This window comes from Bradyrhizobium sp. BR13661, assembly GCF_029892425.1.
In the GTDB taxonomy this organism is placed as follows: Bacteria; Pseudomonadota; Alphaproteobacteria; order Rhizobiales; family Xanthobacteraceae; genus Bradyrhizobium.
This window is the reverse complement of the sequence record NZ_JARXWB010000012.1, coordinates 172,382-228,261: the sequence shown is the minus strand read 5'-3', so window position 1 is coordinate 228,261 and position 55,880 is coordinate 172,382. Positions and strand designations below refer to the sequence as shown.

Annotated in this window: 54 protein-coding genes and 1 pseudogene (2 of these 55 running past the window's edge); 28 read left to right on the top strand and 27 right to left on the bottom strand. The window is 64.8% G+C overall.

The features are described 5' to 3' along the window. Positions 1-61 carry the beginning of a MarR family transcriptional regulator gene (locus tag M2427_RS21110; RefSeq protein WP_280708557.1) on the bottom strand. 392 nt of this gene lie to the left of the window's left edge, so only the first 61 of its 453 coding nucleotides appear in the window; its start codon is at positions 59-61; the stop codon falls past the left edge of the window. 316 nt (positions 62-377) lie between these two features. Here M2427_RS21110 and M2427_RS21105 point away from each other — a divergent pair, with 316 nt between their 5' ends. Together M2427_RS21105 and M2427_RS21100 are read left to right on the top strand one after the other, a co-directional pair. Beyond that, entirely contained in the window at positions 378-2,708 is a 2,331-nt protein-coding gene (locus M2427_RS21105) for a TonB-dependent siderophore receptor (protein ID WP_280708527.1), read from the top strand. Positions 2,709-2,771: 63 nt separating this feature from the next. Continuing rightward, entirely contained in the window at positions 2,772-4,049 is a 1,278-nt protein-coding gene (locus tag M2427_RS21100) for a PepSY-associated TM helix domain-containing protein (protein WP_280708526.1), read from the top strand. Positions 4,050-4,073: 24 nt separating this feature from the next. Here the strand turns inward: M2427_RS21100 and M2427_RS21095 are convergent. Next, positions 4,074-4,775, bottom strand: a pseudogene (locus tag M2427_RS21095) (LysR family transcriptional regulator); the annotation flags it as partial. A gap of 141 nt (positions 4,776-4,916) precedes the next feature. On the opposite strand from M2427_RS21095, the gene M2427_RS21090 reads away from it, so the two are divergent. The 3 genes from M2427_RS21090 to M2427_RS21080 all read left to right on the top strand — a co-directional run bounded on the left by M2427_RS21090 (position 4,917) and on the right by M2427_RS21080 (position 8,438). Beyond that, positions 4,917-5,816, top strand: a complete 900-nt coding sequence (locus M2427_RS21090; protein ID WP_280708525.1) for an alpha/beta hydrolase — start codon at positions 4,917-4,919, stop codon at positions 5,814-5,816. 82 nt (positions 5,817-5,898) lie between these two features. Further along, positions 5,899-7,131, top strand: a complete 1,233-nt coding sequence (locus M2427_RS21085) for a rhodanese-like domain-containing protein (RefSeq protein WP_280708524.1) — start codon at positions 5,899-5,901, stop codon at positions 7,129-7,131. Positions 7,132-7,280: 149 nt separating this feature from the next. After that, positions 7,281-8,438 carry a radical SAM/SPASM domain-containing protein gene (locus M2427_RS21080; protein ID WP_280708523.1) on the top strand — a complete coding sequence of 386 codons (1,158 nt, stop codon included), beginning with the start codon at positions 7,281-7,283 and terminating at the stop codon, positions 8,436-8,438. On the opposite strand, the gene M2427_RS21075 is transcribed toward M2427_RS21080, so the two are convergent. The 11 genes from M2427_RS21075 to M2427_RS21025 all read right to left on the bottom strand — a co-directional run bounded on the left by M2427_RS21075 (position 8,435) and on the right by M2427_RS21025 (position 19,039). After that, positions 8,435-9,313, bottom strand: a complete 879-nt coding sequence (locus tag M2427_RS21075) for an NAD(P)-dependent oxidoreductase (protein ID WP_280708522.1) — start codon at positions 9,311-9,313, stop codon at positions 8,435-8,437. The genes M2427_RS21080 and M2427_RS21075 overlap by 4 nt on opposite strands. A 9-nt stretch (positions 9,314-9,322) precedes the next feature. Beyond that, entirely contained in the window at positions 9,323-10,234 is a 912-nt protein-coding gene (locus M2427_RS21070) for a transketolase C-terminal domain-containing protein (RefSeq protein ID WP_280708521.1), read from the bottom strand. Beyond that, positions 10,231-11,046 (bottom strand): transketolase, encoded by an 816-nt coding sequence (locus M2427_RS21065; protein WP_280708520.1) that lies wholly within the window; start codon positions 11,044-11,046, stop codon positions 10,231-10,233. Before M2427_RS21065 ends, M2427_RS21070 begins: the two co-directional genes overlap by 4 nt. Positions 11,047-11,061: 15 nt before the next feature. Next, positions 11,062-11,718, bottom strand: a complete 657-nt coding sequence (locus tag M2427_RS21060) for a methyltransferase domain-containing protein (protein ID WP_280708519.1) — start codon at positions 11,716-11,718, stop codon at positions 11,062-11,064. Between the two features lie 19 nt (positions 11,719-11,737). Beyond that, complete coding sequence (locus M2427_RS21055; RefSeq protein WP_280708517.1) at positions 11,738-13,012, bottom strand: nucleotide sugar dehydrogenase; 1,275 nt, start codon at positions 13,010-13,012, stop codon at positions 11,738-11,740. Then, positions 13,009-13,938 carry a Gfo/Idh/MocA family oxidoreductase gene (locus M2427_RS21050; RefSeq protein WP_280708516.1) on the bottom strand — a complete coding sequence of 310 codons (930 nt, stop codon included), beginning with the start codon at positions 13,936-13,938 and terminating at the stop codon, positions 13,009-13,011. The genes M2427_RS21055 and M2427_RS21050 overlap by 4 nt, the downstream gene beginning before the upstream one ends. A gap of 7 nt (positions 13,939-13,945) precedes the next feature. Next, positions 13,946-15,505, bottom strand: a complete 1,560-nt coding sequence (locus M2427_RS21045; protein ID WP_280708514.1) for a PfkB family carbohydrate kinase — start codon at positions 15,503-15,505, stop codon at positions 13,946-13,948. Further along, positions 15,502-16,512, bottom strand: a complete 1,011-nt coding sequence (locus M2427_RS21040) for an NAD-dependent epimerase/dehydratase family protein (protein ID WP_280708513.1) — start codon at positions 16,510-16,512, stop codon at positions 15,502-15,504. The genes M2427_RS21045 and M2427_RS21040 overlap by 4 nt, the downstream gene beginning before the upstream one ends. Further along, positions 16,509-17,501, bottom strand: a complete 993-nt coding sequence (locus M2427_RS21035; RefSeq protein WP_280708511.1) for an SDR family oxidoreductase — start codon at positions 17,499-17,501, stop codon at positions 16,509-16,511. Before M2427_RS21035 ends, M2427_RS21040 begins: the two co-directional genes overlap by 4 nt. Positions 17,502-17,516: 15 nt before the next feature. Beyond that, positions 17,517-18,287 carry a transaldolase gene (locus M2427_RS21030; RefSeq protein ID WP_280708510.1) on the bottom strand — a complete coding sequence of 257 codons (771 nt, stop codon included), beginning with the start codon at positions 18,285-18,287 and terminating at the stop codon, positions 17,517-17,519. 167 nt (positions 18,288-18,454) lie between these two features. Continuing rightward, positions 18,455-19,039, bottom strand: coding sequence for an SIS domain-containing protein (locus tag M2427_RS21025; RefSeq protein WP_280708509.1), 585 nt, complete (start codon positions 19,037-19,039; stop codon positions 18,455-18,457). 380 nt (positions 19,040-19,419) lie between these two features. On the opposite strand from M2427_RS21025, the gene M2427_RS21020 reads away from it, so the two are divergent. Beyond that, the gene (locus M2427_RS21020; RefSeq protein ID WP_280708508.1) at positions 19,420-20,202 is read left to right on the top strand and encodes a TylF/MycF/NovP-related O-methyltransferase; all 783 of its coding nucleotides are present in this window, start codon (positions 19,420-19,422) and stop codon (positions 20,200-20,202) included. Positions 20,203-20,208: 6 nt separating this feature from the next. Here M2427_RS21020 and M2427_RS21015 read toward each other — a convergent pair whose 3' ends face one another. The 3 genes from M2427_RS21015 to M2427_RS21005 form a co-directional block, all read right to left on the bottom strand. After that, positions 20,209-21,420 (bottom strand): class I SAM-dependent methyltransferase, encoded by a 1,212-nt coding sequence (locus tag M2427_RS21015; protein WP_280708507.1) that lies wholly within the window; start codon positions 21,418-21,420, stop codon positions 20,209-20,211. Continuing rightward, positions 21,421-22,572 carry an FAD-dependent oxidoreductase gene (locus tag M2427_RS21010; RefSeq protein WP_280708506.1) on the bottom strand — a complete coding sequence of 384 codons (1,152 nt, stop codon included), beginning with the start codon at positions 22,570-22,572 and terminating at the stop codon, positions 21,421-21,423. A 78-nt stretch (positions 22,573-22,650) separates the two neighbouring features. Next, entirely contained in the window at positions 22,651-23,265 is a 615-nt protein-coding gene (locus M2427_RS21005; protein ID WP_280708505.1) for an HAD-IIIA family hydrolase, read from the bottom strand. 138 nt (positions 23,266-23,403) lie between these two features. On the opposite strand from M2427_RS21005, the gene serA reads away from it, so the two are divergent. Further along, a complete protein-coding gene (serA, locus tag M2427_RS21000) occupies positions 23,404-24,648 on the top strand; it encodes a phosphoglycerate dehydrogenase (RefSeq protein ID WP_280708504.1) in 1,245 nt (414 codons plus the stop codon). A gap of 10 nt (positions 24,649-24,658) precedes the next feature. Here serA and M2427_RS20995 read toward each other — a convergent pair whose 3' ends face one another. The 4 genes from M2427_RS20995 to M2427_RS20980 are packed head-to-tail and all read right to left on the bottom strand — an operon-like array spanning position 24,659 to position 29,125. Then, complete coding sequence (locus M2427_RS20995; RefSeq protein ID WP_280708503.1) at positions 24,659-25,768, bottom strand: hypothetical protein; 1,110 nt, start codon at positions 25,766-25,768, stop codon at positions 24,659-24,661. Further along, positions 25,768-26,424: a 5-bromo-4-chloroindolyl phosphate hydrolysis family protein gene (locus M2427_RS20990; RefSeq protein WP_280708502.1), complete on the bottom strand. Its 657-nt coding sequence runs from the start codon at positions 26,422-26,424 to the stop codon at positions 25,768-25,770. The genes M2427_RS20995 and M2427_RS20990 overlap by 1 nt, the downstream gene beginning before the upstream one ends. Then, positions 26,425-28,011 (bottom strand): substrate-binding domain-containing protein, encoded by a 1,587-nt coding sequence (locus M2427_RS20985; RefSeq protein WP_280708501.1) that lies wholly within the window; start codon positions 28,009-28,011, stop codon positions 26,425-26,427. Positions 28,012-28,066: 55 nt separating this feature from the next. Then, entirely contained in the window at positions 28,067-29,125 is a 1,059-nt protein-coding gene (locus tag M2427_RS20980; protein WP_280708500.1) for a toxic anion resistance protein, read from the bottom strand. Positions 29,126-29,431: 306 nt separating this feature from the next. Between M2427_RS20980 and M2427_RS20975 the strand changes: the two genes are divergently transcribed. Further along, positions 29,432-31,102 carry a tannase/feruloyl esterase family alpha/beta hydrolase gene (locus M2427_RS20975; RefSeq protein ID WP_280708499.1) on the top strand — a complete coding sequence of 557 codons (1,671 nt, stop codon included), beginning with the start codon at positions 29,432-29,434 and terminating at the stop codon, positions 31,100-31,102. 125 nt (positions 31,103-31,227) lie between these two features. Here the strand turns inward: M2427_RS20975 and M2427_RS20970 are convergent, their stop codons facing one another. Then, the gene (locus M2427_RS20970; RefSeq protein WP_280708498.1) at positions 31,228-32,853 is read right to left on the bottom strand and encodes an MDR family MFS transporter; all 1,626 of its coding nucleotides are present in this window, start codon (positions 32,851-32,853) and stop codon (positions 31,228-31,230) included. Next, entirely contained in the window at positions 32,795-34,051 is a 1,257-nt protein-coding gene (locus M2427_RS20965; protein WP_280708497.1) for an HlyD family secretion protein, read from the bottom strand. The genes M2427_RS20970 and M2427_RS20965 overlap by 59 nt, the downstream gene beginning before the upstream one ends. 90 nt (positions 34,052-34,141) lie before the next feature. Here M2427_RS20965 and M2427_RS20960 point away from each other — a divergent pair, with 90 nt between their 5' ends. From M2427_RS20960 to M2427_RS20940, 5 genes are all read left to right on the top strand, one after another. Next, positions 34,142-34,831 carry a TetR/AcrR family transcriptional regulator gene (locus M2427_RS20960; RefSeq protein WP_280708496.1) on the top strand — a complete coding sequence of 230 codons (690 nt, stop codon included), beginning with the start codon at positions 34,142-34,144 and terminating at the stop codon, positions 34,829-34,831. 47 nt (positions 34,832-34,878) lie between these two features. After that, positions 34,879-35,352, top strand: a complete 474-nt coding sequence (locus tag M2427_RS20955) for a MarR family winged helix-turn-helix transcriptional regulator (RefSeq protein ID WP_280708494.1) — start codon at positions 34,879-34,881, stop codon at positions 35,350-35,352. A gap of 12 nt (positions 35,353-35,364) precedes the next feature. Beyond that, a complete protein-coding gene (locus tag M2427_RS20950) occupies positions 35,365-36,135 on the top strand; it encodes an enoyl-CoA hydratase (RefSeq protein WP_280708493.1) in 771 nt (256 codons plus the stop codon). Positions 36,136-36,245: 110 nt separating this feature from the next. Then, the gene (locus tag M2427_RS20945) at positions 36,246-38,327 is read left to right on the top strand and encodes a methyl-accepting chemotaxis protein (protein ID WP_280708492.1); all 2,082 of its coding nucleotides are present in this window, start codon (positions 36,246-36,248) and stop codon (positions 38,325-38,327) included. A gap of 142 nt (positions 38,328-38,469) precedes the next feature. Beyond that, positions 38,470-39,408 carry a dihydrodipicolinate synthase family protein gene (locus M2427_RS20940; RefSeq protein WP_280708491.1) on the top strand — a complete coding sequence of 313 codons (939 nt, stop codon included), beginning with the start codon at positions 38,470-38,472 and terminating at the stop codon, positions 39,406-39,408. A gap of 48 nt (positions 39,409-39,456) precedes the next feature. Here the strand turns inward: M2427_RS20940 and M2427_RS20935 are convergent, their stop codons facing one another. From M2427_RS20935 to M2427_RS20925, 3 genes are read right to left on the bottom strand one after another with little or no spacing between them, the layout of a single operon-like run. Further along, positions 39,457-40,161, bottom strand: a complete 705-nt coding sequence (locus M2427_RS20935; RefSeq protein WP_280708490.1) for a DUF1045 domain-containing protein — start codon at positions 40,159-40,161, stop codon at positions 39,457-39,459. Positions 40,162-40,179: 18 nt separating this feature from the next. Then, positions 40,180-41,373 (bottom strand): alpha-D-ribose 1-methylphosphonate 5-triphosphate diphosphatase, encoded by a 1,194-nt coding sequence (locus M2427_RS20930; RefSeq protein WP_280708489.1) that lies wholly within the window; start codon positions 41,371-41,373, stop codon positions 40,180-40,182. Next, positions 41,370-42,038: a chloramphenicol acetyltransferase gene (locus tag M2427_RS20925; protein ID WP_280708488.1), complete on the bottom strand. Its 669-nt coding sequence runs from the start codon at positions 42,036-42,038 to the stop codon at positions 41,370-41,372. The genes M2427_RS20930 and M2427_RS20925 overlap by 4 nt, the downstream gene beginning before the upstream one ends. A gap of 173 nt (positions 42,039-42,211) precedes the next feature. Between M2427_RS20925 and phnC the strand changes: the two genes are divergently transcribed. The 4 genes from phnC to phnE (M2427_RS20905) all read left to right on the top strand — a co-directional run bounded on the left by phnC (position 42,212) and on the right by phnE (M2427_RS20905) (position 45,809). Beyond that, the gene (gene phnC / locus M2427_RS20920; RefSeq protein WP_212240298.1) at positions 42,212-43,021 is read left to right on the top strand and encodes a phosphonate ABC transporter ATP-binding protein; all 810 of its coding nucleotides are present in this window, start codon (positions 42,212-42,214) and stop codon (positions 43,019-43,021) included. Positions 43,022-43,082: 61 nt separating this feature from the next. Beyond that, complete coding sequence (phnD, locus tag M2427_RS20915) at positions 43,083-44,012, top strand: phosphonate ABC transporter substrate-binding protein (protein ID WP_280708487.1); 930 nt, start codon at positions 43,083-43,085, stop codon at positions 44,010-44,012. A 70-nt stretch (positions 44,013-44,082) separates the two neighbouring features. After that, positions 44,083-44,967: a phosphonate ABC transporter, permease protein PhnE gene (gene phnE, locus M2427_RS20910; RefSeq protein ID WP_280708486.1), complete on the top strand. Its 885-nt coding sequence runs from the start codon at positions 44,083-44,085 to the stop codon at positions 44,965-44,967. Further along, the gene (gene phnE / locus M2427_RS20905; protein WP_280708485.1) at positions 44,964-45,809 is read left to right on the top strand and encodes a phosphonate ABC transporter, permease protein PhnE; all 846 of its coding nucleotides are present in this window, start codon (positions 44,964-44,966) and stop codon (positions 45,807-45,809) included. The genes phnE (M2427_RS20910) and phnE (M2427_RS20905) overlap by 4 nt, the downstream gene beginning before the upstream one ends. 166 nt (positions 45,810-45,975) lie before the next feature. Here the strand turns inward: phnE (M2427_RS20905) and phnF are convergent, their stop codons facing one another. Beyond that, entirely contained in the window at positions 45,976-46,704 is a 729-nt protein-coding gene (gene phnF / locus M2427_RS20900; protein ID WP_280708484.1) for a phosphonate metabolism transcriptional regulator PhnF, read from the bottom strand. 159 nt (positions 46,705-46,863) lie between these two features. On the opposite strand from phnF, the gene phnG reads away from it, so the two are divergent. From phnG to M2427_RS20855, 9 genes are read left to right on the top strand one after another with little or no spacing between them, the layout of a single operon-like run. Next, the gene (gene phnG, locus M2427_RS20895) at positions 46,864-47,277 is read left to right on the top strand and encodes a phosphonate C-P lyase system protein PhnG (protein ID WP_280708554.1); all 414 of its coding nucleotides are present in this window, start codon (positions 46,864-46,866) and stop codon (positions 47,275-47,277) included. 4 nt (positions 47,278-47,281) lie between these two features. Continuing rightward, the gene (gene phnH, locus M2427_RS20890) at positions 47,282-47,890 is read left to right on the top strand and encodes a phosphonate C-P lyase system protein PhnH (RefSeq protein ID WP_280708483.1); all 609 of its coding nucleotides are present in this window, start codon (positions 47,282-47,284) and stop codon (positions 47,888-47,890) included. Positions 47,891-47,893: 3 nt separating this feature from the next. Continuing rightward, positions 47,894-49,009: a carbon-phosphorus lyase complex subunit PhnI gene (locus M2427_RS20885; RefSeq protein WP_280708481.1), complete on the top strand. Its 1,116-nt coding sequence runs from the start codon at positions 47,894-47,896 to the stop codon at positions 49,007-49,009. Next, positions 49,006-49,926 (top strand): alpha-D-ribose 1-methylphosphonate 5-phosphate C-P-lyase PhnJ, encoded by a 921-nt coding sequence (locus tag M2427_RS20880; RefSeq protein ID WP_280708479.1) that lies wholly within the window; start codon positions 49,006-49,008, stop codon positions 49,924-49,926. The genes M2427_RS20885 and M2427_RS20880 overlap by 4 nt, the downstream gene beginning before the upstream one ends. Further along, complete coding sequence (gene phnK / locus M2427_RS20875) at positions 49,919-50,710, top strand: phosphonate C-P lyase system protein PhnK (RefSeq protein WP_280708478.1); 792 nt, start codon at positions 49,919-49,921, stop codon at positions 50,708-50,710. The genes M2427_RS20880 and phnK overlap by 8 nt, the downstream gene beginning before the upstream one ends. Positions 50,711-50,732: 22 nt before the next feature. Then, a complete protein-coding gene (gene phnL / locus M2427_RS20870) occupies positions 50,733-51,431 on the top strand; it encodes a phosphonate C-P lyase system protein PhnL (protein ID WP_280708477.1) in 699 nt (232 codons plus the stop codon). 12 nt (positions 51,432-51,443) lie between these two features. Next, positions 51,444-52,595, top strand: coding sequence for an alpha-D-ribose 1-methylphosphonate 5-triphosphate diphosphatase (locus tag M2427_RS20865; protein WP_280708476.1), 1,152 nt, complete (start codon positions 51,444-51,446; stop codon positions 52,593-52,595). Further along, entirely contained in the window at positions 52,592-53,188 is a 597-nt protein-coding gene (phnN, locus tag M2427_RS20860) for a phosphonate metabolism protein/1,5-bisphosphokinase (PRPP-forming) PhnN (RefSeq protein WP_280708475.1), read from the top strand. The genes M2427_RS20865 and phnN overlap by 4 nt, the downstream gene beginning before the upstream one ends. A gap of 22 nt (positions 53,189-53,210) precedes the next feature. Further along, complete coding sequence (locus M2427_RS20855) at positions 53,211-53,822, top strand: pyridoxamine 5'-phosphate oxidase family protein (protein ID WP_280708474.1); 612 nt, start codon at positions 53,211-53,213, stop codon at positions 53,820-53,822. A 54-nt stretch (positions 53,823-53,876) separates the two neighbouring features. Here the strand turns inward: M2427_RS20855 and M2427_RS20850 are convergent, their stop codons facing one another. Then, a complete protein-coding gene (locus M2427_RS20850; RefSeq protein ID WP_280708473.1) occupies positions 53,877-54,608 on the bottom strand; it encodes an SDR family NAD(P)-dependent oxidoreductase in 732 nt (243 codons plus the stop codon). Between the two features lie 388 nt (positions 54,609-54,996). On the opposite strand from M2427_RS20850, the gene M2427_RS20845 reads away from it, so the two are divergent. Together M2427_RS20845 and M2427_RS20840 are read left to right on the top strand one after the other, a co-directional pair. Then, on the top strand, positions 54,997-55,191 hold the full coding sequence (locus tag M2427_RS20845) for a hypothetical protein (RefSeq protein WP_220005167.1): 195 nt from the start codon (positions 54,997-54,999) through the stop codon (positions 55,189-55,191). A 28-nt stretch (positions 55,192-55,219) separates the two neighbouring features. Beyond that, positions 55,220-55,880: the 5' portion of an aliphatic sulfonate ABC transporter substrate-binding protein gene (locus M2427_RS20840; RefSeq protein WP_280708471.1), read on the top strand. 293 nt of this gene lie beyond the right edge of the window; 661 of the gene's 954 nt are visible here — the first part of the coding sequence; it begins with the start codon at positions 55,220-55,222; its stop codon lies beyond the right edge, outside the window.

Sequence of the window (55,880 nt, the reverse complement as noted above, 5' to 3'; positions counted from 1 at the left end):
GGAGGTCTTCGGCAAGCGCGCCAGCGCGCGCGGACGGGCGCTGATCCGATGTATTGATCATGGCGGAGTGAATGACATATATGAAGATAAACTGTAAAGATAGACTGTGCAGTGCAGCTGAACAAAAATACGTGAGCGGAAGCCATCGCGCCATCGATGGCGGGGAGGTCAGCATCGACAATGGGCGCGCGTGGCCATTTCGTGCATTTTCCAATTGTGTCGCGCCCGTTCCTGCTCACGAAAGGGTCGCGCATGATCGTGCGATCGCGCTGTCTTAGAACGATTCAACACTAGAGCTATTCAAGCTCACTTACGGTTCTCTTCATTCGCCGCCGCTGCTAGATGCGCCTGTGTGAATGCAGTGACCTGGAAGTGAATTGAAAGTGCGTGCCCTTGTGGATGGCCCTCGCGTCAGAGGTCATCGAAATCGCGCCGGCAAGAGCCGCGCAAGCCTTCTCATCGGTGCGGCTGTGCTGCTCGCCGAATGTCCCTCCAATACCGGCTTCGCGCAGACGCAAACGGCGCTGCCGCCGGTGAATGTGGATGCACCGACACAGCGGCCGAAACCGTCGCGAGCTTCGGAGCAGTCCCAACGACGGACTCAGGCAGCCGCGCGCCGTAGCCCAGCTACAGCTCCGCCCGCGGCGCCGACGCTGTCGGAGCGCGCCGCGGCTGACGCTGCCGCACAACAGGCCGCAAAGCTCGGCTATCGGGCGATGCCGAGCGCGAGCACGCTGCGCTCCGGCGCGTCGCCGCTCGACACCTCGCAATCCGTCAATGTCGTTCCTGCTCAAGTCATCAAAGACCAGCTGCCGCGCAACATCGACGATGCGCTGGTCAACATCAGCGGCATCACCCAGACCAACACGCTCGCCGGGACTCAAGACGCGGTGATCCGCCGCGGCTTCGGCGACAATCGTGACGGCTCGATCATGCGCAACGGCATGCCGCTGGTGCAGGGGCGCAGCCTGAATGCCGCAGTCGACAGCGTCGAGGTGCTGAAAGGCCCGGCCTCCCTGCTCTACGGCATCATGGACCCTGGCGGTATCGTCAACACGATCAGCAAGCGTCCGGAACTCTATCAGCACGGTTCGGTTACGCTGCTCGGGTCCACCTACGCGAACAATCGCAACGGTGCCGACGGCACGCTCGACATCACCGGTCCGATCGGCGACGGCGGGCTCGCCTATCGCTTCATCGGTTACGGCGTCAGCGAGGACTATTGGCGCAATTTCGGCCGCCATCGTGAAATGCTGGTGAACCCGTCGCTCGCCTGGTACGGCGAGAGCACGACGGTCCAGCTCACCTATGAGCATCGCGAGTTCATCTATCCATTCGACCGCGGCACCGCCTTCGTTAAAGGCGCCCCGCTGGCGATCCCGGCGACGCGGCGGCTCGATGAGCCCTTCAACAACATGTGGGGTACGTCCGACCTGGTGCAGGGCTCGGTCGAGCAGAAGCTCAACGATACCTGGAAAGTCACGGCGGCTTACAGCTACAACACCGAGACCTACAGCGCCAACCAGCTTCGCATTACCGGCGTCAACGCCACGACTGGCGTCGAGACGCGAAGCAACGATGGCACCCAGAACTCTCTGAGTAACGCCAGTTACGGCACCTCCTATATGCAGGGTGACGTCTGGGCCGGTGGTTTCCGCAACGAGATCCTGTTCGGCGGCGAGGCGCTGTATCGCACCATCGACCGCCGGGATCTGATCCGACAGGCGACGCCGAGCTTCAACTTCTACAACCCGGTCTACGGACTGGTCACACCGGGCACGACCGTTTCGGCAACCGATAGCGAGCAGACTGATAAGCTCGGCACCCGCGGTTTCTTCGCCCAGGACACCTTCCACCTGACGAACTGGCTATCTTTCGTCGGCGGCGTGCGTTGGATGCAATACGAGCAGCTCGCCGGGAAGGGCCGGCCTGCCTTCGTCACCAACACCAATCTGGCCGGCGACAAGGTGCTGCCGCTCGGCGGCGTTATCGTCAAGCTGAGCGAAGAGCTCTCCTACTATGTGAGCTACACCCAGTCGTTGAAGCCGACCTCGACCATCGCGGCGTTCACCAGTGGATTCGTCGTCGACTCCACCATCGCGCCTGAAGAGGGAACGCAGTGGGAGACCGGCCTCAAGTTCGACGTCAACAAGCGGCTATCGGGCACTTTGGCGGTCTACGACATCCAGAAGAAGAACGTGCTGGTGCTGGATGACATCGGCGGCGGCAAGTCGACGGGGCGTGCCTCCGGCGCCGCCCGGTCGCGCGGTGTCGAACTGGACGTGACCGGCAAGCTGACGGACGAGTGGGCCATGATCGGCAGCTACGGCTATACAGACGCGCGCCTGATCAATGATCCTGTCGTCGGCAACGCAAAGCTGCTGAACGCCGCGATGAACACGACTTCACTCTATCTCGTCTACGATTTCGGTGATCGGTTGCCCGGACGTCTGCGGCTCGGCGGTGGCGCGCATTATGTCGGCGACCGCCCGGGCGACACGGCCAACACGTTCTTCCTGCCGGCCTATACCGTCGCAGACATCTTTGCGACCTACGACACCAAAGTGGACAAAGTGCCTGTGACCTATCAGTTCAACGTCAAGAACCTGTTCGACAAGGTCTACTACACGTCCACCACCGGCAGCGCCTTGAACGTCGCGATGGGCGATGGCCGGCGCATCTCCCTGTCGGCGACGGTGAAGTTCTAGCGATGTCGGCGTGGCACGAAGGCGGGGATGCCTCGGTCAGGTCGGCTCGTAGGGGCTGCGCCAATGCTTAGGCTGGGGCACAGGATCAAGACGGTGCTGCTCCAGGTCCACTCAATTGCCGGGCTCGTGCTCGCTGTGCTGCTCTGTCTGATCGCGCTGACCGGCACGATCATGAGCTTTGAGGACGAGATCGTCGATCATCTGAATGCCGGCATCCTGCAGGTCGTGCCACGGACGGCGCCGGCGCTGCTGCCGGACGAACTGGTGGCGCGCCTGAAGGGCGTGCCGGATGCCGGCAAGGTTGCGGCCATCACGCTGTCGAGCGATCCCTCGGCGGCGGTGCACGTGCGCTTTGCCCGTGACGAGCAGGGCGCGCGGCCGTCCTCGCTCTATGTCGACCCCTACGACGGCAGCGTGCTTGGTGTTCCGCGCGGCGAGGACTTCTTTGCGACCGTGCGCAGGCTGCACCGCTGGCTGCTGATCCCTGGCGACGCCAAGGGCTGGGGCCGCCAGATCACCGGTGTTGCCGCGCTGGGGCTTATGGTGATGCTGGTTTCGGGTCTCGTGCTGCGCTGGCCGCGTCGCGCCAGCAGCGTTAAGATGTGGCTGAAGCCGAATCTCGGGCTCAGCGGCCGCGGCCTGCATCGCTCGCTGCACGCCGTCATCGGCACCTGGGTGCTGCCGATCTATCTCGTGATGACCTTGACCGGGCTCTGGTACTCGTTCGACTGGTACAAGGACGGTGTCGTCTGGCTGCTGTCGCGCCCGCATGTGGCGGCGGCGAAGATGCAGCCGAAGCAGGCACGTGCTGCTGGCCGTGCCGAGCCGGCTCCGGCCGTCGGCTTCGACCGCGCCTGGGCGACCCTCCGGCAGGAGGAGAGCGGCGGTTTTGCCAGGGTCCAGCTGACGCTCCCTGTCGGTCCGGGTACGGTGATGCGGATCCGGTCGTGGCCGAAGGACTCGACGCTTGAGTCCATGCGCGATGAATTTCGCATCGATGCCTTCAGCGGCCAGGTCATCTCTGCAGAGCGCTATGCGGACAAGACGCTTGGCGAGAAGGCGATTGCGAGCGTGCTCGACATCCATCGCGGCGCGGTGCTGGGCTGGCCGGGCAAGCTCGCCTTCATGATCGCCGCGGCGCTGATGCCGCTGTTTGCGGTCACCGGCGTGCTCTTGTACCTGTCGCGCCGCAAGCTGCGGCCGTCACGCCAGCGCGCAACGCTTGGCGATGATGTTGCCGATCGCGCGGGCGACCGGCAGGTTGCAACCTTGGGCGACACCAAGGGTCAGCTCGACGGCATTGAGCTGCGGAAGGTCCACCAGATCGGCCGCGTGCCGTAGCGATTTGCGCTCGCCAAGTCTGATCGGCAATGCCGCATAGCCAAGGCCGGCCTTGACGGCTCCGACCAGCGCGGAGAGGCTGCGCGCTTCGCAGGCGATGGTCCATTCTCGTCCGACCAGGCGCAGGCTGCGCAGCGCTTCGCCGCGATAGGCGCAACCATCGGCAAAGGCGACCAGCGGGAGGGCATCGCCCGGCCGGGTTGAGGCCGCAGCCCTGCCGAACCAGGCCATTGGCTCGAACGCGATCGCCGCGTCGGCTTCGTTCGAAGGCGCGCGCTTGTAGAAGGCGAGATCGAGCCGGCCGTGATCGATGTCCTCGGCGAGCCGTGCCGACACATCGGAGCGCACCGAGAGCCGAACCATGGGGAAGCGTGAGCGGATGTCACCCACGGTCGACGCGAAACCGCGCTCGAGAAAATCTGCTGGCATGCCGAGCTTGATCCGCTGATCTGACCTCGATCGACGCATCGCAGCAACTGCGCGCTCGTTGAGCGCAATCATCTCCCGGGCGTGAGCGACGAGTTCTTCACCCTTCGCGGTTGGTCCGAGCACGCGGCCGCGTGCCCGCTCCAGCAGCGGATGGCCGACCACGGCTTCGAGCCGGGCGATCTGCAGGCTGATCGCCGATTGCGACCGCCCCAATTGCTCCGCCGCGCGCGAAAAGCTGTTCGACTCGACGATGACGAGCAGCGCGCGGAGCGTATCGATATCGAGGGTGGTCGGCATGGGAAAGCTCAGAACTGAGGGACGGGACGCCAGAATGAGATTTATCAATCAACCCATTGCAGAAATCAATTTCTCCCGCACTGGGCCCACGCGCTATCAGGCATGCAGCGCCAGCCGTATTAGAAGGCGCGGGGGAAACACATGCAACGCCGCAATGTCCTGAAAGGCCTCGGTCTGACCGCCACCGCTGCCATGACCGCCAAGCCGGCCCTCGCGCAAGGCGCCGGCAGCGCTGCGAGCGCACCGTTATCTCCCTGGCCATCACCGCAACTGGCGACCCGCAACCGGCTCGGCCATTGTCGCATCGGCAACGGCCCCACGGTGTGTGTCGTGCTGCACGAATGGCTTGGTGATCACGTCAACTGGGAGCCGGTGCTGCCCTATCTCGATCCCGCGCGTTACACCATCGTGTTCATGGATCTGCGCGGCTATGGCTGGTCGCGCGACGTGAGTGGCAGCTACACGCTGGACGAAGCTGTGGCCGACGTGCTGCACACCGCCGATGAGCTTGCGATCTCCCGCTTCCATCTCGTCGGACATTCGATGTCCGGCCTGGTGGCACAGAAGATCGCGCTCCAAGCCGGGCCCCGGCTTCAGAGCGTGACGCTGTTCTCGCCGGTGCCGCCCACCGGCTTCCGCGCCGATGAGGCCGCGATGAAGGCGCTCAACGCCGTCATCGACGACGACGGGGCGGCCGGACGCGCGATCACGGCACGCACGTCGAGCCGCTACGGCGCAGGTTGGCTCCGCCGCAAGCTCGCCATCGCGCGGGAGGCCTCGACGGTCGAGGCCAAGCGTGGGTACCTGGCCATGTTCACGACCTCTGCCATATCAGGCGAGACCCGAGGGCTGGCGGCGTCCCTGCATGTCGTGACCGGCGCGCTGGACATTCCGTTCTATCGCGGCGAGCCGCTACGGAATGCCTTTGCGCTCGCTTATCCCCGCGTCACCTTCGAGACCGTCGATGACGCCGGCCATTATTCCATGCTGGAAACTCCGGTGCGGGTCGCCAGCATCATCGAGAAGCAACTGGCGGGCTGACGCCGCCATGCGTCGGCGTGGCTAGCCAAGCCCGCCACAATCGGTCAAAAGCCCATGGCTTGTCCGCACCAGGGTTCATGCCATGAAGCTATCGACCGTCACTCCCGCCGATATCCGCCGCGCGCTGCTGCTGCGTGAGGAGATTGCGCTGCTCGATCTCAGGTTTGAGGCGGCCTTCGCCACCGGCCATCCGCTGTTCGCCGCGAACATGGCCGTGGACCGGATCGCGATCGAGGCTGCGGTGAGGCTGCCGCGCAAGGACGTGCCGGTCGTGCTCTTCGACGACGGCGAGGGGCTGGTCGCGGCGGGCGCTGAGCGCCTCGCCGCGCTCGGCTACACCAACGTCAGCGCGCTCGATGGCGGGCTGAGAGCCTGGCGCGCGGCGGGCTACGAGGTGTTCGAGGACGTCAATTCCTACTCGAAGGCCTTTGGCGAGCTGGTCGAGGCGCGCCGCCACACGCCGTCGTTCAGCGCCGACGAGGTCGCAAAGCTGATCGCTGACAAGGCGAACATCGCGATCCTCGATGTTCGCCGCTTCGACGAATATGCAACCATGAACATTCCGGGCTCGGTCAGCGTGCCCGGCGCGGAGCTGGTGCTGCGCGCCGGCCAGGCCGCGCCCGATCCCGACACCACGATCATCGTCAACTGCGCCGGCCGCACCCGCTCGATCATCGGCACCCAGTCGCTGATCAACGCCGGCGTGCCGAATAAAGTGCGGGCGCTGCGCAACGGCACGATCGGCTGGACATTGGCGCGGCACACGCTTGCGCACGGCGCCGACCGGCGCGGCGCCATCGGCTCGTTCGAGGGTGGGCCGGCCAACGCCCGTGAGGTCGCCTATCGCGCCGGCGTCCGCCATATCGGCGCGAACGAGATGGCGGCGCTGATTGCGGAGACCGGTCGCACGCTCTATCGCTTCGATGTGCGTGATGCCGAGGAGTATACGGCCGGTCACCTCCCGGGCTTCCGCCATTATCCCGGTGGGCAGCTCGTGCAGGAAACCGATATGGCGGCACCCGTGCGCGGTGCGCGCATTCTGCTGACCGATGACAAGGGCGTCCGCGCCGACATGACGGCATCCTGGCTCGCGCAGATGGGCTGGGAAGTCTATGTGCTCGAAGGTGGCTATGCCGGCACGCTGGAGGTCGGCCCGCCGCTGGTCCTGCCGAAGCCCGACCCGGCGCATCGCTACCGTCGCCCCTATGAGGGAACCGACATCGCCGAGCAGGCGATGCAGGCCTATCTGGACTGGGAATACGGCCTTGTCGACCAACTCCGGCGCGACGGCACGCACGGGTTCTATGTGATCTGAGCGCGGCCCTCGTTGATCCACCGGAGTTGTACGGAGCGGCCGGGCCGGGCCTTGCCACGCCGCACGAATGATGGTCGATTTTAACCCGAATCAGTTTTGCGTTCTGCCCAGACGTCCCGGTCCCCGGGATCCCGCCGCAACGGACGCAAATGGCTCACGACGCCGATACGATCGAACGACCAACCTTGGCCCAGGCGTTGGCACAGGGTGCCGCGTTCCTGCGCAACCTGCCGGCGCCGGAGCCGTCGATGGGGGTGGCCGCCTATGCCGCCCAGCGCGAACGTGCCCTGGCCTTCGATCCGCGCCGACGCGCGAATTACGGAAAATATCTGCGTGCGCGGACCGATCGCACGATCATCGACTATCTCCCGATCAAGCTCGACATCGAGAATGTCAGCCGCTGCAACTTTCGCTGCACCATGTGCCAGGTCAGCGACTGGCATAAGGGCCAGCGCGCCGGCGACATGCCGCTCGAGAGCTTCAAGGCATTGCTCGACCAGCAATACGGCCTGGTCGAGATCAAACTCCAGGGCATGGGCGAGCCGCTGATGCAGGGCGACGCCTATTTCGCCATGCTCCGTCATGCGCGCGAGCGCGAGATCTGGGTGCGCACCACCACGAATGCCTCGCTGCTGCATTTGCGCGACAATTACCGCAAGCTGATCGACGCCGATCCGAACGAGGTTCAGATCTCGATCGACGGCGCCGACGAGGCCACGTTCGAGAGCATCCGCCGCGGCTCGGTGTTTTCGCGCGTCATCGCCAATTGCAAGCTGATCAATGCCTATTCGCGCGAGATCGGCGTCGATCGCACCAAGATGTGGGTGGTGGTGCAGCAGTCCAACCGGCATCAGTTGCCGGCTTTTGTCGAGCTCGCGGCGGAAGCCGGCTTCACCAGCCTCGCCTTCTCGCTCGATCTTACCAATTGGGGGCAGGACAAATGGGGGGAGGCGCTACGCGACATCGTCGCGGAGGACGCCTTCACCGAGGAGCTCTGTAACAGGCTGATGGCGCGCGGCCGCGAGCTTGGCGTGCGTGTGGCATTCTGGAACGTCACCGACAAATATAGCTGGCGCAAGACCGACAAGCTCTGTCCGTGGCCGTTCGAGCGGCTCTATGTCTCCTCCGACATGCGCACTGTTCCCTGCTGCACCATCGCCAACCCTGAGGTCGTCGATCTCGGCAATGCCGAGGATCTCGTCGCGATCTGGCATGGCGAGGCCTATGAGACCTTTCGCAGAGATCACCGCGAGGGGCGCATACCCGAGGTGTGCAAGGGGTGCTATCGCGAGGGCGATCGCGCCTAGCCGGCGATCTCGCGGCCGTAACGATCGATCAGCGCGCCGATCTCCATCGGTTGATAGCCGTAGCGTGCGATGGCGTGAGCACTCGACAGTGTGAACGAGTTGTTGGTCGGGCTGATCTCTTCGATTTTGGCCGATACGCCCAGCGCCAGTGCAAGGCGTTCAATGATTTCGCGCACCGTCAGCGATCCCGCGGCGCCCAGCACTGCTGCGTCGAAGCCGCTCCAGGGCTCGCGGGCCAGCACGCCCCCGACCAGTGCGGCGACGTCGTCGATATGGGCTGCGTTGTTGTAGGGACGGTCGAGATGGAAGGCGCGTATCGTCTCGCCGGTCCGCAGCCGCGACGCGACGCCTGAGAGCCAATTCCGATGCGCGCCCGGGCCAATGATTCCCGGCAGGCGCAGCGCCAGCGTGGAAAACGTGCCGCCGAGTTCGGCGAGCCGCTGCTCGGCGATGAGTTTCGATGCGCCATAGGCGTCGGGATCGCGCACCGGCGTGGCTTCGTCGACGACATCTAGCGCGATCCTGCCATAGTAGGAGAGCGACGAGAAGAAGATGAAACGGCTGACACCCCAACGCCGGCCGGCCTCGATCAGCGCGAAACTCGCATCGATGTTGTCGCGAACGAGCTTTGCGACATCGACGCCCGGGCTCGGGGAGGTCGCCGCGGTATGGACGATGGCGTCGAATGGACCGGCGAGCTTCCCGGCGTCGGTCAGATCGGCTCGGATCGGATCAACGCGCACGACGTCGCGCAGAGACGTGAGAAAGTCCGTGTCGCGGCGATAAGTGCCGACGACATCGTGGCCATCGCTCGCGAGTCGCCGCGCCACGGTGCTGCCCGAGAAGCCGGAGACGCCGGTCACGAGCACGCGCATGGTCCGCCCTCAGCCGATCGTGGCCAGGATCCGTTCGGGCGACAGGCCGTGCGCCGCGAGCAGATCACTGGTCGAGCCGTAATTGTGGATGAAGGCGTCCTGCAGCGTGAATGTATCGAGCCGGCACGTGGCGCGGACGTCCCACGCGATCTGCTTCACCTGTGAGGCGAGCCCGCCTTGCGGCGCGTGCTCCTCGATCACGACGACGTGGCGGTGCTGTTGCAGCGCGGCCGTGATGCCCTCGCGGTCCAGCGGCTTCAGCGTGTGCGCCGAGACCAGCGAAACCGAACGTCCCTGAGCGGCGAGCTTGTCGGCGATGTCAGTCGCCATCGCCGTGATCACGCCATAGGTGAGAATGCAGATGTCGCTGCCGCGTCGCAGATAGCGCAGCTTGCCGAACTGCCAGGGCTCGGCGTTCGCGGTCAGCACGGGCTCGCCCGCCTTGCCGATGCGCAAATACACCGGACCATTCTTCTGCCGTGCGCACCAGCGCGTGGCCTCGATGCATTCGAGGGGATCGCAGGGGGCCAGCACCTGCATGTTGGGCAGCGCGGAGGCAATCGCGATGTCCTCCTGGGTGTGGTGCGTGCCGCCCAGCGTCGAATAGATCACGCCGGCGCCCATGCCGACCACAGTGACCGGCAGATTCTGATAACAGAGATCGTCGCGGATCATCTCGAAGGGACGATAGAGGCTGAAGGTCGCAATCGTGTAGGCGAAGGGCTGGCAGCCTTTCAGCGCAAGACCGGCGGCGATGCCGATCATGGACTGCTCCGCGACGCCGACATTGATGAAGCGCTCGGGGTATTCGCTGGAGAACCTTCCCATGCTGCCGGCCGGCGAGATGTCGGCGACGACGATATAGACATCAGGGTTGGCGGTCGCTTCCTGATACAGCGTCTCGGAAAAGGTGTTTCTCACGCCTGTGTCTCCAGCTCGCGAAGCGCCTGGGCATACTCTTCCTTGTTCGGCGCGCGGTAATGCCAGATCGGCGCGTTCTCCATGTAGCTGACGCCCTTGCCCTTGGTGGTGCGTGCCACCACCATCAACGGCCGGTCGCCCTTCCGTGTCGTCACCGCGCGGAAGATCGCCGCGGAATCGTGGCCGTCGATCTCGGCGGTCTCCCAGCCGAAGGCGTCGAACTTGGCAGCCATCGGATAAAGTGAGGGGTGGGTCTCCGAGGTTCGCCCGAGGCTTTGGAAGTCGTTGTTGTCGATGAAGGCAACGATGTTGGTCAGCTTCAGCGAGGACGCCATCAGCACCGCCTCCCAGGTCGATCCCTCCTGGGTCTCGCCGTCGCTGAGCACGGTGTAGATCATGCCGTCGCGGCGCTTGCCGCGCTCGGCGAGCGCCATGCCCACCACCATCGACAGGCCGTGGCCGAGCGATCCGGTCGAGGCCTCGATGCCGGGATTGCCGTAGTCCGGATGCACGCCGAGGCGGCCGTGCGGCGTGCAATACGCGTCGAGATCGGCCCGTGTCAGCACGCCGAGCGATTCCAGCACGACATACTGGATCATGCAGCCATGGCCCTTCGACATCAGGAAGGTGTCGGGCGAGGACAGGCCGGGCTTGCGCATCAGATCATTATAGATGCAGTCCACGATCTCGGTGCAGGAGAAGGCGCCGCCGATGTGCAGGGCCGAGACGCGCTGCGAGATGTCGAGGATGCGCCGGCGATAGCGCTGGCAGCGTGTTCGCGCCGCTTTTGCGTCGAAGCTGGCTTGGGTCATGACAGCGTCCTCGTCCTACTCGATGATCGTCCAGAAATAATCGCCGGTATAGCCGGCTTCGCCAAACAGCGCGATCCAGCCTTCCGGATAATCGTGGAAGCGGGCGGTCAGCACCCACTCCTCGAACACAGCCTTCTGCTCCGGCGTGCGATAGGAATCGACCTGCACGAAGGCGCGTCCGCCCGAAACGCGCTGGATTTCCTTCAGCGCCTGAATGCAGCCGGCGCGGTCGAGATTGTGGATCGTGTTGAGCGAGATGGCGGCTTTGAAGCTGTTGTCGGGGAACGGCAGCTCAAGCGCGTTGCCGAGGTGAAGGCGGCCGATCGTCTCGGGCTCGCAATGCATCAGCGCGTAGCGGGAGATATCGAGGCCGAACGCTTCCAGCCCGGGGCAGGCGATCATGAAATCCTTGACCAGAAAACCCTTGGCGCAACCGATATCGAGCACGCGGTCGCCGGGCTTGAGCGAGAAGTGTTCGATGAAATCTCGCGCCACCGGCACCCAGCGCCCGTCATAGCGATAGCCGCCATAGCCATATTCGCGCGGGCCGTCGAAATAGGTCTCGCCATATTCGCGCGAGATGCGGATGTGCTCTTCGGTCTTGGCGGTCGCGCGCGCGGAGAGATTGCGTTTGCCGCGCGGCAGTTTGGAGAGGAGGTTTACCTCGGTCATCGGCATCATCCAGTTCGTGTCACGACGCCCGCGCGCCGAGCGTGCGATGATCGAGACCGGCCGCGCGCGCGGCGGCGGCATCGAGCACGCGGTAGGGGTCAAGGACCAGCCGCCCGCGCATGAGGCGTGCAAGATCGGCGGGCGCGAGTTCGCGGAATTCCGGCCAGGGTGTCATGATCGCGAGCGCATCGACGTCGTGTGCGGCTTCGAGGGCGCTGGATGCGGCTGTCAGGTCCGGATGCTGCGCGGCGGAGGCAGGCACGGCCGGATCGAACGCGCGCACCGGCCATGCCGCGAGCTGCGCGATCAACGCCAGTGCCGCGGAGTTCTTCACCGAATGCGTGTTCTCCTTGTAGGCAAGGCCGAGCACGCCGATCCGGGCTTGCGGTGTCTTCGCCAGCAGCGCCTCGTGCAGCTCGCGCAACGCCCAATCCTTGCGATGAGCGCTGTTTGCGACGATGGCGCGGATCATGCCGGCATCGGTGCCAAGCTCGTCCGACAGTCGCATCACAGTGGCGAGGTCGCGCTCGATATTGCCGCCGGCGAGCCCAAGTCCCGGTGCCAGATAGGCATGGGGGCCAATGCGGGCATCGAGCTTCAACGCCGGAGCGATCTCCGCCCAGTCGGCGCCGACGCGCTCGCAGAGCTCTGCGAGCGTGTTGGCGATGGTCACGGACGCCGCCAGCGCGCAGTTGATGGAGATCTTGGCAAGCTCGGCGCTCTCAAGCCGCATCGGCAGCAGCGGGCAGCCGAACGATTCGAGGAAGCTTTGCCAGGCGGCGGGCAATTGCGCATCCGGATCGAGGCAGCCGAGGATGAAGCGCTCAGGCTTCGTCGCACGCTCGACGGCGCGGGCGAATACGAGGGTCTCGACCTGATAGAGAATGATGCGCCCGGGGCGCTGCCGTGCCCGGGTGAAGCCTGGCGGCACCTGGCTCAGGATAACGATCACCGCGTCGTCGCGCGTGTTGGCGAGCACGACGTCGAGCAGGGTGCTGATACCGCTAAGATCGCTAACGCCGTTACCATCGGTAGGTACATCAGGCGCGACATAGACGAGATCGCACGCGCGCAGCGCCGTGGCGTCAGCGGAGAAGTCGATGTGATCGCGGTGTTTGCGCAGGAGATCGTCGAGCCCGGGCTCGCGCACCGGCAGATCGGCTGCAGCGATGCGGCCAATCATGCGCGCATCGGTATCGAAGCCGAGCGTTACAAAACCCTGAGCGGCTGCGGCGATCGCCGAGCAGAGGCCGAGATGAGTCATTCCGGCATAAGCAATGCGGGGGCGGGTCATGCGGCGCTCCCCGCCTGCGCGTCGTGGCCGAGCCGCGTCAGCGCGCGATGCAGCCAAATGTCATTTGAGAGATCGGTCTCCGCGCCTGCTTCGCAGAGCTGCTTGAAGTGGGAATATTCGAGCGCCCAAGTCGGATCGTCCTGCACCAGGACCTGGGTCTCCTCCGGCGGACGGCCGCTCGGCAGCACGCGGGTGCGGTGAATAAAGCTGCTCGGGCCCCACTTGCAGAGCGATTCGATATGCGCGGAGCCGTGCTCCGCGAAGACGTCGCAGGTGAAATGGTTGCGCCAGGACAGCAGTGTCATTTCCAGTTCGATTTGTGGGCGCCCCTCGGCGGCGATCACCACGTGATCCGGCGCGCGGTTCTCGAACCGCTCCGCTGAGACGATGCGGAAGGTGTCGGCGACATCGCCGAACCAGAAGCGCACGGTGTCGAGCAGGTGCGAGCCGAGATCGCCGAGCACACCGTCGCCGGTGTCCCGCCAGGCCGAGTTGCGTACCAGCCGCGCGGTGCCATTGCCGTAGAACATGCGGCAGCGATAGAGGGCGCCGAGCCGGCCAGACCGCAGCAGGTCGCGCATCCGCACGAAATGCGGCTCGAAGCGATGGTTGTAGGCGGTGACGCACAGCGCGCGACTGCGGCGGCCGAGCGCCTGCAGCGCGTGTAGATCGTCGCCGCTTGCGGCAAACAGCGGCTTCTCCACCAGCACGTGCTTACCGCGTTCGAGCAAATGGCGCAGCAACTCGATCTTGGGAGCATCCGGCGTGCAGATGATGGCTGCGTCGAAGCGATCGACGGGAACCTCTTCGAGGCGGCGCCAGTTGGCTCCCGGCGCAACGGGATCGACGATCCCGACCGCATCATCGCCCGCGACCCTGAAGCGTTTGTGGCCCTGAACTCCGTACCCGACGACGATGACTTTCATCGCGTCCTCAGCGGTACTGCGCTAGGCGCTCGAGACGGTCAATCTTGTCGAGGATATCGTTCGGTTCGGTCGGCACGTTGCCCTGATGTTCGCAGGCGACCGCGGCAGAGAGCGAGCCGAGCACGGCTGCGACGACGGCGTTGCCTGTGAGATACATGGCCGGCGCGGCATAGGCGAGCAGCGCATCGCCGGAGCCGACGGCGTCGACCACGTTGTCGGCAAAGCTGTCGACCACGAAGAAGGAGCGGACGTCCTCGTCGCTCTTCGGTTCGCCGCGGAAGGCCATCAGGCCGCGCGGCCCGAGCTTGAGCAGCAGCGTCTTGCAATGCGCCTGCCGGTACAGCTCGGTGCCGAGCGGGCGTACCACCGAATCCTGGTCGCCGAGCGCGAACCGCGCCTCGCGCTCGTTCGGCGTGATGAGATCGAACCCCTGGAATTCGAGGATGTTGCCCCAACGGCTCGCGACCTGCGAATCGGCGACCCGGAAGGCCGTCTTCGGAATGGCCTTGACCAGATGCGGAATCGTGTCGCGGTTGAAGATGCCGTGGCGGAAATCCGTGAACACGACGATGTCGGCGGGCACTGACGCGATGCGATCGACCAGCGTGCGGAGGATGCGCTCGGCGATCGGCCGGTTGTCGACGCGGTCGACCTTGAGCAAATGGTGGCCCGCTGCGACGATGACGTCCTTGTTGGTCGTCGGTCGGTTCGGATCCACGATTGCGTGGAAGTCGATGTTGGTGGCGCCGAGGTCTCGCTTGACGAATTCGCCGGTCGCATCGTCGCCGAGCACGGTCGAAAAGGTCACGCGCGTGCCGGCGCTGGCGAGGTGCTTGGCGACGATGCCGGCGCCGCCGACGAAGTCCTGCTTCTCCTCGAAACGCACGCTCATGGTCGGCGTCTTGGTGCCGCCGCCAATCACGGCGCAACGGGTATAAGTGTCGACGATGGTGTCGCCGATCACATGGACGCGCAGGTCGTGAAAGCGGTCGAGAACGCCGCGCAGGCTGTCGAAATCGAGGTGCTCGGCATAGAGCAGGGTCAGGAGCTTCTCGGTCGCGATCGAGGGCGGCGCGGTCTCGATGATATGCGAGGACGAGAACACGATATCGCCGGGCGTGAAAATCAGCTCGCCACCATAGGCCTCGACTGCTTCCTTCTCCTCGGCAGTCCGCGGATGCAGCCCGGCTGCGGTGTATTCGTAGCCCTTGGCAAAGATATCGGGCTCGATCAGGCGGATGTTGTCGATCGGCGTCGGCTTCGGGTCGATCATCACGTAATCGACGGCTTCGAGCGCAGCGAGGTTGAACGCGCGGAGCTCCTGCGGCACGAACGGCCGAAAATTGGCTTTCAGGATATGCGCGTCCGCCGTCAGGCTCGCGATCAGGATGTCGCCCTTGCTCTTGGCGTAAAGCAGATGGCGGACATGGCCGGGATGCACGACATCGAACGTGCCGTGGCACATGATGACCTTGCGGGCACGCGGACGGCGGCCGATCAGCGCGGCGATCTCGGCTGCGCTCTTCAGCTTGTGGCTCACCATGCGATGCGTCGCATCGTCCATCATGCCGGCGCTCCCTTGGCCGCCAAAGCGTTGAACCATGCCGACGTCGCGGCGGCAATGGTCTCCGGGTTCCACAGCGGCGCGTCACGCCAATAGTCGATCTCGGCGAGGATACGGCGGACGCCTTCCTCGAAGCTCACCTTCGGTTCCCAGCCGAGCTCGCGGCGGATTTTTCCGATATCGGCAAAGGTGCAATCCGGTTCGCCCGGCCGCTTCGGGATGTGGATCACGGGGCCGCCGAGCAAGGCGACCAGATGGTTGACCGATTGCGGGTTGCCGGCGCCGAGGTTCCAGATATTGCCGGTCAGCTCCGTCTCGCCAGCACGCAGGAATGCGTCCGCGACGTCGCTGGCATAGACGAAATCGCGCCTCTGGCTGCCGTCGCCGACGACGGTGAAAGGCTTGCCGGCAAGCTTCTGCCGCAGGAATACGCCGAACACGGCACCATAAGCGCCCGAGGTGCGCGAGCGCGTGCCATAGGCATTGAAGATGCGGATGACATTGACCGGGAGCCTATACACGGCGTGCCAGTGCAGCACCGCCTGCTCACCCTGGTATTTGCTGAGCGCATACGGATATTGCGGCGAGATTGGATGGTCCTCGCGGGTCGGTGTCGCAGCCAGCCCGTAGCAGGAGGACGAGGCCGCATAGACGAGCTTGCGCACACGGGCTTGGCGCGCACATTCCAGCACCTGTGCGGTGCCCTGCACGTTCACCGACATGTAGTCGAGCGGAGACTCGATCGAGGGCACGATGTCGCCGATGCCGGCGAAGTGGAAGACGCGGGTGACGTCGCGGAACAGCGCACCGCCCGGCCGTACATCGCGGATGTCGCCGCGTTCGAAGGTGAGATCGGAATTATTGGCATGGGCGGCGAGATTGGCCTCGCGTCCGCCGACGAGATTGTCGATCACCCGCACCCGGTAGCCCCGCGCCAGCAACAGCTCGACCATATGGCTGCCGATGAAGCCGGCGCCACCTGTCACCAGTGCGGTCGGACGCACACTCATCGGGCCCCGAGCTTCTTCATGGTGCGGACGTTGTAATACCAATCGTCGTCAAAGCTGTTCGGCAGGAGATGGTTGACGAAGGCGCGTGTGAGGTCGCGCATCGCGTCCTCGATCGTCCGCGCTGGCGCATAGCCGAGCACGCGACGGATCTTGTCGGAATTGACGTGGTAGGAGCGGTTGTCATCCGACGGCGTGGTGACGATGTCGATCTCGCGGCTGCCCTGCGCCTCGACCACGGACTTCACCATGGTGGCAAGATCGGCGATGGCGTGGTTCTCGAAGCCGATATTGAAGGTCTCGCCGTGGATCTTGTCGTGCGGCGCGGTCAACATCAGCCTGTAAGCGTCGACCATATCCTCGATGTGGAGGTTGGGCCGCATCTGCTTGCCGCCGAACACGGTGATGACGCCCTTGTTCACCGCGTGGTTGGTGAGGATGTTGACGGAGAGATCGAGCCGAGTGCGCGGGCTGTAGCCGCAGATCGTCGCGGGGCGTACCGTCACGCAGGTGAAGTCATCCGCCTTGTGCTGCCACAGCAGCGGCTCGCACATGCCCTTGAACTTGTTGTAGAGCGTCAACGGCACCAAAGGATGGTCTTCAGTCACGTCGGGCGCGTCGCTGACACCGTAGACCGAGCTGGTCGAGCAATAGACGAAGCGCTTCACGCCCGCCTTGCGTGCCGCGACCACCATCGGCTCGAAGCAATCGTAGTTGATGGTCTTGGAGAGGTTTTCGTCGAGCTCGAAGCTTGCATCGTTGGAGATGCACGCAAGATGCAGCACCGCATCCTGTCCTTTGAGACAGGTAGCAAGCCTGGCGGTATCGCGGATGTCGCCCTTGATGACGCGCAAGTTCGGATGGTTCGGCAGCCGCGAGCCGAAGAACAGGAGGTCGTAGACGGTGACGTTGTAGCCGTCCGCAAGCAGGCGCGGGACCAGGACATGGCCGACATAGCCGGCACCGCCGGTAACGAGGACGTTCTTGAGCATTGCAATCCGGTGTCGTTAGCGATCGATACGGCCGACCACGCGCTTCCTGGCCGGCTTGCGCGGTGACAGTTCGTAGCCCGCCGCCAGCGCGTCATTGCGGAACATGGCGACGGTCTCGCGCGAATAGATGTCGAGGTCCTTGCCGATCAGGTCGAACTTCTTCAGCAGGTCGGCGGAGAGCGTGATGATGTGGCAGCCGATGGCGTCGGCCTGGAACAGATTCAGCAGCTCGCGCGGGCTGGCCCAGAGCAGCTGCGCGGCCGGGCGATCCGACAGGATATCGAGCGCTTCCGACATCATCGCGACGGGATCACGGCCGGTGTCGGCGATGCGCCCGGCGAACACCGAGACGATCGCCGGCGTGTTGGCGTCGAGCACGTCGCGGACGTGCTCGACCTGGCTCAGCGTCAGAATGGCAGTGACGTTGACCTTTACGCCTTCGCGCGCCAACTCAGCGATGGCGGGGCCGCAGAACTCGCCGCGGGTGGTCGTCACCGGGAGCTTCACATAGACATTCGGCCCCCAGGAGGCGATCTCGCGGGCTTCGTGGGTGATGGTGGCAAGGTCGTCGCCCAGCACCTCGAAGCAGATCGGCCGGTCGCGCACCATCTTTAGCGCCGCACAACCGAAGGTGCGGTAATCGCCAACGCCCGCCGCACGCATCAGCGAGGGATTGGTGGTGAAACCCTTGATCCGCGGATCAAGTGACGTGCGCTGGATCGTTGCGAGATCCGCCCCGTCACCGAAGATCTTGATGTTGAGCGCGTCGATGCTCGGTGCGTTCATGTTGCGTAAGCCCCTTCAGCCTGTTGCCCGCCGGATCCATCTCACGCGGCCCGGCGCGGCCAAGTCACACCCATCTGCATTTGCGCCAGATGCATTCCGCATCGCGCAAACAAGACGACTCACGCACGACGCAACACTACCCCTCCCGGAGTCCCCAAGCCAGCGCCTCACCATTTGGTGGCGCTGCGCTGCAGCTTCGGATGCGAGACCAGGCAATGCCAAACCACCGCCTGGAACGCTTCGGCATGCGGCGTGACACGCTGCTCTGCCGCAGTGGGAATCACGACGACGACGTCGCCGGCCTGCTTTGCATAGCCGCCGTCGCGCCCGACGATGCCGAGCACGCGCGCGTCTTTCGCCTTCGCCTCCTTCACCGCCGCGACGATGTTGGGGCTGACATTGCGTTCGAGATTGCCGCCGCCGACAGAGAGAACCAGGATGGCGTCACGTGGTCCAAGATGGCTGACCCGCAGCCATTCCACGAACACGCTCGGCCAGCCCTCGTCATTGGTCCGGGCGGAGAGTTCCGAGACGTTGTCGGTCGGTGCGTAGGCTTCGATACCGCAGAGCTTGCGGAAGTCGTTGACGGCGTGGCTCGCATTTGCGGCGCTGCCACCGACCCCGAGGATGAACAACCGGCCGCCGCGCTCGCGCAAGGTCACGAGCTCGTCGCAGAGCGCCTCGATCTCGCCTGCCGGCAGCGCCCGCGCGATGTCGCAGACCTCCCGCAAATATTGTGCGACGTGTTCCACCTTCGCAACCGGCCTCGTTTGTGCTTCGTCGAGCCCGGTGTGCGGGCCAGCTGGCGAATCACCGCTGATCTGGTTATCCCGCTGCGAATCCCGACGCACGTTCAAAACCGCTGCAATTCGCGGCACCGTAGTCTTACTGTGTCCGCGTATTGCCAACTCATGTCTGTGTTCTGAGTCGATTCGGGGCCCCCAAACGATAGGCCGGGGGCAGTTATCAACAGGTCGTGCGCCGGAATGGCCCCGTTCGGCGACAAATGGCTGCTGCGAACGGCCGCTGGCCTTGATCGGCCGCTTGCTTAAGCTATCAGGCGCTGATTCCATCCCGGCCGGCAGAGGCGGGCGCGGGTGGAACGCGAATGACCTCCAGCCGGTGAAGCGCCATGAGCAGCGATCGTGCCGACGATGTTCCCGCAGGTCCCGTGACCGGGATCAGGCCGCTCGCCCGCGAACCCTGGGTCGAAATCGCCGATGGTGCGGCGCTTGGGAACTGGTCCGCGGAAGACGAGATCCGCTACAACCAGCAGGTCAGGCAGAGCGAGAAGCTGAAATTCTTTCGCCAGGTCTTCGATTTCCTGAAGGAGAACGAGATCGCCGGCGACTATCACGAATTCGGCTGCCATCGTGCGCGCACCTTCCGCATGGCGCTGACCGAGGCACGGCGCAAGAATCTCCACGACATGGCGTTCTGGGCTTTCGACAGCTTTGCCGGCCTGCCGGCGCCGGAGACCGAGACCAGCGTCGGCAAATGGACGCAGGGCGCGCTCGCGACCTCAGAGCAGGAGTTTTTGCGCCTGATCGGCGAGCACGGCATCTACGCGGACAAGGTGCGCACGGTGAAGGGCCTCTACGGCGATTCGCTTACGCCTGCGCTGAAGCAGCAATTCGCAAGCAGCGGGCGCAAGATCGCGCTCGCGAATATCGATTGCGATCTCTATGAATCCGCCATCCCCGTGTTCGATTTCATCGAGCCGCTGCTTCAGGCCGGATCGGTGCTTTATATCGACGATCTCTTCGTCGGGAATCGCGGCAATCCCGGCCGCGGGCTGGCGAAGGCCTTCGTCGAATACCGCCAGCGCTCGCACTGGCGCTTCGTGCGCCATCTCGACATCGGCTGGTGGGGGCGGTCCTACATCGCCTCGGAGATCGACTCCGATCTGATCTGATCGGCTCTACGGATCGAACAGGCTCGCGATCCGGCCCGGCCCGTCCGGCGCCGGCGCGCGCAGCGTGTAGACGGGGCCTCCGAATCCCATCGCGGCGATTTTTCGCGCGATCTCGGCATCGTGCAGGTAGGCCGCGATGACGACGGCCGCCATGCCGGCAAGGCGTTCCGCGCTCGGTGGTTCGATGGTGATCTCGCCCGCGGGGCCGTAGACGCAACGTCCCGCATAGGAGGCCGTGTCGTCGAAAACAGCGGCGAACGGTGTGCTCTGCTGATAGAGGCCGAGCAGTGCCTGCGCATAGGCATTGGCCCCGTAGAGTGCGATCGGACCGCTGATCTCAGCGAGACGTTGTGCCGCCCGTGATCGCCGTTTCGCCAGCGCTGCGGCAAATTCCGAGGGCAAGAAACCGGTCGACACGGGGGCCTCATGCGCGAGCGTTTTCGCCGCACGCAGCAGGAAGCCCATATCGTGCCCCTGCTTGATGTCAAAAACCTCCGCGAGCGCGAAGCCGGCGCGCGCGAGCAACAGCTCCATCTCGGTGCGCCGATAATAGTGCACATGCGGATAATGGAAATCGACGATCGAATGGCGGCGCAGGATGTCATCGGCGCTGGGCATTTCGAGATAGGCGATGCCGTCATCGGCTAGGCTTGCGCGCAGCGCGGCCAGGAATGGCGCGGGCTCCGGAACATGCTCGATGACCTGCCGGCACACTACCGCATCGAAGCGGCGCCCCTTGAGCGCCGGGACCGGAAACATCGCGCGGTGCAGTGTCACGCCGGTGCCGGCAAATCGCTCGGGCCGAAGTGCGCGGCTGGGCTCGACCAGATCGACATGCGCCGAGCGTCGTGCCAACGCCAGAGACAGCGCGCCGCCGCCGCCGCCGACTTCGAGCACGGCAGGGACATGTTTGAGATGCCGCATGATCAGCGCCGCGGTCTCGTCCACTGCGGCGATCATGCCCGGGCTTACCGGCTCGTTGGTCAGGACCAGTGCGCCATAGAGCTCATCGGCCGCGTCAGTGTCGAAGGCACGGTTGGAGAGATGTCCGCAACTGCTGCAGGCGACAATGTCCAGTTGGCCGAAGCCACTTGCAATGTCCGCCATGCCGGCCGGACGCACCGCGTGCATCGGCGTGCGCGCCACCGACCAAATCGTCTCTGATTCGCCCGATCCGCAGACGACGCAGCGATGCGGCGTGGCGGCGGCCCCGGTCATCTAGCGCCAGGCCTCGATCGGCACCGGATGGTCGCGGCCGCCTTCGGCGATCTGGCGCGCCATCACCATCGCCTGCTCGAGGCAGTCGTCGATGTCGAGGCCGTAGCGATAGCTGCCGGCGCGGCCGATCGAATAAACGTGGTCCGGCATCAGCGCGTAATATTTGCGCGCGAGCTCCTGCTCGGACTTGAACGGCAGCGGATAGTGCTTGCCGTTGTGCGAGGGGATCTCCATTCCGACGAGGCTGGTCGGCGACTTGTGGTGCGTGAACTTCTTGTACTCGACGAGCCGCGTGAACGCCTCGTCATTGGCGTAATACAGGAAGTAGACGTGCTCGGGGAAGACGTGCTCGGTCGGCAGCACGATCTTGTGGAAGTCGCGGCCGATGAAGGCGAGCTCGCCATGGCAGCGGCCGAACGGCTCGTCCGGCGAGATGGTCGAGATGATGACGTCGTATGTGTGCTTCTCGCCGCCGAACCAGACCGCGCGCGCCGGTAGATCATACTGCTCGATGCGGGTCGACAACAGCACGCGCGCGCCTTCGGTCGCGACGTCGAAATAGCGGTTGTAACCGTCTTCCGCGTGCGGATAGGCCGACCAAGCCGTGTCCCACGCGGCGCGGGAGCCGCTCTTGATGGTGACGCCCTTCGGTGACCAGTTGAACGTGTCGATGCGCTTGTTGTCGTCGACCAGCCACATCTTCTTGTTGTACTTGTCGATCAGCTTGTCATAGAGCGTCTGGCCGACCGACCCGACCCAATATTCCTCGAGGTTTTTTGCCTCGGCAACGCCGCGTGACGACCGGCGTTCGGCCGCGATCTTGTCGCTATCAGGCATCCGCGCGATGTCGTCCTCGTGGATCGGATAATTGTAGAAGGCGTTATCGCGCTCGACATAGGTGATAAACTGATGGTCGGCGCAGGAGCGTAAGGGAACGATCGCGTCCATGTAATCGTACACGGCGCGGTTCTGGGTCAGGAAGTGGCGCGGGCCGAAAGTGTAGGGATGGCCGCCATACCAGAAGGTGCGCACGCCGGCGCCGAGGAACGGCGCGGCCTCGACGATCGTGACGTCCCAGCCGCCCAGCTTCATGAGTTGATGCGTCGCCGCGCAGCCGGCGATGCCGCCGCCGATCACCAGAGCTGTCTTCATCCGTCCGGTCCAGTCCCCATGTGAATCGACAAGATGCGAATCGAGATCATGCCGGTATCGGCGAATGGCCGGACCGCGTCAATCGGGCTGGCCGGCTTGTCCGTGGTTCGCCGGATGAGCCAAGCAGAATGCGACGGCCTCGCCGACGTCGGCAAACATCCGGTCGGGCACCGGCGGCGCGCGATCCGGATAGCGCTCGACATCGCGGCAGGCGTACCCGGTCCGCACGCCGTAGCTCTTCAGGCCCATCGCGCCCCCCGCGCCAATGTCGCGCAGGCTGTCGCCGATCAGCACGGATCGGCTGACATCGATGCCGAAATCGGCGACGGCCCTGCGCAACAGCAATGTTCCGGGCTTGCGACATTCGCAGGCGATCTGAAAGTCCGGGGCGCCGCCGGACGTCCGCTCCGGATGATGCGGGCAAAAATAGATGGCATCGACGATGCCACCATCTTCGGCCAGCAATTCGCGAAGCCGTGCAAAGATCATCTCAAGACCGGCGAGTGTGACAAAGCCCTTCGCCACCTGGGCGCGGTTGGTCACGATGATCGTGAGGTAACCGGCTTCGCGCGCCGTCCGCACGGCCGCGCCCGCACCCGGGATCAGGCGGATGTCGTCAGGCACCAGCACGCCGTGGCCGCCCGGCTCCTGGTTCAGCACGCCGTCGCAGTCGAAGAAAATGGCTGGGCGCATGAGCGTTCCGATAGGTTCGGTATGCTTGTAGTGCGGAGGCCGGATGGAACGAAGCGAAAATCCGGGTTTCATGCCTATTGTGCTGTGCGGCGTCCACGGTCTATGTGCTGCGGCAAAGCCGCCATTCATGGAGATTCTATGCCAGCCGCAGGCCAAAACCCTGAGCGGAGCGCGAAGGCGCTACTGCTTGAAGGTGTCAACGACAGCGCCGTGGATCTGTTCAAGGGCGCAGGCTTCACCAATGTCGAACGCCTGACCAAGGCGCTGGATGGCGAGGCGCTGCGCCAGGCGCTCAAGGGCGTGTCGCTGCTCGGCATTCGCTCGCGCACCCAGATCACCGACGAGGTGTTGGAAGCCGCTGACGGGCTGCTCGCTGTCGGCTGCTTCAGCGTCGGCACCAACCAGGTGGATCTGCTGGCAGCGCGCAGGCGCGGCATCCCGGTGTTCAATGCGCCGTTCTCCAACACGCGCAGCGTCGCCGAACTCGTGATCGGCGAGATCGTGATGCTGCTGCGGCAGATCTTCCCGCGCTCGGTTTCGGCCCACGAGGGCGGCTGGGACAAATCCGCGGCCGGCAGCCGCGAGGTGCGCGGCCGCACGCTGGGCATCATCGGCTATGGCAATATCGGCTCGCAGCTCTCGACGCTCGCCGAAGCCATGGGCATGCGGGTGATCTACTACGATCGCACCGACAAGCTCCGCCACGGCAATACCGAGCCTGTCGAGAAGCTCGAGGAATTGCTGGCGCAGAGCGACATCGTCAGCCTGCACGTGCCCGAGACGCCGGAGACGGCGGGCATGATCGGCGAGAAGGAACTGCGAGCGATGAAATCAGGCTCGTTCCTGATCAACAACAGCCGCGGCACCGTGGTCGATCTCGATGCGCTCGCCGGCGCGCTGCGCGACGGTCACATCGCGGGTGCCGCGATCGACGTCTTCCCGGTCGAGCCGTCGTCGAACTCGGAGCGCTTCAAGAGCCCGGTGCAGGGCCTCAACAACGTGATCCTCACGCCGCATGTGGGCGGTTCCACCGAAGAGGCGCAGGAGCGCATCGGCGGCGAGGTCGCGCGCAAGCTGGTCGATTTTTTCATTACCGGTTCGACCATGGGCGCGGTCAATTTCCCCGAAGTGCAGCTGCATTTGCGTCCCTCCGGCGCGCGCTTCAGCCACGTCCATCGCAACGTGCCGGGCATGCTGCGCCGCCTGAACGAGGTCTTCCTCCAGCGCGACATCAACATCGCCGCGCAATATCTGGAGACCGCGGGTGACCTCGGCTACGTCGTGCTCGACGCCGATCTCGGTGGTGCGGATTCGGGCGCGCTGCTGGCGCAGATCAGCGCACTCGAAGGCACGGTCGGCGCGCGGCTGGTGTTCGAGCACTAGAGACGGTTGGTTACGTCGCAAGGCGGTCGAGCAGGGCCAGCATGACCGGGGCGTCGGGCATCGGCAGCACCGCGTCGATCCGTTCGAGCAGGCGTGATTGCAGCAGCGCGTTGCGCGCCTTGCCGATGGTGCCGAGCGGTCCGCGGAAGCCGTGGTCCTCCCAGGCCATTTCGAGCAAGCTCTCGCTCGTCAGGGCCTCGATGAGATCGTCGGCCTGGCGCTCGATGCTGATGAGCGGATGGGCCGAGAACACCGTCGGCTGCGGATAAAGGATCACGGGTTTGGCTGGTGCGTTTGCCTCCAGCCTCTTCCAGCGATCTGCATCCTGGAGCACCCATTCGACGAGCTGGTTCTCGTAGCCGACGATCAGCGGCTGCGCGCCTGCGCCGCCGGCGACGTAATCGTCAAACAGCTTGCCGGACGACGGCGGCTTGAAACCCATGCGCCGAAACACGGTGCCGACATCGCCGTCGATCTTGCCCAATGTCTCCGGCATCACCACGTCGCCCGAGAGCAGGCTCGCTGCAAGGCCGGCGAACATGAAGCCGGAGTTGGATTTGTTCGGATCGGTCGAGACCACGCGGGCGCGACCGAACAGATCGGAGACGCCGATCGCCGACCAGTTCTCACCGGCGATGATGGCCTTAAGCAGCTTCGACAGATCCACGGTGTAGCGCGGCCCGCCGGCAGGCTGGGCGATGCCGCCCTTCACCAGGCCGTCGGCAATGCGATCCCAGGAATAGAGCACGATCGGCGAGTTGAAGATCACCTGGTCGCGCGAGATCTTGACGCCCGACGACCGCGCCACTTCGACCAGAACGGATGACGACGGCCAGAGGAATTGCGGCTTCTGGTCCAGCAGCGCGCGCTCGCGAACCATTTCGACCGAACCCGCGCGGCGGCCGTCGAGGATCAGTCCGAACCGGCGCTCCAGCGTGCTCTTGACGCGGGCGTTGGCGAGAAAACCTTCCTTCTCGCCGCCGGCAAAGCCGAACAGCCGTTTGGCCTCGCCGAAGCGGCCGGCGATCTCGGGATGTTCGCGCAAATAAACATAGCCGCCGGTCGCCGCCGCGCTGGCTGCGACGAGGCCGATGCCGAAGGCGCGGCGCGAGATAGCCATCAGGATGTTCCTCTCTTGCTCTCGACCGGCGTGGCCGGCGGCGTCGGGCCGATGTCCTCGTCGAGCGAGCTTCTCAGGAGCTTGAGCTCGATATCCAGCTTGTCGAGGTCGGCATCTCTGAGATTGGCGGCATAGCGGGTGAAGGCGCCGTCGAGCCGTTCGATCATGTCGCCCGTGGCGGTCAGCCGCGCGGTGTCGGGCACGGCGCTCTTTTCCAGCGCGCGGTAGGCGTCGGCGATCTCGGCCGCGCGCGGCAGGTAGTAAGTCAGGAACCGGCGCACGCGGTCGAGCCGCAAAGGATCACTCTCGATGGCCACAAAAATGTCGCGGGCGATCTGCACCAGGTGACGGATACGGTCGGCGACCGCACGGGTGCGGATTGCGGAGGCCGTATAATCCATCCGTTCGGCGAGCGGCTCGGCTTCGGCCAGCAGTTCGTTCGCAAATTCGATCTTGCCGCGCGCGATGCCGCTGGCTTCCAGCGCGGCGAACCGGTTTCTCGGCGCCAGCGCCACGCCGATGCCGCCCCCCGCAGCCGCGCTGATCGCGAGTGCGATCCAGAACGGCATGGCGAGCCCGATCGCCAGCGACGGCAACAGCACGGCTGCTGCCGCCCCACCCACGATCCAGCCAAGCCCGGACGGCATTGCGGCCATTCAGTTGTATCCTCGTACGGCGCGGAACGCGTCGGTGAGACTCTTGCTGCCGTCGAACACGCGCCCTCCGGTCAATCTTGCCAGATTGTCGAGCTGGGCGCGATCGACCTCGGCGCCGAATGTCACGCCGAACACCGGCACGCGATGTCCGTCCGCGCGCCATGCGCTCTCGAACGTCGACATCGCTCCCTGGCTCTTGCCATCCGTCATGATGACGATGGCCGGCAAATGCTGGCCGTCCTGGAGCTGCGGCTTCATCAAGGCGAGCGCTTGCGCGCCGCAAGTGTAAAAATCGGTGCCGCCATTGGCACGCAATTCGAGCGCGCGGGCCAGCAGGCCGCTCTGCTCGTTCTCGTCGCCGCTGGCGCGCGCCGTCCACAGGACGTGATCGCTGAACGGCAGGATCAGAATCTGATCGGATTTGGTCCATTGCACCAGCACCTCGCGGGTGCGCGCCGGCGTGAGCAGGAAGCGCATGGCGTCGAGCAGCTGGGATTCGCCAGCGCCCTGCATGCTGCCGGAGACGTCGAGGCAGAGCGCGGTCAGCGACGGCCGGCGCAGCGCTTCCTGGTAGATCAGCAGCGCCTTCTGGATCACTGCGGGCTCCGGGGGACGGATCACGATGACCGGGCGTGATGGATCGATATTGGTCTTTGGATCGGCGGCGAGCGGGGTGGCGCGCCCGATCTCGACCCGCCGGCCGGTCTTGGCGATCCTGGCTTGCGCATCGCCGCTGAGCAGGAAGGCCTGCAGGTCGGTGAAGAAGCCCTCGACATCCTTGCCGCGGCCGCGATCCACGAAGCCGAGCGGCGAGTCGGCAATCGCCACGCCGTCGGCGGGATAGATTGCGTAAAGCGGTTCGTGGTTGTCGGCAATCAGCTTGTCGTTGGTCTCCTTGATGACGGCTTCGTAGTTCCAGATCGCCTGGTAGTGCGCGCCGCTGCGCTCGCCGTCGCGATAGAGATCGGCGAGCCAGCCGCTGGAGCCCGCGCTGCGTTCGACGCCTTTCAGCAATCCGCGCGCCGTTGCCAGCACTTCAGGCTTGTCGAGATCGCCGGCCTCGATCAGATCGGGCTTGCCGATGCCGGCCGCCAGCATCGCAAGATAGGCGGCTGCTCCCGAATTCGATTGTGTCGCCGACGTCATCAGGAATTTCAGCTTGCCGCCCTCGACCGCCGCGAGGATGTCCTTGGCGGTCACCTTGGCGCCGATCCAGCCCAGCTCCTGCGCCTTGGAGTGGCGCACGCCGAGGATAACCGGCATCTGCACGATCGACTTGACCATCTTCACGCGCCGTGTCGTGTCGAACATGTCGATCCAGATCGAGGCGGCCGGCCACACCGCGTCGGCGCTGGGATCGCCGGCCTTGAGCGCGAGCGCGATGTCGAGCGAGCCCTGATAGCGCATGGTGCAGGTCGCGTTGCGCGACTTGCAGAACTCCTGCACCAGCGGTTCGAGAACGTCGTTTTCCGAGCCCGAGAGAATGGTGAATTGTGGTCCGGGTCCGCCGCAGCCCGACAGCAGCGCGGCCATCACCGGCACCGCCGCGAGCAGCGCCAGTCGGCGTACGAAACGGAAAGTCCTCATGCGCGAGCCTTCATGCGACAGCTGTTGTGACGAAGCTTCATGGACGCAGCACGCATCAGGGCGCAGCCTTGGAGATGGCGGTCTTCAGCTCGTCCGTCAGCTCTGCCATCCGGTTCTCGATCTCGGCGCGCTTGTTACGGCCCTGCTCCTGCACCGTGAGCACGCCGGCGATGGTGTCGATCAGGTCCCGGTTGGTCTTTTCCAGGGTCTGGATATCGACGATGCCGCGCTGCGACTGCTTCTCGATCTCGATCGCCTGGGTTTTCATCATTTCCGAGGCCTGGCGCATCATCTCGTTGGTTGCGTCGGTGACGGTCTTCTGCAGCTCCAGGGCCGACTTCTGCCTGCTGAGGCCGAGCAGCAGGATCATCTTCTGCTTCCACACGGGTATCGTCAGCTCGGTCGTGGCCTGCAAATTCTCGATCAGCGTCTCGTCGCCGGACTGGACGATGCGGATTTGAGGCAGCTGCTGGATCCCGATCTGGCGCGCCTGCTGGAGATAGAAGACGCGTTTCTCCAGCCGGTCGAGCGCCTGCAGCGCATCCTGATAGGTCTGGGCGGCGAGCATCGTGTCGCTCCCCGCGCCCTGCGCCTTGGCGTTCCGCTCCATCTCGATGAGTTTGCCGCCGCGGAATTCCTCGGTGAAAGCCTTGCCTGCGACGATGTGCATGTCGAGCTGGCCGAGCGCGCCCCGGGTCTGTTCATAGAGGTCGTCGAGCAGGGCGATGTCGCGGCGCAGGACTTCCTTGTTGCGGTCGAGCTCGACACAGACGCGGTCGATTTGCGAGGCGACGTCGTTGAACTGTTCGGTGAAGCGGCGCAGCCGCGCCTCCGCCGACGAGAACATGCGGGCGAGAAAGCCCTTGTCCTTGAGGTCCGCCGGGTCGAGGCCGCGTGCCTTGCCGAGGATGTCCGTCAGCAACTTTCCGGTCGCTCCGAGTTCGCGGTTCTGAGTCTGGGCAAGGATGCGGTCGGCGAACTCGACCACCGAGCGCTGCGCCCGTTCGCCAAAGGTGACGAGGCGCGAGCGATCCGAAATGTCGATCTCGGACTTGATGCGCGCGACGGCCGAGGCGTCGGTTGGCAGTGCCGGGACATTGATGGTTTCGCTCACCACTCGCTCCTTGGTTCTTGCAACGTTCAGGATTGCTCTCCTGCCGCTCAGGCAGGAAAGCCCGGCTCATCTGACAGACTGATGACAGCCTGTGGACTTGGTCGGCCGACAGCCTGTCCGCGTTCGACGGAGGAAAGAAATTTCACATTGGGTTCAACCGTTTACGAAGGAAATCACGGGGTCTGTCCCGAGCGCCGGCCGCCTTTCGCCAGATGGCGCTATGTGCAGGCTGCGACGATTGACTGCGGGCAGTCAGTTGCATTGAATTGGCCGACCTGTCGGCAGAACGATAATTAAGCAGTGGGGATGGAAACGATGGCGCGCAAGGTCTGGACGCTGTGTGTGTGGCTTGCCGGTGTGACGGCCGCAATGGAAGCCGGGGCCGCTTCGGCCACGACGCTGGCGGAGGACGCGGATACGGTATGCAAAGGACTTGTCGGTGGCGCCAATGCCATCAAGATCGACGCCGCGACGTTGCAGTCACCGTCTCAGCTTGCGGTCGCCGAGCGCGGACCGACGCCATCGGGACGCATCACGCCGGCTAATCCTGCGTTCTGCAAGGTGCTCGGTCATATCGAGCCCGTTGATCCCAAGGCGCCGCCGGTCAAATTCGAGGTCAACCTGCCCGTCGAATGGAACGGGCGCTCGGTGCAATATGGCGGCGGTGGTTTCAATGGCGTGCTGATCACCGGCCTCGGACTGCCGCCGGCCTATCCTTTCGACAGGCCATCACCGCTCGCACGTGGCTTCGTCACCTACGGCACCGATTCCGGTCATGAGTCCAAGCCGGGCGAACCGCCGCAATTGTTTGCACTCAACGACGAGGCTTTCGAGAATTTTGCTCACCGCGCCTACAAGAAGGTGCGCGATGCTGCGGTCGTGCTGATGCAAAGCGCCTATGGCAAGAAGCCTGAAAAAATGTACTTCATGGGTTCGTCCGAAGGCGGCCGCGAAGGCCTCACCATGGCGCAGCGCTATCCCGAGGATTTCGACGGCATCTTTGCGCGCGTGCCCGTCATCAACTGGGTCGGCTTGCAGCATGCCGGCACCCGCTCCGGCCTCGTCACCATGGGCGAGGGCTGGATCAATCCGGCGCAGGTCAAGCTCGTGGGTGATGCCGTGCGCGCGGCCTGCGACAAGGCTGACGGCTCCGACGATGCCCTGGTGCAGGATCCCGTCGGCTGCAAGGCGATGTTCAAGGTCGAGACGTTGCGTTGCGCCGCTGGCAAGAGCGGCGATCAGTGTCTAACCGACGCGCAGATCAAGGCGATCGATACGCTGCACGCGACCTATAAATTCCCGTTCACACTCGCCAACGGCCTCGACGACTATCCGGGCTGGGGCGTGTCGGGCGAGGACACACCGCCGCTCGGGCCGACCGGCGGCTGGATGGCATGGTGGCTCGGCGCGGCGCCGCCGGCGCAGCCGCCCGCGCCCAACAACGGCATCGCCTGGATCTATGGTGCCGGCGGCATTCAATATGTGTTCGCGCGCGATCCCAAGCTCGACGTCACCACCTACAAGGTGGAGGACCACAAGACGCGGCTGCTGGAAGTTTCCAGCCTGATGGATTCGACCGATCCCGATCTCAGCCGCTTCCGCGCCCGTGGCGGCCGGCTGATCATGCTCGAACACATGGCCGACTATGCGCAGAGCCCCTATGCCGGCATCCGCTATTTCGAGAGCGTCGAGCGCAAGCTCGGCAAGGCCGAGACTGCGGAGTTCGCGCGGCTGTACACCGCGCCCGGCGTCGATCACGTCGGCTCCGGCGCACCCGCCAATGTTGACATGCTGAGCGCGCTGGTGGACTGGGTCGAAAAAGGCACGGCGCCCGGTGATCTCGAAGTCACCGAGCAGAAGGTCGAGGCGCCGTCGTTTGCAGTCACGCGCGCGATGCCGCTGTGCCGCTGGCCGGCCTGGCCGCATTACAAGAGCGGCCCGGGGACGGCCGCCGCGAGCTTCGCTTGCGCGCCGTAGAGGCCCAGATCGTCCCACAACGTCATGGCCGGGCGCGTCCCGGCCATCCACGCATGGCCGCGCGGAAAGAAGAACGTGGATGCCCGGGACACGCCCGGGCATGACGACCTGTTGTGGTGACGAGATTAGTGCGCGCCACCACCGCCACCGGCGGCCTTCACCCGCCGCGTCAGCAGCACCGCGATCGCAGCAAGCAGCAGCACCACGCCGATCACCGCAAACGTGTCGGAGAAGCCCATCACCAGCGCCTGGCGCTTCACCGTCTTGCCGAGTGCGATGATGGCCTGCTCGCGTGCAGCGTTGGGATCGGGCACGCCATGGGCGATGAAATAGTCCGTCATCTGCGCGATGCGGGTGCGGACTTCCTCGCGGCCGAGCGTCACGGAATGGCCGATGATGTTGGAGTGGAACTGCTCGCGCTTGGTGACGATGGTCGCCAGCACCGCGGTGCCGATGGCGCCGCCGAGGTTGCGCATCATGTTGGAGATGCCGGAGGCGGCGGGTGCATCCTGCGGCGCGACGCTGCCGAGGCTGAGCGCCGACAGTGGCGCCAGCGTCAGGGCTTGGCCCACGGCGCGTACAACGTTCGGAATGAAGAACTGATCGCCGGAATAGTCGAGCGACATCTGGATATTGAGAAACGAGCTCGCCGCGAACAGCAGCAGGCCGACGGTTGCGACATAGCGGGCATCGAACCGCTGCATCAGCTTCGGCACCAGCGGGATCAGCAGGAGCTGCGGCAGGCCGGTCCAGGCCAGCACGTTGCCGATCTGCTCGGCGTTGTAGCCCTGCACCTGGCCGAGATAGGCCGGCAGCAGATAGACCGAGCCGAACAGCGCGAAGCCGAGGAACACCGCGGCGATCGTGCCGACGCCAAAGTTCCACTGCGTCAGCAGGCGCAGGCGAAGCAGCGGCTTCTCGACCACGAGCTCATTATAGATGAACAGCGACAGGCTGACCGCGGCGATGATCGCGAGCCGCACGATGAAGGGCGAGCCGAACCAGTCGTCCTTGTTGCCTTCTTCGAGCACGGCTTGCAGCGATGCCAGGCCGACCGCCATGGTGGCGATGCCGAACCAGTCGCCTTCACGCAGCAGGCCAAGGTTGATCGGCTGGCGCTCCAGGGTCAGGGAGAGGATGGAGACCATGATCGCGGTGGGCAGCACGTTGACATAGAAGATGGTCTGCCAACCGTAATTCTCGGTGAGATAGCCGCCGATGGTCGGGCCGATCGCCGGCGCGAACGTCACGGCCAGCGAGAACATCGCAAGGCCGATCGGCTGCTGCCCCTTCGGCAGCTTGGTGAAAACAAGCGTGAAGGCCATCGGGATCAGCACGCCACCGAAGAAGCCCTGGAAGCCCCGCATTGCGATCATCGAGGGAAGATCGTGGGTGAACGCACAGGCGACCGAGAACACCGCGAACAGCGTCGCGAAGCTCAGGATGATGTTGCGGAACGAGAACACCCGCGACAGATAGTCGGTCAGCGGGATCACGATGATCTCGCCGATCAGATACGACGTCGAGATCCATGATCCGTTGTCGACACCAGTGCCGATGCCGCCCTCGATATTGAGCAGCGAGGCATTGGTGATCTGGATGTTCAGGATCGCCATGAAGGCGCCGATCATCGCGGCAAAGACGGCGATCCAGACCGTGGCGCTGGCCTTGTTGGGATCGGTTGCGACGCGATCAGGCGTCGCGGCCGGTGTTCCGGGTGCTGGCGTCGAGATTGAGAGGCTGTTTGACATGGCACGACCCTCCGGAAACAAGCTTTGCTTTCGCGTTGGGCGTCGTTGCCGCTTGCGCGGTCGGCGCTGAACGGGTTGCGATCGTCGGGATGACGGACATGCCGGGCCGCAGCTCGATCGCAGGCTGCGTTTCGGCATCCAGCGCGATCTTCACGGGGATGCGCTGCACGATCTTGGTGAAATTGCCGGTGGCGTTATCTGGCGGCAGCAGAGCGAATTCCTGGCCGCTGGCCGGCGCGATGGAATCGACGTGACCGTGCACCACCTGGCCCGGGAACGTATCGACCTCGATCTCGACCCTTTGCCCGGCGCGGACGTGAGTGAGCTGGGTCTCCTTGAAATTGGCCACCACATAGGCGCCCGCGGCGGGCACGATCGACATCAACTGTGTGCCGGCCTGCACGAACTGGCCGACTCGAAGTGTGCGGTTGCCGATGACGCCGTCGATCGGCGCGACGATCGTGGTGTAGCCGAGATTGAGCTCGGCCTGATGCTGAAGCGCAGCGGCGCGGGTGGCCGCGGCGTTGGCCTGCGCGATCTCGGCCTTGAGCAGCTCGACCTGCTTCAGGGCGGAGGCAAGGTTGGCGGTGTCGCGCTGGATCGCGGCCTCTGCACCGGCATTACGAGACTGCGCCTGCTGCGCGTTCTGCACGCTGCCATAACCGGTTGCGGCCAGATCGGAGTAACGCTTGTTCTCCTGCTGCGCGAAGGTCTTCGCAGCGGTGTCGACGTCGATGGTCGCCCTGGCCGCGGCGATCACGGCATCCTGAACGTCGAGCTGGGCCTGTTTGCTGGTGATCGTCGCATTCGCCGCGGCGACGTCGGCCTTGGCCTGATCGAGCGCGACGCGGAAATCGCGGTCGTCGATCCGGGCCAGCACCTGGCCGGCTTTCACATGCTCGTTATCGCCGACCAGAACGCGGTCGAGATAGCCGCTGACCTTCGGCGCGATCGTCGTGTTGTCGGCCTTCACATAGGCGTCATCGGTGGAGACGAGGAACCGGCCGACGGTCCAGTAATCGTAGCCGTACAGGCCGGCGCCGGCGAGGGCTGCGACCGCCACGCCTGCAAGCAACAGCTTGCGAAAGCTGAGCTTTTGACGCGATGCCGACTTCGGCGCGACGGGCAAAGCATCTTGCGGCGCGTTTGTTGGAACCACGGCGGCGTCGGACTTGGTTGGGTTGGTGTGGACGGTCATGGCCGCCTCCCTGAATTAGGAAACTTGACGATTTCCAAAATAGGACTAGCTTTGGGACTGTCAATGGAATGACAGGCATCATCTAAAAACATGGCTCAGGCAAAACCGTCGTCGGCAAAACCGTCATCGGCAAAACTCTCATCTGAATGTCGCCCGCGCGGGCGGCCGCCGGTACGCAGCGACGAAGAGACGAAGCGGATCGTCATCGAGGCCGCGCGGCACGCCTTCGCCGTCGACGGCTACGCTGCGACCAGCACCGAAGAGCTGGCGCGCGGCGCCGGCATCTCCACCAAGACTCTCTATCGGCTGTTTCCGGGCAAGGCGGCCCTCTTCGAGGCGATGTGCGCGGACAGGCTCGAGCGGCTGCTGTCCGACGTCAACCTCCAGGCCAACACTCAGGCCGACATCGAAACGAGCCTGGCCGCCGTGTTGGTCGCTTGCGCTGATCTCGCGCTCGATCCGGAGGTCGTGGCGCTGCAACGAATGGTGCTGCAGCAATCGGCGACGTTCCCGGACCTTGCCGCGAATTTTTACCGGGATGGCATCGCCCGCACCGCGGCGGCGCTCGCGGGCTGGCTGCGCGATCAAGTCAGGAAGAAGCGCCTCGCGCTCGATAACGTCGATGAAGCCGCCGGAATGATGATCGGCATGATGGTCTCGGCGCCGCAGCGCGCGGCGGTCTACGCGCAGCTGACATTGCCTTCGCGCAAGGAGATCGGGCGGCGGGCGCAGGTCTGCGCCGCGATTCTGCTCGACGGCTGCCGCGGGTCGTCGCGCTAGCGGCGGCCGGCTTTGACAATCCGTCCGCGACAGGCTATATATTTCGCATGCGAAGTAAAATGCCGGAGACGAAACATCATCGGCTGATCTACCTGCTGAACGTCGCGCAACGGCGGTTGCAGCGCTGGATGGCGTCGCAGCCGCAGAATGAGGTCACGCCGGCGCAGGCCGGCTTGCTGTTCATTCTCGGCAAGCAGGACGGCGTCCTGATGGGCGAAGCGGGTGCGGCCCTCGATATGGGGCCTGCCGGCATTTCCGGTCTGGTCGATCGCAGCGCCATAGCCAAGCTGGTCGAAAGACGTGCCGATCGCGAGGACGGTCGGGCCTGGCGGGTGTGGCTGACGCCGAAGGGACGCAACGTGCTTGCGCAGGTCAAGACCACGACGGCTGCGGTGAATGCGACACTGGCGGAAGGATTTACCAGCGCTGAGATCGACGTCGTCGCGCGCTGGCTGACGAGCATTCAGGACAAGTTTCCAAGAGACTGCATAAGAGATGCCACAAGAGACCCCGAGGACTAACAGGAGAGAGCCATGATCGAGCATGTCCGGATCGAGAACAACGGCGGAATTCTCACGATCACGCTGGCGCGTCCCGACAAGAAGAATGCGCTGACGGATGCGATGTATCGCAAGCTCGCAGACACTATCGAATCTGCCGAGACCGATCCGTCCGTGCGCGTGCTGCTGATCCGCGGCGAGGGCGACATGTTCACCGCCGGCAACGATGTCGGCGAATTCGCAGCCGTCGCGTCAGGCAAGTCCGAAGGCAGCCGCAATGTCGGACGCTTCATCCAATCGCTGGCGCGTTGCACGCGACCTCTTGTCGCCGCAGTGCAGGGCCGCGCCGTTGGCGTCGGGACCACGATGCTCCTGCATTGCGATCTCGTCGTGCTTGCCGAAAACACCCAGCTATCGACGCCCTTCGTCAGCCTGGCGCTGGTGCCGGAAGCCGCCTCCAGCCTGTTGATGCCGGCGCGCATCGGCTATGCCCGCGCCTATGAGATGTTCGCGCTCGGTGAGACCGTGCCGGCCAAGGCCGCGCTGGAATGGGGCCTCGTCAACCGCGTGGTGCCGCTCGACAAGCTCGATTCCGAGGCGCTCGCGCTCGCCCAGCGTCTGGCCCGGCAGCCGGCCGGCGCGCTCACCGCGACCAAGAAGCTGATGCGCAACGGCGAGGCGCTGGTGGCACAGATGAATGCGGAGGGCGAGCAGTTCGCGCAGCGTCTGCGCACCGCCGAGGCGCGCGAGGCCTTCACGGCATTTGCCGAGCGCCGGCCGCCGGATTTCACGAAGGTTTCGTGACATCCTGTTCCGCCTCAGGCGTTGGCAAATCGGGAACTCCGGGCATTTGACTAAACCTTAACGGAACATTGGCAAAGTGGCCTCTCCTGGAAGTCGGCCCCTTGTGACCCATGGCAATGTTTAAGAAATCGGTAAGCTCGCTGCTCCTGACCTTGATGGCCTTGCTGGCGGCCGGCGCGCTCGCCTCGACGGCGATCCAGATGGTCGGGGCCTTCGGCCGCTACAACGACAGTCTCGAGACAGCGCGGCTTGCCGCCGCCGACAAGGCGATCTTCCACGGCGTATTGTCCCTGCGCAACAACAGGGGCGATGCCCAGAGCGCGATCCTCGGCGAAGACGATCCGCGCGCAAAACTCGCCGAGGCAGAGAAAGCGGAGCAGGGCGGCTATGAAGGCGTCAGCGCCGCCATGGCCAGCGTCGACTTTGCCCGCCGCGACGAGCTCGCTAGCACGCTGAAGCAGCGCTGGAGCGAGGCCGCGCCGCAATTCCAGCTGTTCTATGATGAAGCCAAGCGTCCGCGCGCCGAGCGCAAGATCGAGCGCACCAACTCCTGGTACGATGCTGTCACCAAGGTGATCGACACGGCGAACCTCGCCTCGACAGCGGTGTCGAACCGCGCGTGGATGAACGATCCCTTCATCGCCCGCATGATCCAGGTCCGCCGCCTCGCCTGGCAGGTGCGCGACCGCTACGGCATCCATTGCTCGGTGCTGCGTTCGAACGTCAACAGCAGCAAGCCGCTCGACGACACCCAGAAGCGCTCGCTGGCGCAATGGGACGGAACCATCGCCTCCGGCTGGGCCGGAATGGCCGAACTGCTGGCCGCGCCCGACGTGACTGCGGAACTGGTCACTGCGGCCAAGGAGGCGCAGGCCAAGACCGACGGCGTTCTCAAGCAGATCGGCGATCTCACCAAGAATTTTGACGGCAGCGGCAAGCCGGCGATGACGGCGGCGGATTGGAATGCGCTGTGCCAGTCGCCGTTCCCGCTCATTGTCGGTGTCGCGACAAAGGCGCTCGACCAGTCGATCGCACGAGCAGAGACCGTTCAGGCCAAGGCGCTGACCAATCTGGTCGTGCAGTCGCTTGCGTTCCTGCTGGCGCTCGCCGTGACGCTGGCCGGTGTCTATGTCGTGCGCAATCGCCTCATGCGCCCCGTGCGCGCCATTCTCGACGCCATCGCCCGGATCAGCGCGCGCGACTATGCAACGCCGGTTCCGCAATCCCGTTATCCCGACGAATTCGGCACCATGGCGGCTGCGCTCGAAAGCCTGCGCGAGAGCGCGGCGACCGCCGAGCGCCTCGGCCAGGAACGCGAATCGCAGCAGGCGCTGCAGCTCGCCCGCTCCGGGACCGTCGACGAGGCTTGCCGTCGTTTCGACGATACTGTGCAGGCGGTGATCCAGAGCGTCGCGGCGTCGACCAGAGAGCTCGATGCCACCGCGACCAACGTCCGCACGCTGGTGTCGGAATCGAGCAGCCAGACATCAGCGGTCTCGTCCGCCGCCGAGCAGGCCACCAACAATCTCGAGAGCATTGCGGCTGCGACCGAGGAGCTCTCGGCCTCCGTCGGCGAAATCTCAGCGCAGGTCCAGTCCAGCGCGCGCGATGCACGCGAAGCGGTGTCGCAGGTCGAGCAGACCAACGCCACCGTCGAGATCCTCGACCAGACCGCAGGCCGCATCAGCGACGTCGTGAAGATGATCCACGCCATCGCGGGCCAGACCAATCTGCTCGCCTTGAATGCCACCATCGAGGCGGCTCGCGCCGGCGAAGCCGGCCGCGGCTTCGCGGTCGTCGCCGGCGAGGTCAAGAGCCTTGCTTCGCAGACTGCGACGGCGACGGAAGAGATCTCGCGCCAGGTCGAGGAGATCCAGGGGGCAACCGGTCAGGCGGTTGCCGCCATCCGTTCGATCGGCGGCGCCATCAGCGGCATCGACGAGAAGATGACCGCGATTGCGGCTGCCGTCGAACAGCAGCGCGCGGCCACCACCGAGATCTCGCGCAACTTCCAGCATGCCGCCCAGGGCACTCGCGAGGTCACCGACACCATCGGCAGCGTCGCCAAGCTCAACCAGGAGACCGGCAATGCCGGTACGGTGCTGTCCGGTTCCGTCCAGAAGATGTCGGCCGACGCCGATCGTCTCCGCGTGGCGGTCGAGGGCTTCCTGGGCGCTGTGAAGACCGCCTGACCCTTCATTTCCCGGTTTCATGGCGTGCGGATATGGGCATTGCCGCGCGTCCCTGCGGCCTGTAGATGGTAGCGGTACCATGCTCCAACACAACCCGCAGGCGCAGCAAAACTAGCGGCAGGACGACAGGGAGATCATTTCGATGCCGGTTACCCCACACAAGGCCCAGCGCCCCTATCGCGGCGTGTTTCCGGTCGCACCGACCATCTTCGACGAGCACGGCCAGCTCGATCTCGAGGGCCAGCGCCGCTGCATCGATTTCATGATCGATGCCGGCTCGCACGGCATCTGCATCCTCGCCAATTTCTCCGAGCAGTTCGTGCTCACCGATGCCGAGCGCGAGAGCGTGATGCATGCGGTGCTGGAGCATGTCGCCGGCCGTGTACCCGTCATCGTCACCACCACCCATTTCAGCTCGGCCGTCTGCGCGGCGCGCAGCCAGCAGGCCGAGGCCGCCGGCGCCGCTATGGTGATGGTGATGCCGCCCTATCACGGCGCCACCTTCCGTGTGCCGGAGAAGGGCATTGTCGAATTCTTCAAGGTGCTCTCCGGCGCGATCAACATCCCGATCATGATCCAGGATGCGCCGGTCGCGGGCACGCCACTGTCGGTCGAGCTGCTGGCGCGCCTGGCGCACGAACTCTCCAACATCCGTTATTTCAAGATCGAGGTGCCTGGTGCTGCGTCAAAGCTCCGCAGCCTGATCGAGGCCGGCGGCAAGGATATCGAGGGGCCCTGGGACGGCGAGGAGGCGATCACGCTGATGGCCGATCTCGACGCCGGTGCGACCGGTGCGATGACCGGCGGCGGCTATCCCGACGGCATCCGCCAGATCATTGATCCTTATTTCGCTGGCGATCGGGAGAAGGCGAAGGCCGCCTATGAGCGCTGGCTGCCGCTGATCAATTACGAGAACCGCCAATGCGGCCTGATCGCCTGCAAGGCGATGATGCAGGCCGGCGGCGTGATCAAGTCGGACGCGGTCCGCCATCCGCTGCAGCCGCTGCACCCGGCGACGCGCGCGGGGCTGCTGGAGCTCGCCAAGGAGCGCGATGCGCTGGCACTGCGGTGGGGAAAGTAGGCCCACGCAACGCAATCGTAGGGTGGATTAGCGAAGGCGTAACCCACCCTACGACGCCGGTGCAAGCATCCACTCGCCGGTGATGCGGAAGCGCGCCTTCGCATCATGCTGCTTGAACAGCGTAATGCGATCGATCGCGAGCGTCTCGAGCTTCAACCCCGCAAACCTCGCCCGCAGCATCTCCAAAATCGGCCCGCGCCGTTCCGCATCCAGTCGCCCCGTCAGCGTCATGTGGAAACGAAACTCTTCCATCACGTAAGGATAGCCCCAGCGATCGAGATAATCGCGCTGCCGTTCGGTGAGCTTTTCCGGCTTTCGCCGCGCGCGGTCTTCCGCGGTCAGGGGCGGGCGGAAGCAATCGAAATCGCGGACACAATCGGCAGCCAGTTGTTGGAGCACCTCGACCGGCTCCGCCGGGATGACGGCGATGAAGCCGCTGATGGAATCGACGATTGGGCGGATCACCGGGATCGGGCGCGCCTTCCCGGCAAACGTCGCGCAAGCTGCCGTGAGCTCCGCCTCGGTCCTGCCCAGTGCCAGCGCCATCGGCGCCTTCAGCGTGCCGTGAAAGCCGTATTTGCGAGGATCGGTGGTGATGTCGCGCCAGTCGGCTGCGACATGCAAGGCATCGCCGGGAAAGGGCAGTTCGTCACCCGTGTAGGCATCATAGCCGAGCAGCCCGGCGCCAAACCGCGACAGCGCGTCGTCAGCGCCGGCGGCAAAATAAATCGCGTAGCGGGGAAAACCTGTCATTGCCGGAGCATAGCCAATTTATGCCGCAACGACAGTCTCGCGCGGCGTCGCCGCGATGCCGGCCAGCCGCGTCGCATCGGTGAGATGCACGAGCTTGCCGGCAGCAATCACCGCAACCAGCCGCGGCCGCATCGGCACGCTGTCGTCGACGAGCAGGATGTCGGCGCGATGCCCGGCAGCGAGCGTACCGCGATCGGTCAGACCGGTTGCCTGCGCCGGCGCCGACGAGATCAGCTTCCAGGCTTGTGTCAGCGGCAGCACGCCGTCGGCGGCAAGGCGGAATGCGGCGAGCAGCGGCGCCGGATAATAATAGTCCGAGGCCAGCACCGTGCAGAGCCCCTTGGCGATCATGTCGGAGGCCCTGGTCCAGCCGGTGTGGCTGCCGCCGCGCACGACGTTCGGGGCGCCGTAGACGATGGCATCTCCGTGGCTTGCTGCCTCCCGCGCCGTCTCCTCGTTGACCGGAAACTCGGCGAGCCGCACGCCCATGTCGCGAAAATTCCGGCGCATCGCCGGCGTCTGATCGTCATGTGACAGCATCCGCACCTCGGCCGCGCGGGCCGCAGCCGCGATCCGCGTGACCGACGCCGGAACATCGGCCGCGCGCGAGACGATATGCGCGACGAGCTTGTCGAAATCCTCGCTCGCCAGGCCGGTGCGCTCGACCATGCGGTTGCGCTTGCGTGGATTGGAGATCTCGGCAACGATCCCGTCCATATGGTCGTTGAAGGCGAACAGGTCGACACGGCCCTCGGCGAGCCACTGGCCGATCTCGCTTTCGGCATCCAGATTGTAGGTCTCGTGGCGCAGATGGAAACGGGTATCGGCGGCGAACTGCGGGCGCCGCCGCTCGATCGCCTCGAGCAGGCGCCTCGCATTGTCGCCGCTGCGCAGGCCCGGCTCCCACGACCAGGTCGTGGCATGGAACACGGTGGTGATGCCGTTGCCGATGACCTGGCGGTCGGTGTCATCAAGTGCGACGTCGATCGGGAAGTCGACGCCGGAGCGCGGCATCATCTGCCGTTCGAAGGCATCGCCGTGCAGGTCGATGATGCCGGGCAGGACCAGCAAGCTGCGCGCATCAATCGCCAGCCGCGCGCGGCCGCGAGGCGCATCGATCTGCGCAATTTCGGTTCCGGATATGGCGAGAGATGTTTCGGCAAGCTCGGAGCTAACAAGGGTCCGGCCACCCTCGATGAAAATGTCTGTCACGCGACCGCGCTTCGCTTGCTGGCAAGAGGACCAGTTGGGGAACTTGCCCCTGCTTCGTATGTCGTCAGGAAATCTTCAATCGCGAGCTTGCGGAAATCGGGCAGCGCCGCACGCAATTTGTCGTGATCCCAATCCCACCATGCCAGCCTGGCAAGCCGTCCGGCAACCTCTTCCGAGAACCGCCGCCGCACGACCCGCGCCGGATTGCCGGCGACGATAGTGTAGGCCGGCACATCCTTGGTGACGATGGCGCCGGCCGCAATCACTGCACCGGTGCCGACATTGCGGCCCGGCAGCACGATCGCGCCATGGCCGATCCAGACATCATGGCCGATATGGATGTGATGCTGGCGCCGCCACTCGAAGAAGTCGTCGTCGTCGCTCTCGCCCGGGAAGTAGGCGCTGGAACGGTAGGTGAAATGCGCCTGGGTGGCGCGGTGCATCGGGTGATTGCCGGGATTGACGCGCGTCATCGCCGCGATCGAGCAGAACTTTCCGATGGTGGTGTAGGTGATCTGCGCATCGTTGACGACGTAGGAGTAGTCACCCATCGTCACCTCTTGCAGGATCGTGCGCGCACCGACCTCGGTGTAGGCGCCGAGCTTGACCTCGTGCAGCTTCGCCGAAGGATCGATGGTCGGCTCGACCGATAGCACCCTGGCCATGTTGCATCCGGACGTTCGAGGGCGGGCGCTCCTCTTCGAGTGGCTTGATGACATCATCATGACGATACGATGACAGGGGACGAGGTGTGTTGCATCGCCGCACTGGCGTGGCACTGTCACACAAGTGTCAAGCGCTGGCGCTAGCGGTGGAGCCAGGTACTCTGGAGCCCTACATGCTGGTGGTGGAAGGTCTGACGTGCCGCTTCGGCGCAAAAGCCGCGGTGGACGATGCCTCGTTTCAAATCTCCCCCGGCGGCTTCGTCGGTGTGATCGGGCGCTCAGGCGCCGGCAAGTCGACCCTGCTGCGGACCATCAATCGTCTGGTGACGCCGACGCAGGGCCGCATTTTGTTCGATGGCCTCGACGTCACGGCGCTGCGCGGCAAGGAGCTGCGGCAGTGGCGGGCGCGATCGGCGATGATCTTCCAGCAATTCAACCTGGTCGGCCGGCTCGACGTGCTGACCAACGTGCTGATGGGGCGTCTCGCCACCATGCCGGCTTGGCGCTCGTTGTCGCAGATCTGGCCCGAGCAGGACAAGGCGCTGGCCATGTCGGCGCTCGAGCAATTCGACATTGCCCCGCTCGCCGCCCAGCGCGCCGACCAGCTCTCCGGTGGTCAGCAACAGCGCGTCGCGATCGCCCGCGCACTGGTGCAGCAGCCCGACATCATCCTCGCCGACGAGCCGATCGCCTCGCTGGATCCGCGCAACACCAAGATCGTCATGGATGCGCTGCTGCGCATCAACAAGCATTTTGGCATCACCGTGCTCTGCAATTTGCATTCGCTCGATCTGGCGCGCAGCTATTGCGACCGCCTGATCGGCATGGCGCAGGGCCGCGTGGTGTTCGACGGCGCGCCGGCCGCGCTGACCGATCTCGTCGCGCGTGAGCTCTACGATCTCGAAGCCGCCGACGTCATGGGCGGCACACCGGCCCCGGCGCCCGAGGGCGTCCCGGCCCTCGGTACGGCCGCCGCGGCCTGAGCCGCGTCGCATCCGTCATTGCCAGTTTTTGCGTCAACCGATCCTACCAGATGAGGCCAACATGATCACTCGCAGATTAATTCTCGCCGGCGCAGCCGCGCTGACCTTTGCCGGATCCGCTTCGGCCGAAGACTGGAAGACGAAATATCCGGAGATCACCTTCGCGGCGATTCCGGCCGAGAACGGTTCGGGCGTGACCGAGCGCTACGGCCCCTTCATCAACTATCTGTCGAAGGAACTCGGCGTGAAGGTCACGCTGCGCGTTGCCAACGACTATGCTGCCCTCATCGAAGGCCAGCGTGCCGGCAACATCCACATCGGCTATTACGGCCCGGCCTCGTTCGCGCGCGCCCGTCTCACCGGCGTCAAGACCGATGCCTTCGTCATCGACGTCAACTCGGACGGTTCGAAGGGCTATTACTCGGTGTTCTACGTGCTGGCGAAGTCGCCGTACCAGAAGATCGAGGACCTCAAGGGCAAGAATCTGGGTCTGGTCGATCCGAACTCGACCTCGGGCAACAACATGCCCCGCTTCAAGCTGAACGCGCTGGGCATCGATCCCGATGCCTATTTCTCCAAGGTGGTCTTCACCGGCAGCCACGAGAATGCCGTTCTCGCGCTCGCCCAGGGCACCGTCGACGTCGCCGCCAATTGGTGGAACGCGGACGACGATTCCAACCTGACCCGCATGCTCAACAAGGGCATGGTGAAGTCGTCCGACGGCACCGTGATGAAGAAGGAAGACTTCCGCATCATCGTGAAGTCCGACCTCATCATCAACTCGCCCTACGCTTATCTCGGCGATCTGCCTGAGGACATGAAGGCCGCGATCAAGAAGGCCTTCCTCGAAGCGGCGACGAAGGACCCCGAAGCATTCAAGAAGCTCTCCGACGGCAAGAACAAGCCGTGGGAGCCGATCGCCAACGACGATTACAACAAGACCATCGAGCTGATTAAGTTCGTCGACGGTTTGCGTAAGAAGGCGTCCTGACCTCGTCGGGACGACGCTACTGGAGCCGGGTCGATGGACCCGGCTCTTTTCTTGATGGATCCGTATTTCAATGACGGTTGCGGTTTCAATCCTTCCCGAGCAGCAGCTCGCCGCCCTGAACGCCGCTTATCGCAAGGCGGTGGCGCGCAAACGACTGCGCGTGTTGGGGGGACTCGCCCTGTTCGTCGCCGCGCTGATCGTGGCCTCGATCGGTGCCGAAGTGAACCTGCGCACCTTCTTCACTTATTTCGGCAACTTCATCAGCTATTTCGATCGTATCCTCACGCTCGACAGCGGCCAGCGGGTCTGGACCGATGTCCGCGAATGGTTCTGGGGCTTGCACAAATGGCTGAAGCTGCTCGGCGAGACCCTGCTGATCTCCTATGTCGGCACGCTGTCCGGCGCCGTCCTCGCCTTCGCGCTCAACTTCTTTGCGGCTGAAAATACCTCACCCGCACCCTGGCTGCGCTTCACGGTGCGGCGCCTGCTGGAATTCGCCCGCACTGTGCCCGGCATTGTGTTCGCGCTGATCTTCGTCATCGCCTTCGGCCTCGGGCCGATGGCGGGCGTGCTCGCGATCGCGATCCACTCCACCGGCGCGCTCGGCAAGCTGTTCTCGGAGATCGTCGAGAACGCCGACATGAAGCCGGTCGAGGGCATCCGCTCCACCGGCGCGAGCTGGATCTCCTGCATGCGCTTTGCGATCCTGCCGCAGGTCTCGGCGGGCTATGCCAGCTACGCGCTGCTGCGCTTCGAGATCAACGTGCGCGAGGCCTCGGTGATGGGCTTTGTCGGCGCCGGCGGCATCGGGCAGGAGCTCATCGTCGCGATCCGCAAGTTCTACTACTCCGACGTCAGCGCGATCCTCATCACCATCATCGTCACGGTCTTCCTGATCGACATCACGACCGGCTGGGTGCGTGGCCGCCTGTTCGGCAAGGAGGCGCGGAATTGAGCAAGCCGCAGGACGTCAACACCGCGGAACTCCGCGCGCGCTACCCTGATGTCTTCAACCGCCCGGCATCGGCACAGTTGGCGACGCCGGCGATGCTCGTCGCGGCGCTTGCGATCTTCGTGTTCGGCCTGGTCGATCTCGATTTCTCGCCGTCGCGTTTCATCGCGGGGCTGAGCCAGCTCGGCTGGATCAGCATGATGATGATCCCGCCCGATCCCGGCTCGTCGCTGCCGCTCTATCTGAAGGCGCTGGGCGAGACGCTGTCGATCGCGCTGCTCGGCACCACGCTCGCCGCCCTGCTGGCGCTGCCCGTCAGCTTGTTTGCGGCGCGCAATATCGTGCCCGGCATCGTCCGCTTCCCGGTGCGGCGGTTCCTCGATTCGATCCGCGGCGTTGATACGCTGATCTGGGCGCTGGTGTGGATCAACGTGGTCGGGCTCGGTCCGTTCGCCGGTGTGCTCGCGATTGCCGTGTCGGATTTCGGCGCCTTCGGAAAGCTCTTCTCGGAGGCGATCGAAGGCGCCGACCAGAAGCAGGTCGAGGGCATTCGCGCCTCAGGCGGCAGCGCGCTGCACGAGATTCGCTTCGGCCTGATGCCGCAGGTGCTGCCCGTCATAGCCGGCCAGGTGCTCTATTTCATCGAATCGAACACGCGCTCGGCCACCATCATCGGTATCGTCGGCGCCGGTGGCATCGGCCTCCAGCTCGCCGAGCAGATCCGCGTGCTGGAATGGCAGAGGGTGTCGTTCCTGATCCTGATGATCCTGGTCGCGGTTGCCGCGATCGATTTCATCTCGGGCAAGCTGCGCTTTGCGATCATTGGTAAGCGGGCTGTGGCTTAATCTTTCTTCCCTTCTCCCCCTGCGGGAGAAGGTGGCGCGAAGCGCCGGATGAGGGGCAGGCCTCGGCAAAGTCGAATCGAATGGGGTTCGCGGAGAGAACCCCTCACCCGTCTCGCCGCTACCGCGGCCGAGCCACCCTCTCCCGCAAGGGGAGAGGGAAAAGAGCCTACGGCTCCACCACAAACTCCACCCGCTCCGCCGCAAAGCGCGAATGTTTCGTCACCAGCGGCTTGCCCTCGAGATCGAGGTCGGTGGCGTCGACCACCAGAATCGGCCGCCCCAGCGGCAAATCGAGCCGTGCGGCATCGGTCGCATCGACGATGCCGGCGGTGATGCGCGTCGCGCCGCGGCGATAATCGCTGATACCGTAGTGTTCGAGCATCTTGGTCATCGAGCGCGTGGCTGAAAACACCGTGCCGGCGCCGGGAAACAGCTCGGCCGACAGCCAGGTCGTGGAGACGCAGATCGGTGTGCGATCGGCGAGGCGGATGGCCTCGATCCGGACCAGCGGCGCGCCGGTCTTCAATCCCAATTCCCGCGCGAGCTCGCGGGTCGCGACATCTTCCGATGCTTCGATCAACCGGCCGTGCGGCTCGCGGCCTTCGGCGCCGACGATCTCCGAGAAGCGCGTGCGCGAGCGCAAGGGATAAGCGAGCTTCTGCGCCTCGACATAGGTTCCGCTGCCGCGCTCGGCACGCACGAGACCACGCTCGGCAAGGGCTGCGAGCGCGCGCCGCACGGTGTGCCTGTTGACGCGATAGGTTTCGGCGATCTCCATCTCGCCCGGCAGCTTGTCGCCTGCGGCAAAACGGCCGTCGGCGATGCCGCGCTCGATGCCGTCGGCAACGAGGCGCCACAGCGCGACGCCGGAAGAGGCGGTGTCCTGCATGCTCATGTCGACGGCGAACCTAGCCTGAAAATCACACGTTTGTCACGAAACAGTCATGGCGTTTCCTTATCAAGTTGTCTATTATCATAGACAACTTGAATTCGGCAAGAGTCGAGAGATTCGGTGACCCAGCACAATATGCAGCAAGCCCAGCGCCAGGCCGCAATGGCCGTGCTGGCGCACGCGGAGGCGGGCGAGATCGCCGCCCGCCTCCGCACGATCCCCTTGCCCGGGCATCAGGATCTGCGCGAACCGGAGAACGGTCTGGTGATGCTGCGCGGCCGGGTCGGCGGCGACGGCGCACCGTTCAATCTCGGTGAAGCCACCGTGTCGCGTGCGGCGGTGCGGCTTGCCAGCGGCGAGGTCGGCTTCGGCTACACGCTCGGGCGCGACGGCCAGAAGGCGCGGCTGATCGCCTTGTGCGACGCACTGGCGCAGTCGCGCGAATTTGGTGCCGCCGTCGAGCGCGACGTAATCGCGCCGTTGCGCGAGCAGCTTATGATTCGACGCAAGCAGGCGGCGGAAGAGACCGCTGCGACGAAAGTTGATTTCTACACCATGGTGCGCGGTGAGGGGTGAGGCCATGACCACGATTGCGGAACTGCCGCCGGGGTTCGTCGACAAGGTGTTGTCGGCGCAATCGACCTTTCGCTCGGTCATGGACGCGATGGCGCGGCCAGGTGCGGTCCAGCGCATCGTGCCGATGGCGGGAACGGCCGGACCGATGATGCGCGGCGTGGCCGCGATCGCGCTGACGCTGTTCGACCACGACACACCGCTCTGGCTGGATCCGCGGATGTCGGAGAGCACCGACGTCTTGAAGTGGCTCAAGTTCCACACCGGCGCGCCGGTGATCCAGGACTCCTCGATTGCGGCCTTCGCGCTGATCAGCGACGGCGTGTTGCTGCCTGATCTCCAGCGTTTCGCGCTCGGCACCAACGAATATCCTGACCGTTCGACCACGGTGATCATTCAGGTCGAGAGCCTGGACTTTGGTCGCAGTTTCGAACTGCGCGGTCCCGGCATCGACGGTGTCGCAACGCTCCAGGCCTCCTTCAAGCCCTTCGACCTGTTCGAGCTCCTGCGCATCAACGAGACGCTGTTTCCGCGCGGCATCGACGTGGTTCTGGTCGCCGATGATGCCGTGGTCGCGATCCCGCGCACGATCCGCGTTACGAGCATGGGAGTCTGACGCATGTATGTCGCAGTCAAGGGCGGCGAACGCGCCATCGAGAACGCCCATCGCCTGCTTGCCAACGCACGGCGCGGTGACCAGGGCGTTGCGGAAGTTTCTCTCGACCAGATCTCGGAACAGCTTGGGCTCGCCGTCGATCGCGTCATGAGCGAAGGCTCGCTCTATGACCGCGAACTCGCGGCGCTGGCGATCAAGCAGGCGCGTGGCGATCTGATCGAGGCGATCTTCCTGGTCCGCGCCTTCCGCGCCACCTTGCCGCGCTTCGGCGCCAGCGAGCCCGTCAACACCGGTGCGATGCGCGTGCGGCGGCGGGTGTCTGCGACCTTCAAGGACATTCCGGGCGGCCAGATCCTCGGGCCGACCTTCGACTACACGCATCGCCTGCTCGATCCATCGTTGGCCGAAGGCTTTGTGCCCGAGGCGCCGGCGACATCGGAGGCGTCATCAGCGGCAACCCCGCGCGTGACCGATATTCTCGGCCGCGACGGGTTGATCGAGACCTCGCCGCAAGCCGAGGATGGCGCCAGCGTCGGCGATCTCACCCGTGAGCCGCTGAACTTCCCGGCAGATCGCGACCTGCGCCTGCAAAATCTCGCGCGTGGCGATGAAGGCTTTCTGCTGGCGATGGGCTATTCCACCCAGCGCGGCTATGGCCGCAATCATCCCTTCGTTGGCGAGATCCGCTTCGGCGATGTCGAGGTCGAGTTCGCAGCCGAAGAGGTTGGTTTTGCCGTGCCGCTCGGCTCGATCGAGCTGACGGAGTGCCAGATGGTCAACCAGTTCAAGGGATCGGCGACGGAAGCGCCGTGCTTCACCCGCGGCTATGGCCTTGCCTTCGGCCAGAGCGAGCGCAAGACCATGTCGATGGCGCTGGTCGACCGGGCGCTGCGTGCCCGCGAGCTCGGTGAAGAGGCCGGAGCCCCGGCGCAAGATGAAGAATTCGTGTTGTCGCATTCGGACAACGTCCAGGCGACCGGCTTCGTCGAGCATCTGAAGCTGCCGCATTACGTCGACTTCCAGTCCGAGCTCGGCCTCTTACGCAAGCTCCGGAAGGAATTTGCCGAAGCCTCAGCCGAGGCCAACGCGCCCGATGCCATGAAGGAGGCCGCGGAATGAACGCGCCCGCCTACAACTTCGCCTATCTCGACGAACAGACCAAGCGGATGATCCGCCGCGCGATCCTGAAGGCGATCGCGATCCCCGGTTATCAAGTGCCGTTCGCCAGCCGCGAAATGCCGATGCCTTATGGCTGGGGCACCGGCGGCGTCCAGGTGACCGCCGCGATCCTGGGGCCGCATGACGTGCTGAAGGTGATCGACCAGGGCTCCGACGACACCACCAACGCGATCTCGATCCGCAAATTCTTCGCCAAGACCGCCGGCGTCGCGACCACGACGTCCACGGAGGAGGCGACCGTGATCCAGACCCGCCACCGCATTCCGGAAACGTCGCTGCACGCGAACCAGGTGCTGGTCTATCAGGTGCCGATCCCGGAGCCGCTGCGCTTCCTCGAGCCGCGCGAGACCGAGACGCGTCGCATGCATGCGCTCGCCGAATACGGCCTGATGCATGTGAAGCTATACGAGGACATCGCCCGCTTTGGCCACATCGCCACCGCCTACGCCTATCCGGTGAAGGTGAATGCGCGCTACGTGATGGATCCGTCGCCGACGCCGAAATTCGACAATCCGAAGATGGACAATTGCCCGGCGCTGCAATTGTTCGGCGCCGGCCGGGAGAAGCGCATCTATGCGATTCCGCCCTATACCCAGGTGGTGTCGCTCGATTTCGAGGATCACCCGTTCGAGCCGTATCGTTTCAACGCGCCCTGCGCGCTGTGCGGCGCCGAAAATTCCTACCTCGACGAGATCGTCACCGACGACAAGGGCAGCCGCATGTTCGTCTGCTCCGACACCGACTACTGCGAGGGGCGTCAGGCCGCCGGCCATCACGGGGCCCTGAGTGCTGCGCCTTACAAGGACAAGGCGCAAGGAGAAGCACAAGCAGAAGCACAAGGGAAAGAAAATGGCTGATCTTCCGGAAACCGATCGGCCGCTGTTGATCGCCAACGCGCTCAGCAAATCCTATGGCCGCATCGTCGCCTGCCGGGATGTGTCGTTCGCGCTCTATTCCGGCGAAGTGCTGGCGATCGTCGGCGAATCCGGTTCGGGCAAATCGACCCTGTTGCAGCTGCTGTCGGGCCAGCTCGCCGCCAGCAGCGGGCAGGTGTCCTACCGGATGCGCGACGGCGTGACCCGCGATCTCGCCGCCCTCGGCGAGGCCGAACGGCGCCTCCTGTTCCGCACCGATTGGGGTTTCGTGCATCAGGATCCGGCGCAGGGTCTGCGCATGGCGGTTTCGGCCGGCGCCAATGTCGGCGAGCGGCTCATGGCGGTGGGCTGGAACCATTACGGCCGCATTCGCGAGAGCGCATCCGACTGGCTCACCCGCGTCGAGATCGACGTCGCGCGCATCGACGATGCGCCACGCACCTATTCGGGCGGAATGCGCCAGCGCCTCCAGATCGCGCGCAACCTCGTCACCGAGCCGCGGCTGGTGTTCATGGACGAGCCGACGGGCGGGCTTGATGTGTCCGTGCAGGCCCGCCTGCTCGATCTCCTGCGCAATCTCGTCGCCGAACTGCATCTCGCCGTCGTCATCGTCACCCACGATCTCGCGGTCGCGCGCCTTCTCTCGCATCGCGTGATGGTGATGAAGGGCGGCCGCGTCATCGAAACAGGCCTCACCGACCAGGTGCTCGACGATCCCCGCGAGCCCTATACCCAGCTCCTCGTCTCCTCGATTTTGCCGCCATAAGCTTTTCAACATGAGTGCTCCGATGTCCGCCATGATCGAAGTCGCTGACGCCAACAAGACCTTTACCATGCATCTGCAGGGCGGCATCGAATTGCCTGTCGTGCGCGGCGTGACCTTTCAGGTTCAGGCGGGGGAGTGCGTCGTGCTCTCGGGGCCGTCAGGCGCCGGAAAATCGTCGATCCTCAAGATGATCTTCGGCAATTACCGCTGCGATTCCGGCCGCATCGGCATCCGCCATCGCGGCGAGGTGATTGATCTGGCCACCGCCGAGCCTCGGCAAGTCCTCAATGTCCGCCGCGCGACGATCGGCTATGTCAGCCAGTTCCTTCGCGCCGTGCCGCGTGTTGCAACCATCGACGTCGTTGCGGAGCCGCTGATCGTCAATGGCATGACGCGCGCTGATGCGCATGCGCGTGCCGGCGAGCTCCTGCATCGCCTCAATATCCCCGAACGGCTCTGGCAGCTTCCGCCCGCGACCTTCTCCGGCGGCGAGCAGCAGCGCGTCAACATCGCGCGCGGCTTCATCTCGGATCTGCCGATTCTGCTGCTCGACGAGCCGACTGCCTCGCTCGATGCGGCCAACCGCGCCGTGGTGGTCGAGCTGGTTGCCGAGAAGAAGCGCCAGGGCGTCGCCATGGTCGCAATTGTCCATGACGACGAAATCCGCCATTTGATTGCCGACCGCATCGTCGACGTCACCAGCTTTGCCGCCGCGGCCTGAAGGACAGGGAATATGAAGCCGAAGGATACCGTCATCGCCAACGCCAGAATCGTGCTGGCTGACCGGGTGATCGAACAGGGCTGGCTTGCCCTCACTGACGGACGCATTGCCGAGATCGGCGAGGGCAGGGCCCCCGCGGGCGCAGAGGACGCCGGCGGTGACCTCATCATGCCCGGCCTGATCGAGCTCCACACCGACCATCTCGAAGCGCATTACGTGCCGCGCCCAAAGGTGTTCTGGAATCCGGTCGCCGCGGTGATCTCCTATGATGGCCAGCTTGCGACCTCAGGCATCACCACCGTGTTCGATTCGCTCCGGGTGTGGCGCGAGGACGGTGCCGAGGAGGTCGATGGCCGTGCCGGCGTGCTCGCAGCGGCGATCACCACTGCGCGCGCCGGCAATCTGCTGCGCGCCGACCACTTCCTGCATCTTCGCTGCGAGATCCCGATGCCGAGCGTGGTCGAGGAGGCCAAGGAGCTGATCGATCGGCCCGACGTCAAGCTGATGTCGCTGATGGACCACACGCCCGGCCAGCGCCAGTTCCGCGACGAGGTCAAGCTGCGCGACTATTACCGGGGCAAGGGCGGCGGCATGACCGATGCCGAGCTCGACGTATTGTTCGCGAGGCGCTTCGATTACCAGACGAAGTATGCCGCGGCCAATATGCGCGAGATCGTAGCGCTGGCGCATCAGTACAAAATTCCGCTGGCGAGTCATGACGACACCACCGAGGAGAACGTCGCCGACGCCGTGCGTGACGGTGTCGCGGTGGCGGAATTCCCGACCACGATCGAGGCCGCGCGCGGCCTGCACCAGGCCGGCATCGACATCCTGATGGGGGCGCCCAACGTCGTGCGTGGCGGCTCGCACTCCGGCAACATCGCCGCGATCGATCTCGCGCGCGAAGGCCTGCTCGATATCCTGTCGTCGGACTACATCCCATCCAGCCTGCTGATGGGCGCGCTGCAACTGCCCGAGCATGCGCCGTCGATCAGCCTGCCGGCGGCGGTCCGCACCGTGACCAAGGCGCCCGCCGATGCTGTCGGCCTCACCGATCGCGGCGAGATCGCGGTCGGTAAGCGTGCCGACCTGATCCGCGTGCATGTGGCCGGTAGCGTTCCTGTTGTCCGCAGCGTCTGGCGCGAAGGGAGCCGCGTCGCATGAGCGAGGCGGTCGCGACGGAGGCAGGGCAAGCGGGCGCGATTGGTCCGGGGCGGCTCGTGCTCGTGGTGGGCCCAAGCGGTGCCGGCAAGGACACGCTGCTGCGGTTGGCGCAAGCCGCCTGCGCCGACGATCACGAAATCGTCTTCCCGCGCCGTGTCGTGACGCGCGCGTCCTCGGCCGACGAAGACAATATTGCGGTGAGTCCGGACGAATTCGCCCGTGCTCGCGATCACGGCGATTTCGCCGTGCATTGGGACGCACATGGCCATTCCTATGCGCTACCGCTGCAGATCAACGACGACATCCGCGCGGGGCGCGCCGTGGTGGTCAATGTCTCGCGCACGGTGATCAGCGCCCTGCGCCGGGCCTATGCCAATGTCGTCGTGGTCGCGATCACGGCGCCGCCGGACGTGCTGGCGCAGCGCCTTGCCGCGCGTGCGCGCAACAGCGACGGGAATATCGCCGACCGGCTCACACGCAGTGTCGGAGACGCATCGGCCAGTGCCGATGTGACTATCCTCAACGCCGGCAGCGCGGACTATCACGGCCGCCAGCTCGTGCGTGTGATCCGGAATGAATGCTGGCGCGAATAACCGGCAGAACAAGGAGAGTGGAATGACGGTGATTGAGACGGTCGAACAGCTGGAAGCCATTTACGGCGCCACCAACGATGCCTCGACCGTGAAAGTCGCCGACCACGTCACTCCGCTCTACCGCATCTTCATCGAAAAAGCGCCGTTTGCAGCGCTTGCCACCATCGGCCCTGAAGGCATCGACTGCTCGCCCCGCGGCGATCTTCCTGGCTTCGTCCGTATCCACGATCCCAAGACGCTGATGCTGCCGGATCGCCGCGGCAACAACCGGATCGATTCCCTGCGCAACATCGTGCGCGATCCGCGCGTATCGCTGATGTTCCTGATCCCCGGCTCCGGCAACGCAGTCCGCGCCAACGGCCGCGCGCATCTCTCTGTTGATCCGGACCTGCTTGCCTCGTTCAGGGTCGAGGGCAAGGCGCCGCGTAGCGTCATGGTGATGAACGTGGACGAGATCTATTTCCAATGCGCCCGCGCTATCGTCCGCGCCGACCTCTGGAATCCCGACAAGCGCATCGACCCGAAGACGCTGCCGACGCCCGGCCAGATCCTGGCCGAGATGAGCCAGAACAAGGTCGGCGGCGCGGAGTATGATCGCATCTGGCCGGAGCGCGCTGCGGCGACGATGTGGTGAGTCCGCGCTCTCTCGTCCCCCTCTCCCCGCAAGCGGGGCGAGGTGAAGAGCCCTCTAATTGAACGCCATTCCCCCACTCAACGCGATCGTCTGCCCGGTCATATAGGCATTGTCCACCAACAGCATCACGGCTTTCGCCACCTCCTCCGCCGTGCCGAAGCGGCCGAGCGGGATGCGGCTGACGAGCTGCGGCTGGCCGCTCATCATGTCGGTCTCGATCAGCGACGGTGCCACGGCATTGACGGTGATGCCTTCCTTCACCAGCCGCGCAGCATAGCCCCGCGTGAGGCCCTCCATGCCGGCCTTGGAGGCGTTGTAGTGCGGACCGATCGAGCCGGCACCACGCGCGGCGCCGGAGGAGATGTTGACGATGCGGCCCCACTTCCGCGCTCGCATCGACGGCAGCACCGCCTGCGTGCACAGGAACGCGGATTTCAGATTGACCAGGATGGTGCGGTCGAAATCGTCCTCGGTGAGATCGTCGACGCCGCGCGTGATCGCGATGCCGGCATTGTTGACCAGGATGTCGATCGGCCCGAGCCCGGCCGCGACGCGCTCAACCATGCCGGTGACGGCTTCGCGCTGCGAGACATCGGCCGCGACCACGATGGCGCGGCCGCCCTGCTTGCCGATCTCGCCTGCGAGTTGTTCAGCCGCGCCAATTCTCTCGCGGCAATTGATTGCCACCGCCGCGCCTGCTTCGGCCAAAGCACGACAGACGGCTGCGCCAATCCCGCGCGAGCCGCCGGTGACGAGCGCCACGCGCCCCTTCATGGTATCCGTCATGTCGTCCTCCCGCATTTCTTTGCGCCTCTCAGGGCAACGGTACCACGCTATGGACCCCCAGCGTGTTGACATCATTGCGAGATGATTTCGGCTGTGGCGGCTTGCGCGCAGAGAAGTGCGTGCACGCGACCGCGGCAAATATGGATAGCCATTTCATTGACCGATCGGGGCAATCCCTCGATATTCGAAACATCGAAACTGCATCTTCGAGCCGAAAGCTGCTGCATGAGATCGAATGACCAGCGAGTGAAGAGCGACATGCGCAAGCGCATGATGCGTCGCTGCGTCTCGGCCGCGACCGGCACCTGTTGTTGCTGCTGATCGCCGAGCCAAATCCCGATCGTAATCTCTTGACAGGAGCGCCGACCCGTTCGGCGAACAAGCAGCCATGCCCAAAGCCTATATCATCGAAGTTCACGACCGCACCGCCGGCATCATCGCCAGTGATGAGCGCGGCTTCCGCTTCTTCTCCTCAGAACGCCTGTTCGACAGCCTCGAGGGCCGACAGTTCCGCTCGGCCCGGGACGCCGAACGCGCCGCACGCGCCGTGTTCGCGGAGCGCCGGCACCTTGTGTCAATCTGAGCACCAGCCGACCGAAAGGACTTTGCAAATGATCACGCGACGACACATCATCGCTGGCGCTCTGTTGCTGGCAAGTGCGGCGGGTTCGCCCGTGCGGGCCGAGGACAAGCCGGCCGAGATCCGCATCGGCACCCAGAAGGGCGGCTTCTTCCCCGCCGTTCGCCAGCGCCAGACGCTGGAAAATGCCTTCAAGCCGCTCGGCATCGAGATCAAGTGGATCGACTTCCAGTTCGGTCCGCCGCTGCTGGAGGCTATCAATGTCGGCAGTGTCGATTTCGGCTATGTCGGCGATGCCCCGCCGATCTTCGCGCAGGCCGGCAGTGCGAAGATCCGCTACGTCGCCGCGGTGAAATCGGACGGCAACACCCAGGCGATCATCGTGCCGAAGGATTCGCCGATCAAGACGCTCGCCGACCTCAAGGGCAAGCGCGTTGCCTTTGGTAAGGGATCGAGCGCGCATAATCTCCTGGTCGCCGCGCTCGAGAAGGCGGGCGTCGCCTGGAGCGATATCACGCCGGCTCCGCTTGCGCCGGCGGATGCGACTGCGGCCTTCGTCAAGGGTTCGGTCGACGCCTGGTCGATCTGGGATCCCTATCTCGCGCTCGCCGAGCTGAAGGAGAACGCGCGCGTCCTCGTTTTCGACAAGGACGTGCACAAGCCGAACGCGTTCTACATCGCCAATACCGATT

Bases quoted from the DNA above. Each gene is read 5' to 3' on its own strand.
- M2427_RS21100 (WP_280708526.1), top strand. From the start codon at position 2,772: ATGCTTAGGCTGGGGCACAGGATCAAGACGGTGCTGCTCCAGGTCCAC.
- M2427_RS21090 (WP_280708525.1), top strand. From the start codon at position 4,917: ATGCAACGCCGCAATGTCCTGAAAGGCCTCGGTCTGACCGCCACCGCT.
- M2427_RS21085 (WP_280708524.1), top strand. From the start codon at position 5,899: ATGAAGCTATCGACCGTCACTCCCGCCGATATCCGCCGCGCGCTGCTG.
- M2427_RS21080 (WP_280708523.1), top strand. From the start codon at position 7,281: ATGGCTCACGACGCCGATACGATCGAACGACCAACCTTGGCCCAGGCG.
- M2427_RS21075 (WP_280708522.1), bottom strand. From the start codon at position 9,313: ATGCGCGTGCTCGTGACCGGCGTCTCCGGCTTCTCGGGCAGCACCGTG.
- M2427_RS21065 (WP_280708520.1), bottom strand. From the start codon at position 11,046: ATGACCCAAGCCAGCTTCGACGCAAAAGCGGCGCGAACACGCTGCCAG.
- M2427_RS21060 (WP_280708519.1), bottom strand. From the start codon at position 11,718: ATGACCGAGGTAAACCTCCTCTCCAAACTGCCGCGCGGCAAACGCAAT.
- M2427_RS21055 (WP_280708517.1), bottom strand. From the start codon at position 13,012: ATGACCCGCCCCCGCATTGCTTATGCCGGAATGACTCATCTCGGCCTC.
- M2427_RS21050 (WP_280708516.1), bottom strand. From the start codon at position 13,938: ATGAAAGTCATCGTCGTCGGGTACGGAGTTCAGGGCCACAAACGCTTC.
- M2427_RS21045 (WP_280708514.1), bottom strand. From the start codon at position 15,505: ATGATGGACGATGCGACGCATCGCATGGTGAGCCACAAGCTGAAGAGC.
- M2427_RS21040 (WP_280708513.1), bottom strand. From the start codon at position 16,512: ATGAGTGTGCGTCCGACCGCACTGGTGACAGGTGGCGCCGGCTTCATC.
- M2427_RS21035 (WP_280708511.1), bottom strand. From the start codon at position 17,501: ATGCTCAAGAACGTCCTCGTTACCGGCGGTGCCGGCTATGTCGGCCAT.
- M2427_RS21030 (WP_280708510.1), bottom strand. From the start codon at position 18,287: ATGAACGCACCGAGCATCGACGCGCTCAACATCAAGATCTTCGGTGAC.
- M2427_RS21020 (WP_280708508.1), top strand. From the start codon at position 19,420: ATGAGCAGCGATCGTGCCGACGATGTTCCCGCAGGTCCCGTGACCGGG.
- M2427_RS21015 (WP_280708507.1), bottom strand. From the start codon at position 21,420: ATGACCGGGGCCGCCGCCACGCCGCATCGCTGCGTCGTCTGCGGATCG.
- M2427_RS21010 (WP_280708506.1), bottom strand. From the start codon at position 22,572: ATGAAGACAGCTCTGGTGATCGGCGGCGGCATCGCCGGCTGCGCGGCG.
- M2427_RS21005 (WP_280708505.1), bottom strand. From the start codon at position 23,265: ATGCGCCCAGCCATTTTCTTCGACTGCGACGGCGTGCTGAACCAGGAG.
- serA (WP_280708504.1), top strand. From the start codon at position 23,404: ATGCCAGCCGCAGGCCAAAACCCTGAGCGGAGCGCGAAGGCGCTACTG.
- M2427_RS20995 (WP_280708503.1), bottom strand. From the start codon at position 25,768: ATGGCTATCTCGCGCCGCGCCTTCGGCATCGGCCTCGTCGCAGCCAGC.
- M2427_RS20990 (WP_280708502.1), bottom strand. From the start codon at position 26,424: ATGGCCGCAATGCCGTCCGGGCTTGGCTGGATCGTGGGTGGGGCGGCA.
- M2427_RS20985 (WP_280708501.1), bottom strand. From the start codon at position 28,011: ATGAGGACTTTCCGTTTCGTACGCCGACTGGCGCTGCTCGCGGCGGTG.
- M2427_RS20975 (WP_280708499.1), top strand. From the start codon at position 29,432: ATGGAAACGATGGCGCGCAAGGTCTGGACGCTGTGTGTGTGGCTTGCC.
- M2427_RS20970 (WP_280708498.1), bottom strand. From the start codon at position 32,853: ATGTCAAACAGCCTCTCAATCTCGACGCCAGCACCCGGAACACCGGCC.
- M2427_RS20965 (WP_280708497.1), bottom strand. From the start codon at position 34,051: ATGACCGTCCACACCAACCCAACCAAGTCCGACGCCGCCGTGGTTCCA.
- M2427_RS20960 (WP_280708496.1), top strand. From the start codon at position 34,142: ATGGCTCAGGCAAAACCGTCGTCGGCAAAACCGTCATCGGCAAAACTC.
- M2427_RS20955 (WP_280708494.1), top strand. From the start codon at position 34,879: ATGCGAAGTAAAATGCCGGAGACGAAACATCATCGGCTGATCTACCTG.
- M2427_RS20950 (WP_280708493.1), top strand. From the start codon at position 35,365: ATGATCGAGCATGTCCGGATCGAGAACAACGGCGGAATTCTCACGATC.
- M2427_RS20945 (WP_280708492.1), top strand. From the start codon at position 36,246: ATGGCAATGTTTAAGAAATCGGTAAGCTCGCTGCTCCTGACCTTGATG.
- M2427_RS20940 (WP_280708491.1), top strand. From the start codon at position 38,470: ATGCCGGTTACCCCACACAAGGCCCAGCGCCCCTATCGCGGCGTGTTT.
- M2427_RS20935 (WP_280708490.1), bottom strand. From the start codon at position 40,161: ATGACAGGTTTTCCCCGCTACGCGATTTATTTTGCCGCCGGCGCTGAC.
- M2427_RS20925 (WP_280708488.1), bottom strand. From the start codon at position 42,038: ATGGCCAGGGTGCTATCGGTCGAGCCGACCATCGATCCTTCGGCGAAG.
- phnC (WP_212240298.1), top strand. From the start codon at position 42,212: ATGCTGGTGGTGGAAGGTCTGACGTGCCGCTTCGGCGCAAAAGCCGCG.
- phnD (WP_280708487.1), top strand. From the start codon at position 43,083: ATGATCACTCGCAGATTAATTCTCGCCGGCGCAGCCGCGCTGACCTTT.
- phnE (WP_280708486.1), top strand. From the start codon at position 44,083: ATGACGGTTGCGGTTTCAATCCTTCCCGAGCAGCAGCTCGCCGCCCTG.
- phnF (WP_280708484.1), bottom strand. From the start codon at position 46,704: ATGAGCATGCAGGACACCGCCTCTTCCGGCGTCGCGCTGTGGCGCCTC.
- phnG (WP_280708554.1), top strand. From the start codon at position 46,864: ATGGCCGTGCTGGCGCACGCGGAGGCGGGCGAGATCGCCGCCCGCCTC.
- phnH (WP_280708483.1), top strand. From the start codon at position 47,282: ATGACCACGATTGCGGAACTGCCGCCGGGGTTCGTCGACAAGGTGTTG.
- M2427_RS20885 (WP_280708481.1), top strand. From the start codon at position 47,894: ATGTATGTCGCAGTCAAGGGCGGCGAACGCGCCATCGAGAACGCCCAT.
- M2427_RS20880 (WP_280708479.1), top strand. From the start codon at position 49,006: ATGAACGCGCCCGCCTACAACTTCGCCTATCTCGACGAACAGACCAAG.
- phnK (WP_280708478.1), top strand. From the start codon at position 49,919: ATGGCTGATCTTCCGGAAACCGATCGGCCGCTGTTGATCGCCAACGCG.
- phnL (WP_280708477.1), top strand. From the start codon at position 50,733: ATGTCCGCCATGATCGAAGTCGCTGACGCCAACAAGACCTTTACCATG.
- M2427_RS20865 (WP_280708476.1), top strand. From the start codon at position 51,444: ATGAAGCCGAAGGATACCGTCATCGCCAACGCCAGAATCGTGCTGGCT.
- phnN (WP_280708475.1), top strand. From the start codon at position 52,592: ATGAGCGAGGCGGTCGCGACGGAGGCAGGGCAAGCGGGCGCGATTGGT.
- M2427_RS20855 (WP_280708474.1), top strand. From the start codon at position 53,211: ATGACGGTGATTGAGACGGTCGAACAGCTGGAAGCCATTTACGGCGCC.
- M2427_RS20850 (WP_280708473.1), bottom strand. From the start codon at position 54,608: ATGACGGATACCATGAAGGGGCGCGTGGCGCTCGTCACCGGCGGCTCG.
- M2427_RS20845 (WP_220005167.1), top strand. From the start codon at position 54,997: ATGCCCAAAGCCTATATCATCGAAGTTCACGACCGCACCGCCGGCATC.